Origin of the sequence: Anaeromicropila populeti (genome assembly GCF_900112775.1) — a bacterium.
In the GTDB taxonomy this organism is placed as follows: domain Bacteria; phylum Bacillota; class Clostridia; order Lachnospirales; family Lachnospiraceae; genus Anaeromicropila_A; species Anaeromicropila_A populeti.
The window spans coordinates 1-49,324 of record NZ_FOYZ01000007.1 but is presented as its reverse complement, the minus strand read 5'-3'; the positions used below and the strand labels follow the sequence as shown (position 1 = coordinate 49,324).

Annotated in this window: 47 protein-coding genes; 35 read left to right on the top strand and 12 right to left on the bottom strand. The window is 36.3% G+C overall.

The window, feature by feature from the left end; genetic code table 11:
• On the top strand, positions 1 to 441 hold a 441-nt coding region (locus BM305_RS10010), incomplete at its 5' end, for a cellulose binding domain-containing protein (RefSeq protein WP_272481958.1).
• Positions 442 to 590: 149 nt separating this feature from the next.
• On the top strand, positions 591 to 827 hold the full coding sequence (locus BM305_RS10005; protein WP_092560569.1) for a hypothetical protein: 237 nt from the start codon (positions 591 to 593) through the stop codon (positions 825 to 827).
• A 149-nt stretch (positions 828 to 976) separates the two neighbouring features.
• Here BM305_RS10005 and BM305_RS10000 read toward each other — a convergent pair whose 3' ends face one another.
• On the bottom strand, positions 977 to 1,420 hold the full coding sequence (locus tag BM305_RS10000) for an SMI1/KNR4 family protein (RefSeq protein WP_092560568.1): 444 nt from the start codon (positions 1,418 to 1,420) through the stop codon (positions 977 to 979).
• The gene (locus BM305_RS09995; RefSeq protein WP_207649476.1) at positions 1,417 to 1,974 is read right to left on the bottom strand and encodes an HNH endonuclease; all 558 of its coding nucleotides are present in this window, start codon (positions 1,972 to 1,974) and stop codon (positions 1,417 to 1,419) included. Before BM305_RS09995 ends, BM305_RS10000 begins: the two co-directional genes overlap by 4 nt.
• Positions 1,975 to 2,291: 317 nt before the next feature.
• Between BM305_RS09995 and BM305_RS09990 the strand changes: the two genes are divergently transcribed.
• From BM305_RS09990 to BM305_RS09965, 6 genes are all read left to right on the top strand, one after another.
• The gene (locus BM305_RS09990; RefSeq protein WP_092560567.1) at positions 2,292 to 2,861 is read left to right on the top strand and encodes a biotin transporter BioY; all 570 of its coding nucleotides are present in this window, start codon (positions 2,292 to 2,294) and stop codon (positions 2,859 to 2,861) included.
• Positions 2,855 to 3,817, top strand: coding sequence for a biotin synthase BioB (bioB, locus tag BM305_RS09985; RefSeq protein ID WP_092560566.1), 963 nt, complete (start codon positions 2,855 to 2,857; stop codon positions 3,815 to 3,817). The genes BM305_RS09990 and bioB overlap by 7 nt, the downstream gene beginning before the upstream one ends.
• Positions 3,814 to 4,503, top strand: a complete 690-nt coding sequence (bioD, locus tag BM305_RS09980) for a dethiobiotin synthase (protein ID WP_092560565.1) — start codon at positions 3,814 to 3,816, stop codon at positions 4,501 to 4,503. Before bioB ends, bioD begins: the two co-directional genes overlap by 4 nt.
• A complete protein-coding gene (bioA, locus tag BM305_RS09975) occupies positions 4,503 to 5,843 on the top strand; it encodes an adenosylmethionine--8-amino-7-oxononanoate transaminase (protein WP_092560564.1) in 1,341 nt (446 codons plus the stop codon). Before bioD ends, bioA begins: the two co-directional genes overlap by 1 nt.
• An 80-nt stretch (positions 5,844 to 5,923) precedes the next feature.
• On the top strand, positions 5,924 to 7,408 hold the full coding sequence (locus tag BM305_RS09970; RefSeq protein WP_092560563.1) for a TRM11 family SAM-dependent methyltransferase: 1,485 nt from the start codon (positions 5,924 to 5,926) through the stop codon (positions 7,406 to 7,408).
• Entirely contained in the window at positions 7,409 to 8,572 is a 1,164-nt protein-coding gene (locus tag BM305_RS09965) for a DUF116 domain-containing protein (protein WP_092560562.1), read from the top strand.
• Between the two features lie 63 nt (positions 8,573 to 8,635).
• Here BM305_RS09965 and BM305_RS09960 read toward each other — a convergent pair whose 3' ends face one another.
• A complete protein-coding gene (locus BM305_RS09960) occupies positions 8,636 to 10,570 on the bottom strand; it encodes an endonuclease MutS2 (RefSeq protein WP_092560561.1) in 1,935 nt (644 codons plus the stop codon).
• Positions 10,571 to 11,007: 437 nt separating this feature from the next.
• On the opposite strand from BM305_RS09960, the gene BM305_RS09955 reads away from it, so the two are divergent.
• The 9 genes from BM305_RS09955 (at position 11,008) to asnB (ending at position 22,390) form a co-directional block, all read left to right on the top strand.
• Complete coding sequence (locus tag BM305_RS09955) at positions 11,008 to 11,616, top strand: anthranilate synthase component II (protein WP_330393452.1); 609 nt, start codon at positions 11,008 to 11,010, stop codon at positions 11,614 to 11,616.
• Complete coding sequence (pabB, locus tag BM305_RS09950) at positions 11,591 to 12,949, top strand: aminodeoxychorismate synthase component I (RefSeq protein WP_092560559.1); 1,359 nt, start codon at positions 11,591 to 11,593, stop codon at positions 12,947 to 12,949. The genes BM305_RS09955 and pabB overlap by 26 nt, the downstream gene beginning before the upstream one ends.
• A 10-nt stretch (positions 12,950 to 12,959) precedes the next feature.
• Positions 12,960 to 13,706 (top strand): aminotransferase class IV, encoded by a 747-nt coding sequence (locus BM305_RS09945; RefSeq protein WP_092560558.1) that lies wholly within the window; start codon positions 12,960 to 12,962, stop codon positions 13,704 to 13,706.
• A gap of 139 nt (positions 13,707 to 13,845) precedes the next feature.
• Positions 13,846 to 14,631 carry an alpha/beta fold hydrolase gene (locus BM305_RS09940; protein ID WP_092560557.1) on the top strand — a complete coding sequence of 262 codons (786 nt, stop codon included), beginning with the start codon at positions 13,846 to 13,848 and terminating at the stop codon, positions 14,629 to 14,631.
• 231 nt (positions 14,632 to 14,862) lie between these two features.
• A complete protein-coding gene (locus BM305_RS09935; protein WP_177214671.1) occupies positions 14,863 to 16,380 on the top strand; it encodes an ArnT family glycosyltransferase in 1,518 nt (505 codons plus the stop codon).
• A 53-nt stretch (positions 16,381 to 16,433) separates the two neighbouring features.
• Positions 16,434 to 18,002, top strand: a complete 1,569-nt coding sequence (locus tag BM305_RS09930; RefSeq protein ID WP_092560555.1) for an NAD(P)/FAD-dependent oxidoreductase — start codon at positions 16,434 to 16,436, stop codon at positions 18,000 to 18,002.
• 28 nt (positions 18,003 to 18,030) lie between these two features.
• Positions 18,031 to 19,131, top strand: coding sequence for a DUF3810 domain-containing protein (locus BM305_RS09925; protein ID WP_177214670.1), 1,101 nt, complete (start codon positions 18,031 to 18,033; stop codon positions 19,129 to 19,131).
• Positions 19,132 to 19,205: 74 nt separating this feature from the next.
• Complete coding sequence (locus BM305_RS09920) at positions 19,206 to 20,435, top strand: Ig-like domain-containing protein (RefSeq protein ID WP_092560553.1); 1,230 nt, start codon at positions 19,206 to 19,208, stop codon at positions 20,433 to 20,435.
• A 101-nt stretch (positions 20,436 to 20,536) separates the two neighbouring features.
• Positions 20,537 to 22,390 (top strand): asparagine synthase (glutamine-hydrolyzing), encoded by a 1,854-nt coding sequence (gene asnB / locus BM305_RS09915; protein WP_092560552.1) that lies wholly within the window; start codon positions 20,537 to 20,539, stop codon positions 22,388 to 22,390.
• Between the two features lie 51 nt (positions 22,391 to 22,441).
• On the opposite strand, the gene BM305_RS09910 is transcribed toward asnB, so the two are convergent.
• From BM305_RS09910 to BM305_RS09895, 4 genes are all read right to left on the bottom strand, one after another.
• Complete coding sequence (locus BM305_RS09910) at positions 22,442 to 23,029, bottom strand: dipicolinate synthase subunit B (RefSeq protein WP_092560551.1); 588 nt, start codon at positions 23,027 to 23,029, stop codon at positions 22,442 to 22,444.
• Positions 23,030 to 23,061: 32 nt separating this feature from the next.
• The gene (gene dpsA / locus BM305_RS09905; protein WP_092560550.1) at positions 23,062 to 23,931 is read right to left on the bottom strand and encodes a dipicolinate synthase subunit DpsA; all 870 of its coding nucleotides are present in this window, start codon (positions 23,929 to 23,931) and stop codon (positions 23,062 to 23,064) included.
• Positions 23,932 to 24,132: 201 nt separating this feature from the next.
• Entirely contained in the window at positions 24,133 to 24,810 is a 678-nt protein-coding gene (locus BM305_RS09900; RefSeq protein WP_092560549.1) for an LrgB family protein, read from the bottom strand.
• A 1-nt stretch (position 24,811) separates the two neighbouring features.
• A complete protein-coding gene (locus BM305_RS09895) occupies positions 24,812 to 25,174 on the bottom strand; it encodes a CidA/LrgA family protein (protein WP_092560548.1) in 363 nt (120 codons plus the stop codon).
• A gap of 185 nt (positions 25,175 to 25,359) precedes the next feature.
• On the opposite strand from BM305_RS09895, the gene BM305_RS09890 reads away from it, so the two are divergent.
• The 5 genes from BM305_RS09890 to BM305_RS09870 all read left to right on the top strand — a co-directional run bounded on the left by BM305_RS09890 (position 25,360) and on the right by BM305_RS09870 (position 30,312).
• The gene (locus tag BM305_RS09890; RefSeq protein ID WP_092560547.1) at positions 25,360 to 25,560 is read left to right on the top strand and encodes a cold-shock protein; all 201 of its coding nucleotides are present in this window, start codon (positions 25,360 to 25,362) and stop codon (positions 25,558 to 25,560) included.
• Positions 25,561 to 25,780: 220 nt separating this feature from the next.
• Complete coding sequence (locus tag BM305_RS09885; RefSeq protein ID WP_092560546.1) at positions 25,781 to 26,476, top strand: hypothetical protein; 696 nt, start codon at positions 25,781 to 25,783, stop codon at positions 26,474 to 26,476.
• A 3-nt stretch (positions 26,477 to 26,479) separates the two neighbouring features.
• Positions 26,480 to 28,051 (top strand): ASKHA domain-containing protein, encoded by a 1,572-nt coding sequence (locus BM305_RS09880; protein WP_092560545.1) that lies wholly within the window; start codon positions 26,480 to 26,482, stop codon positions 28,049 to 28,051.
• 86 nt (positions 28,052 to 28,137) lie between these two features.
• Entirely contained in the window at positions 28,138 to 29,226 is a 1,089-nt protein-coding gene (locus BM305_RS09875; protein ID WP_092560544.1) for a PAS domain-containing protein, read from the top strand.
• A 27-nt stretch (positions 29,227 to 29,253) separates the two neighbouring features.
• Positions 29,254 to 30,312: an aldose epimerase family protein gene (locus tag BM305_RS09870; protein ID WP_092560543.1), complete on the top strand. Its 1,059-nt coding sequence runs from the start codon at positions 29,254 to 29,256 to the stop codon at positions 30,310 to 30,312.
• A gap of 91 nt (positions 30,313 to 30,403) precedes the next feature.
• Here BM305_RS09870 and upp read toward each other — a convergent pair whose 3' ends face one another.
• Entirely contained in the window at positions 30,404 to 31,033 is a 630-nt protein-coding gene (upp, locus tag BM305_RS09865) for a uracil phosphoribosyltransferase (RefSeq protein ID WP_092560542.1), read from the bottom strand.
• Between the two features lie 455 nt (positions 31,034 to 31,488).
• Between upp and BM305_RS09860 the strand changes: the two genes are divergently transcribed.
• The 12 genes from BM305_RS09860 (at position 31,489) to BM305_RS09805 (ending at position 43,800) form a co-directional block, all read left to right on the top strand.
• Positions 31,489 to 31,947, top strand: coding sequence for a hypothetical protein (locus tag BM305_RS09860; protein WP_143099157.1), 459 nt, complete (start codon positions 31,489 to 31,491; stop codon positions 31,945 to 31,947).
• Between the two features lie 166 nt (positions 31,948 to 32,113).
• The gene (locus BM305_RS09855; RefSeq protein ID WP_092560540.1) at positions 32,114 to 32,824 is read left to right on the top strand and encodes a sigma factor; all 711 of its coding nucleotides are present in this window, start codon (positions 32,114 to 32,116) and stop codon (positions 32,822 to 32,824) included.
• 277 nt (positions 32,825 to 33,101) lie between these two features.
• Entirely contained in the window at positions 33,102 to 33,350 is a 249-nt protein-coding gene (locus tag BM305_RS09850; RefSeq protein WP_092560539.1) for a TM1266 family iron-only hydrogenase system putative regulator, read from the top strand.
• Positions 33,351 to 33,378: 28 nt separating this feature from the next.
• Positions 33,379 to 34,797 carry a [FeFe] hydrogenase H-cluster radical SAM maturase HydG gene (gene hydG, locus BM305_RS09845; RefSeq protein WP_092560538.1) on the top strand — a complete coding sequence of 473 codons (1,419 nt, stop codon included), beginning with the start codon at positions 33,379 to 33,381 and terminating at the stop codon, positions 34,795 to 34,797.
• 194 nt (positions 34,798 to 34,991) lie between these two features.
• Positions 34,992 to 37,118 (top strand): anaerobic ribonucleoside-triphosphate reductase, encoded by a 2,127-nt coding sequence (nrdD, locus tag BM305_RS09840; protein ID WP_092560537.1) that lies wholly within the window; start codon positions 34,992 to 34,994, stop codon positions 37,116 to 37,118.
• Positions 37,119 to 37,455: 337 nt separating this feature from the next.
• Positions 37,456 to 37,881 carry an alpha-pore-forming tripartite toxin MakABE regulator gene (gene makC / locus BM305_RS09835; RefSeq protein WP_092560536.1) on the top strand — a complete coding sequence of 142 codons (426 nt, stop codon included), beginning with the start codon at positions 37,456 to 37,458 and terminating at the stop codon, positions 37,879 to 37,881.
• A gap of 26 nt (positions 37,882 to 37,907) precedes the next feature.
• Positions 37,908 to 38,306 carry an alpha-pore-forming tripartite toxin MakABE regulator gene (gene makC, locus BM305_RS09830; protein ID WP_092560535.1) on the top strand — a complete coding sequence of 133 codons (399 nt, stop codon included), beginning with the start codon at positions 37,908 to 37,910 and terminating at the stop codon, positions 38,304 to 38,306.
• A 173-nt stretch (positions 38,307 to 38,479) separates the two neighbouring features.
• Positions 38,480 to 40,342 carry a histidine kinase gene (locus BM305_RS09825; RefSeq protein ID WP_092560534.1) on the top strand — a complete coding sequence of 621 codons (1,863 nt, stop codon included), beginning with the start codon at positions 38,480 to 38,482 and terminating at the stop codon, positions 40,340 to 40,342.
• 29 nt (positions 40,343 to 40,371) lie between these two features.
• Positions 40,372 to 41,109 (top strand): LytR/AlgR family response regulator transcription factor, encoded by a 738-nt coding sequence (locus tag BM305_RS09820; RefSeq protein WP_092560533.1) that lies wholly within the window; start codon positions 40,372 to 40,374, stop codon positions 41,107 to 41,109.
• A 25-nt stretch (positions 41,110 to 41,134) separates the two neighbouring features.
• Positions 41,135 to 42,082 (top strand): C40 family peptidase, encoded by a 948-nt coding sequence (locus BM305_RS09815; protein ID WP_092560532.1) that lies wholly within the window; start codon positions 41,135 to 41,137, stop codon positions 42,080 to 42,082.
• A 66-nt stretch (positions 42,083 to 42,148) separates the two neighbouring features.
• A complete protein-coding gene (locus tag BM305_RS09810) occupies positions 42,149 to 42,568 on the top strand; it encodes a hypothetical protein (RefSeq protein WP_092560531.1) in 420 nt (139 codons plus the stop codon).
• Positions 42,565 to 43,800, top strand: a complete 1,236-nt coding sequence (locus BM305_RS09805) for a tyrosine-protein kinase family protein (protein ID WP_092560530.1) — start codon at positions 42,565 to 42,567, stop codon at positions 43,798 to 43,800. Before BM305_RS09810 ends, BM305_RS09805 begins: the two co-directional genes overlap by 4 nt.
• Positions 43,801 to 43,862: 62 nt before the next feature.
• On the opposite strand, the gene BM305_RS09800 is transcribed toward BM305_RS09805, so the two are convergent.
• Genes BM305_RS09800 through BM305_RS09790 form a run of 3 tightly spaced genes read right to left on the bottom strand, consistent with a single transcriptional unit; the run spans position 43,863 to position 47,597 of the window.
• On the bottom strand, positions 43,863 to 44,960 hold the full coding sequence (locus tag BM305_RS09800) for a GerAB/ArcD/ProY family transporter (protein ID WP_092560529.1): 1,098 nt from the start codon (positions 44,958 to 44,960) through the stop codon (positions 43,863 to 43,865).
• Positions 44,961 to 45,015: 55 nt separating this feature from the next.
• The gene (locus BM305_RS09795; protein ID WP_092560528.1) at positions 45,016 to 46,125 is read right to left on the bottom strand and encodes a Ger(x)C family spore germination protein; all 1,110 of its coding nucleotides are present in this window, start codon (positions 46,123 to 46,125) and stop codon (positions 45,016 to 45,018) included.
• An 11-nt stretch (positions 46,126 to 46,136) separates the two neighbouring features.
• Positions 46,137 to 47,597 carry a spore germination protein gene (locus BM305_RS09790; RefSeq protein ID WP_092560527.1) on the bottom strand — a complete coding sequence of 487 codons (1,461 nt, stop codon included), beginning with the start codon at positions 47,595 to 47,597 and terminating at the stop codon, positions 46,137 to 46,139.
• Positions 47,598 to 47,780: 183 nt separating this feature from the next.
• Here BM305_RS09790 and nudC point away from each other — a divergent pair, with 183 nt between their 5' ends.
• Positions 47,781 to 48,620, top strand: coding sequence for an NAD(+) diphosphatase (nudC, locus tag BM305_RS09785; RefSeq protein ID WP_092560526.1), 840 nt, complete (start codon positions 47,781 to 47,783; stop codon positions 48,618 to 48,620).
• A gap of 449 nt (positions 48,621 to 49,069) precedes the next feature.
• Here the strand turns inward: nudC and BM305_RS09780 are convergent.
• Positions 49,070 to 49,324: integrase core domain-containing protein (locus BM305_RS09780; protein WP_143099156.1), on the bottom strand; the 255-nt coding region annotated here is incomplete at its 5' end.

Genomic DNA, 49,324 nt, shown 5'->3' with positions numbered 1-49,324 from the left:
GTAACACCAACACCAGTAGTAACACCAACACCAACTAGTGCTGCGGGAGTTCAGGTAAAAGCTCAGGTTACTACACAAATAAGCAGTTCAATTAACCAACAATACAGCATCACTGCAACTGGAACACAAAGTGTTGACTTGTCAAAATTAACAGTTCGCTACTATTATTCAAAAACAAGTACTAAGGCACAAAGCTTCTGGTGCGATAATGCAGGTTTACAATTAAATGTATCACCATGGTATGTAAATTATACAACAAATGTAGTAGGAACCTTCTATGATGATTACCTTGAAATTTCCTTTAAAGAAGGTTACAGCTTAGCACCAGGAACAGGAAGTTTAAATATGGGCATTCGTTTCGCTCAGTCTGACTGGTCTGCATATTCAGGATTTGTAGACAATGGTGTGAAAGTATTTTATAATGGAGTTCAAGTAGGTTAATAAGTAAATAAATAAGTAGTAAGAGATACTCCTTCTCTGCGGATGGTTAGAGTCCGTGGAGGGGGAGTTTTTAATGCGTTTAGAATTGTAATTAAATAGGAAAAGATGTATAATGTACATATAAACTTTTACCGTTAGGAGATAATTATTTGAAAGTTACAACAAAATTAATTTTATATAAGTTGGTATTTGCACTTATAGTATTCTGTGGGACTATTTTTTTGTATTGGAGTAAATGGATTGGGCTTGGTACAATAGGAATTGCCTTTATTTATGATTTTATTGTTAGGAGATGCCCTCACTGCGGTGAACATATAAGTATTGATGAACATGTAAATGAACGATCACATTGTTCTCACTGTGGCAAACAATATAATGAAATATAAATGAAAATTCAATTTATCTTTTGAGTATTTCCATTTTTTATAATTTTATACAGAAAAAATGATATCTTTGCATTACAATACGAGCAACGTCCAAATTCTTTTATCCCCTGGGCGCTGCCCTGTTTTTGTGTACAGAAGAGTTTTCTATTCTACTGTTTTTTAATAAGATTCAGAAATTCTTCAAATGTATCACAGATAAAATAAATAGTATTATCATCTGTGGTGCTTTCGAACTGATAAAAAGCATCCCAATAGTAGACACCTTTATCTTCCCCATCCACAACCATAAAAAACTGATTATTAGCGCTATCACGTGCGAATATAATTACATCTTCCATTAAGTCGCTTTCAAATTCTTTCATGGTACTTACTATGTCAACTGCACTATTAGTGTTTAAAAAACCATAAAATACTTCTACAAATAAATTCTCGTTCAAATCATTACAAAACACCGTATAACTTGTTCCCTTTAATGTTCCTCCATTATATTGCATTAAAAACTTTATGTAGTCTTGAGGTAACTGTAATTTTAATATAGATTCTAATTCATGAATTTCGCTTGCTTTCGCTTTTCCAAATGCCATTATATTCATTCTATTTTATCTCCCTTCCTACATTTCGCTTTTGCCATTCCACCTCTATGAGTGAATCTTCTGTGGAATGTAACACTTATTTCTTGCATGGTATGACCATCTTCGTGATGATGCCATAAATTGCAACCTATATTTCTAGGTTGTTTGTTATCTTCCATTGCTTTTTTATCTGCTTTTGAATAATCTGTTCCATAATTTTTGAATTCATCCAGAGGCACTTCCTGTATTACAACTGGTTTAATTTCTGCATTTTTAAAATCAGGATACCCATTTGGATAAGAAACATGGTTTCCTTCCCAATCATAATATGTCCAGATACCATTTTCATCAATTGAAATGCTTCCAGCGCCACCATCTATATTTTTATCAAACCACTTTTTTATGTCAGGTGAATATTTGGGTTTTGTTTTCAATTGCTCCTTTGTTAATTGACTCAAATCAGTATACGTTGTTACTTTTTTCCTTCCCATAAGTCCTAGCTTAGCCAAGTCAATTTTTTTGATTTTAATCTTGCCTGCATTACCAATAGCAGCTCCTGTATGTGTTTTACCCAATTATAGTCATCTCCATTAAAATATTATAAATAATTATAGCATATTTAAATGGTGTATTATGTAATATAATGGAGCTGTCTTTACTTTTTTTAAAAGCATAATATTACTTTAGCAATAATAATAAAAGTTGTCCAGTAAAGTTGAGGATGTTTATTTGAGGTTTTAACGAAATACAATCAAGAGTAAATAAAATACTATGCGTCAATTGTTAACTAAAATATAAATAGGGTTTACAATCAGTCTTTTCTGTGGTATATTATGTAATTGTTAAAGTAAAGCAGCTGTAACGACAAAATAATTACATAGGCGGTGTTAGCATGAAAGAAAAAACATTTCTCAAAACAAATGAACTAATTCTCTGTGCTCTTTTTGCTGCTCTGATTGCAGCAGGGGCATTTATTAAAATTCCCATACCAGTAGTTCCATTTACCTTACAATTTTTATTTACCAATCTGGCAGGCATGCTGCTTGGAAAAAAGTCAGGCTCCATTTCAGTAGCAGTTTATCTGCTGATTGGATTACTAGGGATTCCTGTGTTTACCAACGGAGGAGGGCCCGGTTACATTGTTCAGCCAACCTTCGGCTATTTAATTGGATTTCTGGCAGGAAGCTTTGCAGCAGGCTATGTGGTTGAAAAAGGAAAAACAAATAGGTTAAGTAAATGGATCATGGCAGGATTATTAAATCTGATTATTGTGTATACCATGGGCATGCTGTATTATTACATCATTTCCAATTATTATATTCATTCGCAGATAGGTGTGAAGGCGCTGTTTCTATATTGTTTTGTTCTTGCAGTTCCAGGTGACCTGCTCTTATGCATTATCAGTGCCATGATAGGAAAAAGAATTTCAGATATGACCAATGGGGGTTTGTTAAGATGCTAAAAGAACTAAAAGATAAGGTAATGAACGGCATAGAACTAACTAGAGAACAGGCAGATTCCCTGTTAAAGGAAGAGTTACAAGAACTTAGCCAGGCCGCAGATGAGATTCGGCAGTTTTACTGTGGCAATGGAGTTGAGCTTTGCACAATTATAAATGGAAAAAGTGGACAATGTTCAGAAAACTGTAAATATTGTGCCCAGTCTGCTCATTTTCAAGTAAAGAATATCGAACAGTATGATTTGCTTGCAACGGAACAGCTGCTGCAAGCTGCCCAGTATTCTTTTGAAAAAGGGATTTTTCGATATTCAGTTGTTACATCAGGCAAAAGACTGAATGAAAGGGAAGTAGAGCAGATATGCAAAAGCTATCAAATAATCAGAGAAAAATGTGGGATTTCGCTATGTGCTTCTCATGGACTTTTAACGTATCCCCAATTAGTAAAACTAAAAGAAGCAGGTGTCACCAGATATCATAATAACCTAGAGACATCCAGAAGGTTTTTTCCACATATCTGTACTACCCATACCTATGACGAAAAGGTAGAAACAATAGAAAATGCTAAAAAGGCAGGGATGGAAATCTGTAGCGGCGGAATTATGGGATTGGGAGAAACAATGGAGGATCGGATTGACATGGCATTTGAATTAAAACGGCTTCAGGTGCAATCGATACCAATTAATGTATTAAATCCGATTACTGGGACCCCGTTAGGTGAAAATCCTATGCTATCCACAAAGGAGATACAAAGAATCGTTGCTGTTTTCCGATTCATTTTACCAAAAGCAAGTATTCGCCTGGCGGGGGGAAGAGGTTTGTTAAACCAACAAGGAAAAGATGTTTTTCTATCTGGAGCAAATGCAGCAATATCAGGAGATATGTTAACAACAGCAGGCATCAGTATAGATGCAGACAAGAAAATGCTTGAAAAATTGGGATTTGAGGTGAAACGTTTATGAGTAAGGGGATTTTCATTACAGCCACAGGAACTGATGTGGGAAAAACATATGTAACAGCGTTGCTTGTAAAAAAACTAAGAGAGTCTGGCATTTGTGCCGGATACTATAAGGCAGCTTTAAGCGGTGCGGAGTATTGCAATGGAAGGCTTGTTCCTGGTGATGCACAATATGTGTGCCGAATGGCAGGAATCGAAGAGGAGCCAGAACAACTGGTTTCCTATTTTTATGAAACAGCAGTTTCCCCACATCTTGCGGCGGTTATACATAAACAGCCCATTGAAAAAGAAGTAATTTTACAAGATTTTAGAAAAGTAAAAGAAAGGTATGACTATATAACAGTAGAAGGCAGTGGAGGAATTATCTGTCCGTTGAGAATGGATGAAAAAAAGCTGATGTTGGAGGATGTAATTAAAATGCTTTACTTGGATGTTCTCATTGTTGCACCAGCAGGGCTGGGGACAATAAACAGTACAATATTGACCGTTGAGTATGCCCGCCAGAAAGGAATAGAAGTAAAAGGAATCATTTTAAATGGTTATGAGCCAGATAATGTTATGCACAAGGACAATAAAAATCAAATTGAAGTACTGTCAGCAGTTCCAGTTATTGCGTGTGTAGAAAACAATGCAGAGGAAATAAATATAGCATTAGAATGTCTTTTAGACGTATATGGGGAGGTATCATAGTGGATTGGGAGAAAAAGGATTTACAATATATATGGCATCCATGCTCACAAATGAAGGATTATGAGGAATTGCCGCCCATTGTCATTGATCATGGAAAAGGCATGTATTTATATGATATTCATGGAAAACGGTATGCAGATGTAATAAGTTCTTGGTGGTGCAACCTTTTGGGGCACTGCAATGAGCGGATTAATGGGGCAGTTAAGGCACAGCTTCAACAACTAGAACATGTTATTTTTGCGAATTTCTCTCATCCTGCGGCAATTACCTTGTGTGAAAAGCTATCGAAAAAGGTTCCCAAGGGTCTGACCAGATTTTTCTTTACGGATAATGGCTCCAGTGCCATTGAGGCCGCAATGAAAATGAGCTTTCAGTATCATTATCAAATGGGTGATTTAAAAAAAAGTAAGTTCATGGCATTGACAGAAGCTTACCACGGTGAAACATTAGGGGCATTGTCGGCAAGTGGAGTGGATTTATATTCACAGATTTACAAACCACTGCTTTTGGATTGCCTAAGAGTAGAAGGACCAGACTGCTATCGATGTAAATACGGGAAGTGCAGGGATAACTGCAATGCAGAATGTTTTCAGCAGGTTGAAGCAGAATTTCAAAAACATGGAGAAGAAACCTGTGCATTTTTAGTAGAACCTCTAGTACAGGCAGCAGCAGGAATGAAAATATACCCGCCGGTTTATCTGAAAAAATTAAGACAGATTTGCAGTCAGTATCAAGTTCATCTGATCGCAGATGAAATAGCAGTTGGCTATGGAAGAACTGGAAAAATGTTCGGTTGTGATCATGCAGCGATTACGCCAGATATTATGTGTGTTTCAAAAGGGCTGACAGGTGGGTATATGCCTATGGCAATTGCGATAACCACTGAAGAAATTTATCAGGCATTTTACCATGACTACAATGAAGGAAAGGCATTTATGCATAGTCACACATACTGTGGGAATCCCCTTGCAGCCGCCGCAGCAGTAGAAGTACTTAACATTTTAGAGGAAGAGAGGATTTTAGAAAAGGCAAATAAAAATGCTTTATATTTTAGAAAAATTATAACCGAGACTTTTCAGGAACATACTTATATAGGGGAGTTAAGGGGAATCGGTTTGATCAATGCAATTGAATTAGTAGAAAACAGAGAAACAAAAAAGCCTTTTGATTCAAGCAAACGTATCGGGTATCAGATTTATAAAGAAGCATTAAAGAGGGGAGTACTGCTAAGACCACTAGGAGATGTCCTATATTTTAATCCGCCTCTTATTATAGAAGAACAAGATATGGACTTAGTGGTTCAGGTTTGCCAGCAGGCAATTAATCAGGTTTTAAAATGATACAATATTTACAATTCATTTTGGACAAGCTATAATAGTTACTATAAAAACTATGGTAAAACGAATGGTAGGAGAACAGAATGATTTGTGATACGTTTAAAGATATAATGAATAATATACAGGTTCGCCAAAATTTAATACAGTTAAGAAAAGAACTTAAGGAAGGAACAAATAAGCATGCGCTTTTATTTAACATGAAAAGTGAGCTTGTGTTGCTTCCTACATTATTATTGCATGAGGATGCCAAAGTGCGGAAAAATGCAGCACTGGTAATTGGTGATCTAGCACTTAAGGAATACCTGGACCAGCTGTATGAAGCATATGAAAAGGAAACCACGCTTTTTGTGAGAAGTGCATACCTGACAGCGATGAAGGAATTGGATTACAGAAAATACCTTCCTATGTTTAAGGAACGCTTAGAAAGCCTGGGGAAAAAGGAAATTCCATTAGAGCAAAAAAAGCATACGGGAGAGGAAATGAAACTGTTATCTGAGCTGATTCTTACTGTTGATGGCGTGAAAGCTCATAAGTTTACAGGTTTTCATGAACCGTCTGATATCGTGTTATTAACGAATCGAAATCATATATCTATTACCAAGGAGATACTGGGAGTATTTCAGACAAAGGAATTTAATGCAGGTCTTATGGTCAGAACCGATAAGCTGGAGGAAGTATTGCCAATTAGGATATATCAGGAACTGCTTTTTATGGTAGAAGGAATGAAAACATGTGATTTTAATTTTCGTGTGGCAGCAGAAACCATAGTAAATTCAAAGCTGATGGATTTTTTAAAAAAGAGACATCAGGGAACAGTTCCGTTTTATTTTCGAATAGAGTTAAAGGCAAAACTGGATTTGGAGAAAAAAAGTGCCTTTACAAAAAAACTTTCCGCAGAAATTGAAAGTTTGTCCCAGCGGAAATTAATAAATACCACTTCCAATTACGAATTTGAAATACGTCTGATAGAAAACAAGGAAGGCAGATTAAATATGCTGGTAAAGCTGTTTACCATAAAAGATGAACGGTTTTTATACCGCAAAAATGTAGTTGCCTCCAGTATTCATCCAACCAATGCAGCACTGGTTATGGCACTGGCGAAGGATTATTTCCGAGAAGAGGCAAAGATACTAGATCCCTTCTGTGGTGTAGGAACTATGTTAATTGAACGGCATAAGGCATTGAAAGCAAATACGATGTATGGTTTGGACATTTTTGGAGAAGCCATACAAAAGGCTCGAGAGAATACAGAGGCGGCGAATCAGATTATTCACTATATTAATCGAGACTTTTTTGAGTTTCAACATGAATACTTGTTTAACGAAGTGATTACGAATATGCCGACAGTAACAGGCAGGAGAAGAGAAGGAGAGATATATCAGTTATACCAAAGATTTTTTCGGAAGGTAAAAGGGCATTTGGAGGAAGACGGAATTCTTGTTTTGTATTCCCACAATAAAGACTTTTTGAAAAAAACAGCTGGAAAGGAAGGCTTTCAGATAGAAAAGGAATTTGAAATATCTATGCGAGAAGGAAGCTATGTTTACATTTTGACCAGGAGGATGTAGATGGAAAAAAGAATAATATCCTATGATTTAGAAATTTCATCAGAAAGTACAGATGCTTTTTATGAAAAAATCCAGTTGCTTGGGCAGAAGGTGATAGCAGATTTACAATATTTCTTCGGATCGTTAAGTGCAGATTATATAGAATTTATCAAAAAGGAACAGATAGAAAAACCTAGAACAGCAGTGGAATATCAACTGGAGCTTTTGACGATGGGGGTTTTATGGACAGTCTATGGAAAGCAGGCTTTCTTATTAGAACAGGATCAGGCAGTACGTTTGACTGAAATAGTGGAAAGACGAAAGATGGCAGGAGAGGAAAAACCATACTACAATAAATTAAAAGGAAAATACAGTACGGAATTTCTGTTTTATCCGGAAAAAGAAAAGGAGAGACTGAAGGAACCGGACTTTAACCTGAATGGATTTCATAAGCTGTTATGCTGGTTAAGAGCCAGCGGCGAATTTGAGCAGGAAGTAAAGCGCTTAACGAATTGGTACCGCTATTTCCTTTGTAAAGATACTACAAGTGTAGAGAACTGGATGAGGGGTATAAGTGCCCAGGCGATAGGGTTTCAGAAGCTGTGTGAGCAAGAACTTGGTAAATACACTACATGTGTAGAAGGATTCAGAAGAGAAAGCGAGATAAGCTATCAGGGAAGAGAGGATATATTACTTGCTGCCAGAAGTGAAGTAGAATATCACTTAAATATGGTGGGAGCACAGATATTAAATATAGCATTTCGAAAGGCTTTCCTGCAAGCGGAGAAAACTTATATTTATTTACCAGCGTGTATGATGAAACAAAAGGATGGAGGGTGCAGAGCAGTAAAGAAAGGGATGGGATTCCTTTGTGCCGGCTGTACAGAGGATTGTCCAGTACATAGGGTAACGAATATTGGGAAAAAGTATGGGGCAGTTACGGTAATTGTGTACCATGAGTCGGAGCTTAATCATACCAGAGTATCAAAAGAACAAGAATCAACTGGTGTTGTAGGAATTGCGTGTGTTCTGAATCTGCTGTCAGGAGGATGGAAGGCAAAGGATTTAGGGTATATACCCCAGTGTGTACTGTTAAATTATTGTGGCTGTAGACAGCACTGGAGTGAAGAAGGAATTGTGACACGCATTTCCGAGAAAAGACTGGAGGAGTTGTTGAAAAAATAAAAGTTCCCACAAGGAGTATCAGACAAAACTTCTTGTGGGAAAATGTTTTACTAAAAATATTTATCAGTGAGGTGTTTCTATTGTAACACCAGGAATATGTTTCTTTTCCATCTTATGGCGGGCTTTGCGGTTTTCCACACTATCAAAAATAATGGAAAAATCATAGTCATCTGGATATAGTTCTTTGGCAGAAGCTTTTAGTTTCAGCCGCTTATGATTAATCAGCTGCTTGTTTCCCTGTATCTGTACTCCAATTTCACCTTTGCCATTTGCAGTCTGGTATACAATTCCAATTTTTTTCTGTGGATAAACAACAACACTGTCTCCAATTTCAAAACGAAAGGCATGTGTTCCCACTTTTTTATCAGTTTGATTTTTAACTACTTCTGGGATAGGTTCCCAGGCAGAGTTGGAAGTTTCAGTTGCAACATTGGAAATCGTTTCTTCCAAAAAGACATCCTTATGGAAAGAGTGGGTACGAGTTCTACCATATGCTTCTTGATAAGCAGTCGTAAGCATTTCCTTAGACATTCCCAGCCGTTTTGCAATGTATATGGCACAGCTTTCCCCAGCTTCGCCTATTTCCAGTTGGTAAAGGGGTTTCAGACTTTCCCGGTCAAATGCCATTCGGGCATTGCTTAATCCTTCTGTCCGAAGAGCATAATCCTTTACCTCGGGATAGTGGGTAGTTGCAATAAATAAGCAATTTTTCTTTCTCAATTCCTCTAAAATGGCAATAGCAATGCCCATACCTTCCTGTGGATCCGTTCCCGAACCTAATTCATCCAACAGCACAAGGCTTTCCACAGTAGTCCGCTGCAATATGTGGATAACATTTGTAATGTGGGAGGAAAAGGTGGACAGATTTTCTGTAATGCTCTGACCATCACCAATATCACAAAGAATTTGATTAGTAATACAGATATCTGCATTTTCACAAGGAATATGAAGACCGCACTGTGCCATAATGGATAATAGCCCAACAGTTTTTATGGCAACCGTTTTACCTCCTGTATTTGGCCCCGTAATAATGATTCCACGAATGCCATTACCAATGGAAAAATCAAGAGGTACACATTTTTCCTTAGCAAGTAAAGGATGACGTCCCTTTTTTATATGAATAAATTGCTGTGTATTTAACTTAGCTGGAACTGCATTTAAGTCACTACTTAATCTGGCTTTTGCAAAAATAAAATCAAGAGTTTCCATAGCATCCATATTCCGCCGGATGGCAGGAGCGTACTGGTGAACTAAGCAGGTTAGCGAGTATAAAATTTTCCGCACTTCATTGTCTTCTTCTATTTCACATAGAGAAAGCGTCTCCTGTAGCTTGGAAATAGCAGTAGGTTCTATAAAATAGGTTGCTCCAGAAGAGGAAGTATCAATTACAGAGCCAGAAATCTGAAGCTTATATTCCTTCTTTACGGGAAGCACAAAATGCCCATTTCTTACAGAAACATAGCTATCGGAAAAATACTGCTTTTTCCCTTTCATTATGGAATCCAGTTTGGCGTGAATCTGCTGGTTTATCTGCTCCAGTTCCTTTCGTATTGATTTTAGCTGGGGAGAGGCATAATCATCTACCTGCTTATTTCGGATAGATTGAAAAATATCCTCTCGCAATGGAGATAAATCCTCCATGGAGTTTACGTAGTATGCAAGTTCTACCTCGTAGTTCTGTCCTCTTTTAAAATAATCAGCCAGACGTTTTGAGGCAGATGCAAACTGAGCAATATATTCCAACTGCTCTGGTAAAAGCATGGAACCCTTTTCTGCCAGATCAAGCAGGTTATCCAAATCTTTCATTGATACAAAGGGAGGTAAACCAAGAGCATCCAAAAGTATTCGGGCATCTGTAGTTTCCTTTGTACGGGCGGTTATTTCAGTTTCCTTCAGATAAGGCTCTAATGCAGACAGACGCTGCTTTGCTTTCTCAGAGTGGGCGTAATCCATTAGTTGCTGTTTTATAATATGAAATTCTAATACTTGATTTGTCATGAACAAGTCCTCCTATTAATATATAAATATAGTTTCATTATCTAGAAGACTGCCATTACACAGGATATAATTACAGATTAAAGTGTATGGTTCGTTCACGTCACATTCTTTATCAATGAAAAAGAACATGACATAACGCCATGCTCTTAAGACTTACTTTTTGAATAAAAGGATCAAAAAAAGTCAAAAAGATGGTTTATGCTGTGTGAAAATGGCAGAACTTAATAAGGCAAGGACTAAAAGTCATTACCTATAAAAACATTCCAATCTCCATTCTTAACACACTTAACATAAAAACATCCTTCCTTTTTCTTTTATATAAATTCATTATAAAAAAACATAATGAGAATGTCAATCCCATCTTGACTTTTTGTGAAAAAATGGGGTATCATCAATAGAATAATTTTTGTAGATAAAGGACAAATACTATGTACATTATGATAGATAATTATGATTCTTTCGTATATAACCTAATAGCATATTTAAGAGAACTGGGATGTTGTGTACAGGTTATCCGAAACGATGAAGTAGATATAGAGAAATTAAAAAGAAATATAGAAAAGAAAGAGATAGAAGGAATTGTGATTTCACCTGGGCCGAAGAGTCCAGAAAACAGCGGGCTTTCTAAGGAAGTGCTGAAAGAATTTGCAGGAAAGGTTCCAATCTTAGGTGTATGTCTTGGGCATCAGCTTATTGGCTATCACTTTGGAGCTGAAATAAAGAAGGGAAAACAGCCTGTGCATGGAAAAATATCTCCTATTACACATAAAGGAGGAGGATTGTTTGAAAATATCCCACCCTCATTTCAGGTAACTCGATATCATTCCCTTATTATATCAGTAAATGATTTTCCAGAGTGTCTACAGGTGGATGCTCAGACAGCGGATGGAGTGGTTATGGCAGTCAGTCACAAGGATATGCCTGTTTATGGAGTACAATTTCACCCAGAAGCGGTTTTGACACAATATGGACATGTGCTTTTAAATAATTATATTAGAATTTGCCAGGAGTGGAAGGAAAATGAGTACAGTAGTAAAAAAGCTTAAATTTTATGTGCCTGCTGAAGAAATTTTTAAAATGTTTTATCAAGAGCCTATGGCTGTTTTCCTAGATTCATCTCTGCAAAACAGCTTAGGCAAGTATTCTATTATTGGAATCTGCCCCTTCTTAATAATAGAAGAAAGAAGACAATGTCTATATGTAAATGGAGAAAAAAGTGCAGAGACGCTAGAAGAATTTATGACAAAATATTTGTATAAAAATCGAGAAGAGAATAGAACCACATTGCCCATTATATCAGGAGCAATCGGTTATTTCAGCTATGAGTATGGGCGAAAGGCAGAAGCCATTCCGTCAAGACATATACCTGATTTTTTCATTCCAGAAGCATTATTTTGTTTCTATCAACATTTTATTATAGAAGATTTAGAAGAAAAAGTAATTTATATTTCGACAAGAGAGAAAGAAGGAAAAGAAAAGAAGGAGGTGGAGCAGTTAGAGAAAAGAATAAAAAGGGCTTCTTTTGAAAAGGGGGTTGCTAATCCTTCTAATTCTGTCAAAAGTGAAGTAAAGTCAGATTTTACTAAAAAGCAATATAAGGAAGCTGTCAATAAAATGAAAGACTATATTATAGAGGGGGATATTTATATTGCTAATATGACACGTCGTTTGCTCGTAAAAAGCACAAAACCACCTTACGAGGTTTTTCAGTCCCTGCGCCTGGACAGTCCGGCTCCCTTTGGCGGGTATGCTAATTATGTAAATTTTCAGGTAATCTGTAGCTCGCCAGAGCGGTTTATTAAAATCGAAAAGGGCAAAGTGGAAACACGTCCAATTAAAGGAACAAGAAGAAGAGGGGAAACGCCTGAGGAAGATGAACGCCTAAAAAGGGAACTACTGGAGTCAGATAAGGATAAAAGCGAGTTGCTTATGATTGTGGATTTAGAAAGAAATGATTTAAACAGGGTATGCCAGCCAGGAAGTGTGAAGGTAACAGAGCATTTTAAAATAGAAGAGTATGCCACCGTATTTCATTTAGTCTCTACAGTAGTGGGGGAATTGAAAGAAGAGTGTTCTCATCTGGATCTATTGCAAGCGGCTCTGCCAGGTGGTTCTATTACAGGAGCACCTAAGATACGTGCCATGGAGATTATTGATGAGCTGGAAAAATCAGAAAGAGGACTGTATACAGGCTGTATGGGGTATTTTTCATTAGATGGGTGCTGTGATTTTAATATTGTAATTCGTACTGCCCTTCATCAAGACGGTTTGTACTTAATGGGTACAGGTGGAGGTATTACCTGTGAGTCAGACCCAGAGTTTGAATTTGAGGAAACCAGACAGAAAGCAAAAGCGCTAATAAATGCAATAACAAAGTGAGGAAAAAAGAATGGAGAAGATTTATCTGGATGAGGGCTATACATTTGGGCTGGGGGTCTTTGAAACAATTGCAGTGGAAAACAACAAACCGCTGTTTTTAAAAGAGCATTTGGAACGAATGGAGAATGCCCTGATTTGTTTGGACATTGAAGTGGGAGAAATGAAGTGGAAAATAGAGGAGGAGGCAATTTTAAAATTTGTAAAGGGAAAAAAACTGCCTCATAACGTGGTGAAAATAATGGTTTCAAGTCAAAATGTGATTTATGCCACAAGTCAGAATCTGTATACATCTGATTGCTATGAAAAAGGATTTTCAGTGGACTATACCAATGTTTTGCGGAATGAAACGTCAGAGCTTACTTATTACAAAACATTCAATTATGGAGACAACATCAAGGAAAAGCGGAGAGCAAAGAAAAAGGGATTTGATGAGCCGATTTTCATAAATACAAAAGGGCAGATAACGGAAGGGTCAACAACTAATTTATTTTTTGTACGAAATAAAAAAATTATGACGCCTCCCGTAAGCTGTGGAATGTTAAATGGTGTGTTAAGACAATATATTATAAAAACACATCCAGTAGAGGAACGGATTATTTATCCAGATGACGTGTCTGGTTTTGATGAAATGTTTCTGACGAATTCCCTCATGGGCATTATGCCTGTTAGGAGTTGCGGTAAACATAGCTTTCTAAGTACAGAGGTAACAAAGCAGATGAGAAATCAATATTTAAATGACATTAATTGTACGATGTAAAAAAATGAATTAACAAGAAAATAATAGAAAAATGCGTTGAAATCAAAAAAATACTGTGCTAATCTAATTTTATCAGAAAAAAATAATTATTAAATTACAAATTAGTTTAGAAAATACAAATAACAGGAGGAAAAGAACAATGGAATGTATCATTGGAAATGAAAAAATTTCATACATGCAGATGGGAAAAGCTGATAGCCCTTACACAATGGTGTTTATTCATGGAGCAACTATGACAGGAGCAGGTATGGCTCCGTTGGCAGAACAATTTACCGATTACAATTGTATTGTGGTTGATTTACCAGGACATGGAGGGTCAGCTGGTGAGACGAAAAGAACAGTAGATGAATTTTCAGAGTCCATAGATTTATTTTTGCAGGAGTTATTAAAAAACCAGATCATTTCTAATCATATTACGATAGTGGGATATTCAATGGGAGGGGGAATTTCATTTGAACTGGCATTAAAACAGCGAGAAGAATATAAGAGGCTGGTGATTTTATGTTCAGGAGCAGGCTTCCCAGGTTATGTACCTTTAGTTGACAAGGTGAGAAGCCATCCTGCGGAAGAGTTTTCTTCTGCTGATTTTTTCACTCATGCTTTTGGGGCAAACACCACGGAAGAACAAAAGGTTTTCTTACTGGATGTTCTGAATAAAACAAAGGTGGATGATAGTATTGGATATCTGGATTTAGTGGCAGCAGGTACATATGACAAATTGGCACGGGCAAATGAAGTTACAGTACCAGTACTTATTGTTGCAGGCGACCAGGATCAGATTGTCGAAGCAGGATGTGGAATCAATTTGTGGAAGAGTTTGCAGAATGCATTTCTATTTATTATTCCTTTCCGCGGACATACTGTTATTTTTGAAGAATTAGAACAAGTTGTTAAGACAATGAAGGATTTTTGTGTACATAATTAGTAGGGGGAAGTAGGAATATAAATAAAGCGGTTATTCAGAAATGAATAGCCACTTTTTATGTAATAGAACATTTTATTTGGAAGTCATGTACCTGTCAATGGCATAAACTGTAGTTGTAAATAGTCAAAAAAAGAGGTATAATTTAATCATTAGTAGAAAAAATGTACAAAGAAAGTTGGAGAAAAGTTGAGAGGTGTTATAAATAAGACGAAAGATAAAAGGATGGAGTGTGTGGGAAACGAACTCTATTCTTTTGGTGTCATGCTGGCGGCAATTACCATAATTTTTTGTTTTGTGTATCGTTTTCAGTTACAAACAAATATTGTCACAATTCAAAGGGTGATGCAGGCAGGAGTGGCGCTTAGTATTATTGTAACCATCGGACTATGCGTGAAAAATAAATTTCAATGGAATTACGTAGTCTATATGGTAATGGCAATTGGTTTTATTATGCGGGTAGGTTATATGCTCTATACCCCATATAATGTAAGACCCCACGATATAGGAACATTGGACATAACATTTGGTGGACATGCGGCTTATATTGAATACATATACGATTTGGGGAAATTACCGGATTCTAATTTTTATCAGTTTTATCATCCACCATTTTTTCATTTTATGGGAGCAGTATTTGGTAAGATTGTTGGATTTATTATTAACAGGACAGATGTGGAAATGGCTGTGGAGGCTTCCAAAATTGTTTCCTGCTTTGGTTCCTGTGGAGTTCTGTTGCTGGTGAAAAAATTGTGTGAAGAAGTTGCACTGAATAAAAAGGGAGTTTTCATTGCCGTTGCTGTAACAGCATTACATCCGAATACTTTTTTACTTGCAGGAAGAGTAAACAATGATTCCCTTGTTATCTTTTTTATTATGCTGGCTGTTCTCTTTACTGTAAAATGGTTAAAAAATCAGACCTGGCTGAATATTGTAGTACTTGGAATTGCTTTTGGACTTGGAATGATGACAAAAATCTCTTGTGGGATTATTGCATTTTTTACAGGGCCAGTTATGTTATATGTATTGTTTCGCAATTGGTATACATGCAGAAAAATAGAGAAGAAGTGGATAAACAAAAAGACGGCCTTTATTATAGGAGAACTGGCATTATTTGCAGTTATTTGTTTTCCGTTGGCACTGTGGTATCCTGTTCGGAATTTGAAGCAGTTTAACCAGCCTATTGGCTATACGCCAATGATTACTCCGGAAAGCGATTTATATGTAGGAGAAGAGTCTATTAAGGATCGTTTTCTGTCATTCAAAGCAGACGAATTGCTGGATCCGATTTATGTTAATCCACATACAGACTGTAATCTGCCTTTATATGTAGTAAAGTGTTCGATTTTTGGAGAATTTGAACACGAGATAAAAGGGTTTATTCCAAGGGCGTTGATTTGTATTAATATGTTTTTAATTATTGTATCACTTATTGCAATGATTTATACAGTAATTCGATATAAGGATAATCTGATGGTGCGGTTAGGTTTTCCCTATTTGTGGCTGATTTATGTGTGCTCTTTTATTTGGTATAATGTGAAATTTCCATTTGGGTGTACCATGGATTTCCGTTATATTGTGCCAACTGCTTTTTTAGGAGGGATTTTCATCGGTGTACTGGTAGACAGTGCCTGTGAGAAAAAGATAAAGGGCGGTATTGTACTGGAAAAGGTAATGTATGCTGCAATTGCAGTATTTGGATGTTTATCCGTTGCAATGTATACGATGCTGACAAACTACAGGCTTTGGTAAAATTAAAATACAAAAATAGAAAAAGGAAAGATGAATTATCTGGGGGTTAAGAAATGAAAAAGAAAGCAATTATTATTGGAGCAGGTCCAGCAGGATTAACAGCTGCTTATTATTTATTGAAGGAAACGGACATTGTTCCAGTAATTTATGAAGCAAGTGATGATATAGGCGGTATTTCAAGAACGGCACATTACATGGGAAACCGCATTGACATAGGGGGGCATCGTTTTTTTACAAAAAATGAGGAAGTTATGAAGCTATGGACTGACTTGATGCCAGTACAAGGGAAACCAGCTATGGATGATAAGCTGCTGCATATTGAAAAACCACTGGAAGAAAAAGGCTCTGATCCAGAAACCAATGATCAGGTAATGTTAGTTCGTAACCGTGTATCAAGAATTTATTATTTAAAAAGTTTTTTTGATTATCCAATTTCACTAAGTCCTCGTACCATTATGAATATGGGATTGTTAAGAACCATGAAAGCAGGATTTGGGTATATTGGTGCATTAATTAAAAAAAGAGAAGAAAAATCACTGGCTGACTTTTATATCAATCGTTTTGGCAAGCCTTTGTATGAAATGTTTTTTAAGGATTATACAGCAAAATTATGGGGGATTGATCCCAGTGAGATTTCACCAGACTGGGGAGCACAGAGGGTAAAAGGATTATCCTTGAAGAAAGCAATTGCAGATGTTTTTTGCAGAGTATTTCATATTAAGCAGAGTAAAAAGGAAACGTCCTTAATTGAACAGTTTTATTATCCTAAGTACGGACCGGGCCAGTTATGGGAAACTCTTGCCATTGAAGTAGAAAGACGTGGAGGAGAGATAATCCGAAATGCAGAAATTACAGGAGTGAAAGTAAATGATGCAAAAACAAAAATAGAGGGAGTATCCATTAAGAGTGGAAATGAGACCTCCAATGAAACGGCGGATTATTATTTTTCTTCTATGCCAGTTAAGGATTTGGTACAGGCAATGGGAAGCAGTGTTCCAGAACAGGTATCAGATATAGCAACGAAGCTTCCTTACCGGGATTTCATTACGGTAGGACTATTAGTTGATAAGCTGGCGCTAAAGAATAATACAAAGCAGGTTACCTTTGAAGATAGAATTCCGGATTGCTGGATTTATATTCAAGAGCGGGATGTGAAGGTTGGAAGGTTACAGATATTCAATAACTGGTCACCTTATATGGTGAATAATTACAAGAATACAATGTGGCTTGGTATGGAGTATTTTTGTGAAGAAGGAGACAGCATGTGGAACATGAAAAAGGAAGAGTTCATTTCCTTTGCCATTAGTGAAATGGTGAAAATGGGAATTCTTCAAGAGGAGGATGTGTTAGATTCCACTTATATACAAGTGAAAAAAGCGTATCCAGCGTACTTTGGTTCCTATGCCAAGTTTGATCAGGTAGAAAGTTATCTGAATCAGATGGAGAATCTGTACTGCATTGGCCGTAATGGACAGCACCGCTACAACAATATGGATCATTCCATGCTTACAGCAATGGAAGCCGTTAAACTTGTTAAGAGCGGAAACAAGAATAAGGAAAGCCTCTGGAACGTTAACGTAGAACAGAGTTATCATGAAAATAAGGAAGAATCAAAAAAATAATACATCATTTTACAGGCAGGAGGATAACATGAGGCAGATTAAAAATGATAAAAAACTAGTTATAAGTGTTGTTTTAATGCTCTTTAGTATTGCTACATACTTTATGGCAAAGGCTTTTCCTGGCTTTGCCCAGTGGCATTACCAATATATATATTTAGCAGCAATGAATATGATTGCAAGGATAACGTCCCTATATCCATTTTCATTGCTAGAACTCATCAGCATTTTTCTGATTGCTGCAGTAATTGGTTATTTCGTGGCAGCACTGGTGAAATGGAAGAGAAGGACGACTACTTTTAAAGCAATTTGTAAAAATGGACTGGCTAATTTATTTTTATTCATAGCTGTCATTTTCTTTCTTTATACAGAAAATTGTGGGATTAATTATTACCGAAAGGACTTTGCCGCTACAGCAGGGATTACTACGGATAATCTCAATCAAAGCTTATTAATTGATGTGTGCAGACATATTGTGACACAATTGAATGAATTAGAGAGTCAGGTTTCCTTAGATGAAAATGGAAACTTGAATATAAGCCGGAGTGATTATCAGGAAGGGATTCAGGCAATGAAAAAACTGGGGAATGTGTATGGTGATTTAGAAGGGTATTATCCGAATCCCAAGCCCCTAATATTTTCAGAATTTATGTCATATCAATTTTTATGCGGCATGTATTCTCCATTTACGTTTGAAGCTACATTTAATGAGGATATGCCAGATTTTAATATTCCGTTTACTATTTGCCATGAATTAAGTCATCTGAGAGGTTTTATGAAAGAGGACGAAGCAAACTTTATATCTTTTCTGGCTTGCATCGGGTCAGATAGTCCAGAGTTCCGATACAGTGGGTATCTACTTGCCTATATTTATTGTATGAATGATTTGCTGGAATACAACAAAGAGGCATATCAGGAGATAAAAGCAGAGAGATGCCAGCTTGTTATAAGAGATTTGGAGCAGGACCGTATGTTCTGGGATAACTTTAGAGGAAAGGTTGCGGAGATTTCAAGTACAACTAACGATCTGTATTTAAAAATGAATAGTGAAGAGGATGGAGTAGAAAGCTATAACAGAGTTGTGGAATTAATTCTAGGCTACTACAATAAAAATGTTGATTTATATAAATAACTTTTTCATTGTGCCTCGTGGAAAAATGTAGTATATTTAGAGTAGTAAATATAATTGAGGCGGAGGAAAAGGTTATGAAAGGTAAACAAATTTTCAGAGTGTTTAGTGTGATGCTGCTTCTTACTTTGGTGGCAGGTCTTTATGGTGAATGTTATGCAAACGTGCCAGCAGATGCCATGGTTGTGGTTTCTAATGCTGCATTTGCAAAAAAATCAGCCACAGTTGGGGTAAATGGTGCAGACGATTACGTATATGTGAAAAATGCAAGTGCAGGCGCATCCTATTATATGACTTCAAGCAAAACATCGGTTTGCAAAGTCAAGATGGATAATAGTTATGGTGCAGTCAGAGGAAAGCTGACAGGTGTAAAAAAGGGAACAGCAAAGATTACTCTATACGAAATAACAGGTGCTATAAAAACCAAAATAGGCGTATGTAAGGTAACGGTATCAGCATCAAAGCGTGCAAAGAAGAGTATAACTGTGAACCAGTATGATACGTTTGCACCAGAACTTATAAAGTATAAAAATGGATATGCATCCTATGCTTACACATCTAAGAATTCTAAGATTGTATCAGTGAAAAAGGATGGAACTATTACAGCTAAAAAGGCTGGAAAAACAACGATTATAATTAAAGAAAAGCTTGGGAAAAATACCAGAACAGTTGGCAGTGTTACCATTAAAGTTGTAGCACCTACAGTAACAGCACTGAATAGCACTGGAAAAGCAGCAGATATTGCAGAATTAGGCTATCAGAAAAGCGTTGTCTGGACTTCTTTAATTCAGGTAAAAAATTGCTCCACATATGATAAGGGGCAGGTATTTACTTTGAAAAGCAAAGATTCCTCCATTGTTTCTGTAGAAGAAATAACAGTAGGTAATAGTTCCAAAGAATACAATTTAAAAGGAACAGCGGTAGGAACAACGGAAATAGAGGTTTTGGAAACGTACAAGGGAATAACTCGGACAATTGGTACTGTTAAGGTAGAAGTGAAGGAGATTCCTGTGGAAAGCTTTGTATTCAATCCGATTTACGTGGACACTTCCTCAGGGAATTCAGCGGTAACAAGAACGGTATATTATGATTTAGAGGATGACACATTATTTATGAAATACCTGTTTTCTGTTGCACCAGCTAACACAACCGATGTGATCATGTATTCCACCAGTAATCCAGCAGTTGCAACCGTGACAGAGGACGGAGTTGTTTCTGGAGTATCAAAGGGAACAGCAACTATTACGGCAACTTGCGGAAAGTATAGTTTGTCTGTACAAATTATTGTAGATAAGTTCGAGGACTAAAAATAATTTTCACACAACAATGATAAGATTGAATGGAGAAACAGCACACAAATTCACTTTATTCGTATAATAAATAAGAGTGAATTTGGAGGTGCTGTTTTTTGTGCGGAATTGCAGGATATTTTAATTCAAATATACAATTTGAAACTGAAATGGATAAGCACAGGGACGTTGTGGGGAAAATGGGTGAAGTAATTGCCCACAGAGGACCAGATGCAGACGGAGTTGTGGTAAAGAAACATTGTGCCCTTGCCCATAGAAGACTGGCGGTTATTGATCCAGAAGGTGGAAGGCAGCCTATGGTGAAAAAGGTGCAAGATAAGGATTTTGTTATTGTATATAACGGAGAACTATACAATACAGATGAAGTGCGAGACAACTTGAAAAAGCGGGGCTGGTTTTTTGAAACATCCTCCGATACAGAAGTTGTCTTAACAGCATATATTGAATATGGAGAAGCCTGTGTAGAACATTTTAATGGAATATTTGGATTTGCCATCTGGAATCCATGGACAGAAGGACTTTTCTTGTGCAGAGATCGATTTGGCATAAAGCCTCTCTTCTATATGGAACAGGGAGATACATTTCTTTTTGCGTCGGAAATAAAAGGAATTTTAGCATATCCTTCCGTAAGTCCTGTAATTGACAAGAAGGGGTTGTGTGAAATTTTTGGAGTAGGGCCAGCAAGAAGTCCTGGTTGTGGAGTGTTTCAAGGAATTAAGGAGATTCCGCCAGGATATGCCATGCATATAGAAAAGGAAAAGCGTGACTTGTACTGCTACTGGAGCCTGACTGCATCAGAACATACAGACAGCTATGAGCAAACAGTAGAAAAAACCAGATATTTATTATTTGATGCCATTGAAAGACAGTTGGTTTCTGATGTACCAATCTGCACTTTGTTGTCCGGGGGAATTGATTCTAGTATTGTTTCTTCTGTTGCGTCATCTTTTCTTAGGAAACAGGGAAAAGTACTAGATACCTATTCCTTTGACTATAAGGACAATAGTAAATATTTTAAGGCATCCAGCTTTCAGCCATCTGAGGATCGTCCATATGTAGATATTATGGTAGATTATATAAAATCGCATCATACTTACTTAGAATGTGAAACGCCAAAGCTGCTAAATTTTTTGAAAAATGCTGTCAGAGCAAAGGATTTACCAGGAATGGTTGATGTAGATTCCTCTCTCTTTTATTTCTGCCGTGAAATAAAAAAGAATCACACAGTTTGCTTATCAGGAGAATGTGCAGACGAAATTTTTGGAGGATATCCATGGTTTAGAGATGAAGAAGTTTATAAGAAAAAAGCATTTCCATGGTCTAAAAACTTTGATTTTCGTAAGGAAATAATTGCACCAGATATTTTAGAAATGCTTCCATTGGAAGAGTATGTTCAGGAGCAGTATGACGAAACAATGAAAAGGGTTTCTAAGTTAGAGGAGGAAACGGCGCTAAAAAAGAGGCAGAGAGAAATCAGTTATCTGAACACAGCTTGGTTTATGACAACGTTACTAGATCGAAAAGACAGAATGACAATGGCAAGTGGATTAGAGGTAAGGGTACCATTTGCTGACCATCGTCTGGTGCAGTATTTATATAACGTGCCATGGGAATTTAAATACCGGAATCAAGTGGTAAAAGGTTTGCTGCGTGATGCTGCAAAGGATGTACTGCCAGAAGAGGTATTGTGGCGGAAAAAGAGTCCTTATCCAAAAACCTATGATCCTGCCTATGAGGAAATGCTAAAAAACACACTGCGTCCAATTTTAGAGAATAAGAATGCACCATTGCACCAATTAATTCATCACGAGGCAATCAGCAGGCTGATGGAATGCCGTTCGGACCTGGGCAGACCATGGTTTGGACAATTAATGGCACAGCCCCAAATGTATGCCTATTTATTTGAAATTAATTACTGGCTGGAGCATTATCAAATAAAGATTGACTTATAAATGGAACAAAGAGTGCCATTCTCTGTAAACAGAAATGGCACTCTCTTTATACTAAAGTGGAGCTTGAATAACAGGCTGAAGCTGAATGTTTTCTAAAGCAGATTCCAGGGAAGGCACAATCAAATCGAATCGGGAAACCATGGAATTTGGCTTTTGCGTACAATTATCCTGACCAAATGGAACAAAGTAAATGTGCTTTGTATTTAATAAAGTTCCAATGTTTTTAAAATTAATTCCCAGTGCATCATTGGTTGATAAAAACAGCACCAGAGGCTTATCATTTCGTAAATGTCCCTTACAAGCCATTAGTACGGGGGTATCGGTAATACCATGGCAGAGTTTTGCTAATGTGTTCCCTGTACAAGGTGCTACAAGTAATATATCCAGCATGTTCTTTGGACCCAGCGGTTCAGCAGCAGGAATAGTAAGAATAGGTGTGTTAGAAGTAATCTTCTGAGCCTTTTCCATAAAATCTTCTGCACGGCCAAAACGAGAATCTAATGTCTGAGATTTATCTGAAAATATGGGTGTTACATTTGCACCAAGCGAAACGAGATGTTCCAGTTGCTGCATAATTTTGTCGTAGGTACAAAAGGAACCAGTGAATGCAATACCAACATTACAACCGGATAATTTCATACAACCACTTCTTTCTACCTTTGAAAGCTCTATTAAGCAGATTTCAAATAAGCCAATAATGTATCTAATAATATTTCAGCTGACGTTTTTGGAGAATACTTTCCGGGCAGACCCAAACAAAGGGAAGCATTAATACCAAGCTGAGAAGCTTCAACAAAGTCCATACATCCAGGCTTTGAGGAAATATCAATAATTATTGCATCCTTTGCAATGGAGTTTAGCATGTTATTATCTATTATCTTTGCAGGAATCGTATTAAAAATAAAAGAAAAGCTGGAAATGTTTTCTTCTAAGTCAGGCAGCCATAGAGTATGATAGCCAACAGCGTCAGCTAGAACTAAGGATTCCTGCCGTCTTGCACAAACTGTGACATCGGCATTAAGTCCACGCAATTTTTCAGCCAGAACACTTCCGCATTTACCATATCCAAGAACTAAAACGGAGCTTTTATGAAGATTAACAGCACTCTTTGTAATCGCTTCTACAATAGCGCCCTCAGCTGTTGCAATAGCATTTTTTACACTGACTTCGTTCACTTCCAACAAATCAATACATTGAATTTGATTTGCTTTACAATGCTTTGATACAATTGGGCTAATGACCCCTCCAACAATAACATGATCTTTTCTAATACAGGAAATAAAATGCTTTAACGACATATCATCATTACTAATATTTGATGTTATATTAATACTACCTCTGGAAAATGGTACCGGACCTACGATAATATTCCCAAAATTCATCGCAGCTTTTAATGATGGAGACTTTTTGATACCAGGTAATTCCTCTGGCATTTCTAAGGAGTATACAGACACATCATATCCTTGCTCTAAAAGGATTTTAGCCATATAAAACTGTCTTAAGTCGCCACCGATAATGGATATTTTTTGATTATTCGGCATATAGGAACCTCCCTCTCTTATAATATATGTGATAGGTAATGGTTGGTGATATTGTTATTCTTATTTGTAGTAGTTTTATTTTATAGTAGTCATATAAGAATCTTTGTTTATTTTTTAACAATTATTATTATACATTAAAATTACAAAAATGTGTAGTGGTTTTTTAAAAAAATTATGAAATATTACGTAGAAACTCTTATCTTAGAAAAAAAGTGCCAGTAGTACAGTAATAATTCCAGACATTCCAATGGCAATTCCACTCATGGCACCCTGAATTTCACCCAGTTCAATTGCCTTGCTGGTTCCAACTGCATGACTGCATGTTCCGATGGCAGTTCCAGCTGCAACAGGATTTTGAATACGAAAAATCTTCACAAGGATTGGAGCGGTAACAGAACCCAGTATGCCAGTAGCAACTACAGCGGCAACAGTAATAGAAGGAATACCTGAAAGCTGACTGCTGACTTCCATAGCAATAGGAGTTGTTACTGATTTTGGAATTAAAGAAAAAGTAAGCGTGCTGTCTAAATGAAATAGGTGGCAAAGAAGATAGATACTTCCCATGGAAGTAAGAGAGCCAACAAAACAGCCTGCGGCAACTGGAATGAAATATTTTTTTAAAATTTCAATTTGTTTGTAAACAGAGTAACCAAGTACCGTAGTTGCAGGAGCTAAAAACAGGGATATCATATTGCCGCCTTGTTGATAATTCTCAAGGGGAATGTGAAAGCTATGCAATATTATGATAATGAAAGAAATAGCAACTAGCAAAGGATTTACAAGAGGGCTTTTTGTTTTTCTATTTAAGGCGGAACCAAGTAAAAATGCAGAAATACTTAGAAGTATTCCGAACAATGGACTTGCTGTCAAGCTATTCATGTTATTTTCCTTTCCGTTTTTCAATAAATTTTATGCATAAAGTAACTGTATAGGCAGTTGATGCAAAGGTAAGTATGGTTGATATAAAAATAATAATCAAGATGGGTAAAAGCGAATGTTTCATTGCGTCGTAATTTTTAATAATAGCAACTCCAGCTGGAATAAAGAAAAAAGCCATGGTGCCAAGTAAAAATTCGGATACTTCTTGAATATGTTCCTTTTTTAACAATCTTGTTAGTAAAAGCAAAAGTAGAAGCAATAGACTAATAATGCTGGCTGGAAACGGAATTGGGAGAATACCAGCAATTGCCTCGCTGCAAAAACAAAGTAAAAACAAAATAAAGAGCTGCTTTAATAGTTTCAATATAAATACCTCCTAATGAGTGATGGTAAAACTCATTTTCTGTTGTTAATGAACTAATCATATCATAAAGCATGAAAAGTCACAAGAAGTTACACAATAACAGTTTGACTTAACTCAATAAAAATGGTATACTTATTATATTGTGAAGGACACAATGATTATTTATTTATTATGGAGGAATTATTATGAACAAAGGTACCGTAAAATGGTTCAATAACCAAAAAGGATTCGGATTCATTTCTGACGATGCAGGGAACGACATTTTCGTTCATTATACTGGATTAAACATGGATGGCTTCAAATCACTTGAAGAAGGCCAAGCAGTTCAATTCGATGTAATCGACGGTGCAAAAGGACCTCAGGCAACTAACGTTGTAATTTGTTAATCAAAGGTAGTTTACAGTGTACCTTTATTCATATAGATTTTGATAAGTTTATACGGATATAAGTGTTATATTGTTGGAACGAAGTTGATGAAGAAAGGTTATCCCCTTTGGATAACCTTTTTTATGTGACAGGAAATTACTCCGTATTTCCTAGCACATAAAAAAGCACCCTAAAAAACGGGGTGCTGGAAGGATTTGTTTTAGCAGAAGGAGTGGACATATGTTAAAAGAGCAGATTGTGTTTCCCTTATATCGGATGTTTTCTGACAAAAGAATAATGGATCTTAATAGGAAACTTTCATCAGTGAAAATACAAGAATATCTGGCGGTATTACCTTCTGTAAAAGGGATTATGGCATGTTTTAGCAGGCAGGATTTTAAAGAAGGAAGATGTGAACTGGAAGGAAAGCAGTTATATATGCAAGATTATGCAAGGCAAAGAAGTGCCATAGTATATTGCGAGGCATGGAAGGAGATAGATAAGAACCAGCTGCTTGCTGTTATGACCTATGCCTTAACATGCGGTCAGGAACCATCCTTTTCTCATCCGTCTGATGAATTATATGCACATATGTTTCAAACATATAGTCTAGATTTCTCCAGAAAAATATTAGAAGATAATCTAATGCAGATTGCCAGACAGGAGTATGGCAAAGCAGAAGATTTACATATATTACCTTCATTTGGACCAGGCTTTTTTGGAATGGATTTTTTGGAATGTGAAAAGCTTATTTCATTATTGGAGGGGGCTAAGGTAGGAATTACAACCTCAAATGGCATGTTACATCCTTTAAAAAGCTGTGTTGGTATTTTAATTTGTATAAAGGGGAACGCTAAGATTGGTCTGGAACCTTGTCAATATTGCAGTGCAACAAAAGACAGCTGTGAATTTTGTACGTTTTATGGAGGAAAATAAGCAATGGTGGAAGTAACGGTTTTACCAGTTCAGAATAAATTTTATGCAGAGGAGTCCACCTCATTAATGGATATAATGAGTCAGAATAAGTTAGAAGTTCCATTTGTCTGCGGTGGACATGGACTTTGTGGAAAATGTAAAGTGCTGGTTTCAAAAGGAAATGATAAAAACTTTTCAGATGCAGAATTAAAACTGTTAAGTGAAGAAGAAAGAACCAGAGGACTCCGCTTGGCTTGTGAGATGAAAGTGGAACAGGATATCTGCATAATAATAGATCAGTATTCAGAAGACGTTACTTCGCTGACAAAGTCTTATAAAGAGAGGAAAAATCATTCCTATACAAAGAAAGATACCTTTGTAATGGCAGTGGATTTAGGGACAACAACTATAGTAGCAAGCTTTCTATATAATAGAGAAGAGCGAATTTATACTATTACGAGGACTAATCCACAAAGCAGTTATGGACTGGATGTAGTGGCGCGGATTTCTTATGCTATAATAAGCGAGAAAAACCAAGTGCTTCTGCATGAGATAGTAATAGATTGTTTTAGGGAGATGATAAGAGAATTCGCAGAAACTTATCATATTTTAGCGGAACAAGTGAAAGAGATTGTGATAATGGGAAATACAACCATGATTCACCTGGCTTTTAATGAGTCCTTAGAGGGATTGGCAAAGGTTCCATTTACGTATGAAAGAAAAGAACGAGTAGTACTGGCAAAGGAATTAAAGATAGAAATCAAAGAAAATGGTAAAGTGTTGACACCAGCATTGATCGGCGGACATGTGGGAACTGATACGTTAGGCTGCATTTTAGAAACAAAAATGTGGCGTAGAGAAGGCTGCTGTTTAATGATAGATATTGGAACAAACGGTGAAATTGTAGTATCAAAAGAAGGAAAGCTTTATGCGTGCTCTACGGCTGCTGGTCCGGCTTTTGAGGGCGGAAACATTGTACAGGGAATGAAGGCGCAGGCAGGAGCGGTTTATAAGGCAGAGGTACGGCAAAGGAAAATTGATTATGAAGTAATAGGCGGAGGCAAAGCCACTGGAATCTGTGGTTCTGGGCTGATTGATATAGTTAGTTGTATGTTGGAATTGAGGATAATGGATGAGACAGGAAGAATAGTGCCAGCTGGCTTGGTGGGGCATGAAGATGAGGCAGCAGAAAAATTTGTTATTACGCCTATTGGAAGTAGTCCTGAGGTAGCTGTTTACCAGAAGGATATTCGCCAGCTTCAATTAGCAAAGGCTGCTATTTATGCAGGGGTGCAGATGTTGTTGGAGCATCTGTCCATCTGTTCAGAAGAGTTAGATAAAATTTTTATTGCCGGGGCATTTGGTAATAACTTAAATATTGAAAGAGCAGTAAAAATAGGGCTGCTTCCCGATGTGCCTAGTGACAAGTATGAATATATAGGAAATGGTTCTTTGCTTGGCGGAGAAATCATTTTGAAAAATGAAATTAGCTTTCAAGAGGCAAATGAAATTGCAAAGCAGGTTACACATGTAGAACTGGCAGAACAGGAGAGATTTCAGCAGATTTTTATTGCCTCCATGGATTTTAATAGATAAATAAAACAATATTTTCTTGATAAACAATGTTCTCTTGTTTATAATGATAAAAGGGTTTACACAAAAGGTAAGTGAGGTACTGGTAGATGAAGAGAATAGCCAAGAAGTTATTTCAAGAGTTTGTAGATTACATTGATTTTCCGACTATGATTTATTTTTATGAATCCGGTAAAATTTTCGCTATAAATGAACCTGCTAAGGCAATCATAGGGGCAAAAAGCAAAGAGGTAGCAGTGCTTTTGGAAAATCAAGAAAGAATCCGGTTTAATCGGGAAATATTGGATTATGGGAAAGAATTATTTTATAACAAATGGATGTGTATTGGAGAAGAAAAGTGGGAGGTTGATTTTGAAATAAATTGTTTTCCGTTGGATAATCAACACATTGTTGTCTGTTTTTTTGAGCAGTCGTATAAACAAGTTTATGTCAAACATTTATCTGTCCAAATTCCCAGGATGTTTTTAAAGGATGCGGATTTGAACTTTTTGTCAGTTAGTCATTATTTTATGTTGGATGCTAACATGCAGAATCATTACATTGGGAAAAAAAATGATTCCTTTTTGGATCCGGAATCCAGTGAGTATATAGATGAAATTGAAAGAGAGATTATGGAGGACGGAATATCACAATACAATATGATACATACAATGAAGGTGATAGGAAGAACAGAATATTTTGTAAAAACCAACAGAATGCGGGTTATAGATCGAAATGGTAAGGGAGTAGCCATATTAGGAGTGTATTCCTTGATTTTAAATCGAAATGAATACAAGGGAATGTTAGATGCAACATTAAGGGAAAACGGAATTTTGAATCAAATTTTCTGGAGAAGCGGATTGTATATTTTTAGCTGGAAGCTGGTGGATAAGTGGCCTGTTGAATACGTTTCACCTAATTTCAGCGTATTTGGATATACCATGTATGAGCTATATAGTGGTAAAGTTAAGTGGAAGGACATCATTCATCCAGATGACTGGGATGATATGGAAAGTGCAGTGAAAGAATTTATTCAAAATGGAAGTAAGTCGATGAAGATTTTAAGTTATCGAATTAAGAAAGCAGATGGTCAATATGTCTGGATAAAGGATGAGACATTTAATATATCAATGACAGGAGAGCAATGGTACAGGGAAGGTGTTATTACGGATATTAATGAAAAGAAAATTTTATTGTAAATACAACAGAAAGGTTGGTGTAAGTTTATGTTAACAAAGAAAGAACTTTTTGGTTACACAAAGGATGGTCAGGAGGTATTTTCCTATACATTGTCTAATGATAATGGAATGTCTGTGACTTGTTTAGATTACGGCGCAGTGATTACGAAGGTGATTGTACCAGACAGAAATGGGAAAGCAGAGGATGTTGTTCTTGGCTTTGAGAATGTCGCTGGTTATGAGGAAAATGGTTCAGCACTAGGATCCTTTATTGGACGGCATGCAAACAGGATTGCAGGAGGAAAGGTTACCCTTGGAGGAAAACTGTATCAGCTTCTGCAAAACGACAGAGGAAATAATCTACATGGTGGAATACCTGGATATAATAAGGTGATGTATGAGGTAGAGTGCTTTGAAGATGATGGTTCGATTTCTATTGAGTTTTCAAGACTAAGTCCTGATATGGAGCAGGGTTTTCCAGGCAATTTGGATTTAAGTGTAACCTATTCGTTAACAAGTGAAAATGAGTTAGTAATTGAGTATGTAGGTGTATCAGACCAGGAGACGGTTGTAAATCTGACCAATCACTCTTATTTTAATCTAGGAGGACATAACTCAGGTTCTGTATTGGATCAGCAGGTGAAGATTTACTCAAATCAATTTTTACCTACAGATGATACCATGATTCCTACTGGTGTATTTGAAAATGTAGAAGGTACTCCTATGGATTTCAGAACGTTTAAGAAGATTGGACAGGATATTAATTGTGATTATAAGCCACTAAAGCAAGGAGGCGGTTATGACCACAACTATGTGTTAGATACCTCTGGAGAAGGAGTGGAACTTGTAGCGGAGCTTTATGATGAGAAGAGCGGAAGAGTAATGGAAGTCTATACTGATTTGCCAGGACTTCAGCTTTATTCTGCAAATTTTCTGGAAGAAGTTGAAAACGGTAAAGAGGGTGCCCAGTATCATAGCAGGGAAGGTGTCTGCTTTGAAACACAATTTTATCCAAATGCATGTAATATGAAAGAATTCCCATCCAGTATTCTGCCAGCAGGACAAGAATTCAATTACGTAACTGTTTATAAATTTAAAACAAATTAAATGGGAAGGCGGATGCTTTCTGGCATATAAAAAGAACCTTTGCAAATAGCATAATGCTGTTTTGCAAAAGTTCTTTTGTATTTGTAACAAACTATTTTGTTCCGTAGATTCTATCTCCGGCATCGCCAAGTCCAGGTAAAATGTAACCGTTTTCGTTTAAACATTCATCCAGTGAGCCAATGAAGATATCTACATCCGGATGAGCTGCCTGTAATGCCTTAACACCTTCTGGTGCAGCAATTAAGCAGAGAAAATGAATCTTCGTAATATCTCTTGCCTTTAACTGGCTGATAGCAGCAATCGCTGAACCGCCTGTTGCAAGCATAGGATCAACTACGAAAATCTCACGTTCAGCAGCATCATGAGGAAGTTTGCAGAAGTATTCTACTGGTTCCAATGTTTCTTCATTACGGTACATTCCAATGTGACCAACTTTTGCATTAGGAATTAGATTAAGAATTCCGTCTGCCATGTGAAGTCCAGCACGCAGTATTGGGACAATACATAGTTTTTTACCTGCTATTTCTTTTACAGTGGTTTTCACGAGTGGAGTCTCAATCTCGATATCACTCAGTTCCAGTTTACGAGTTGCTTCATAACAAATAAGCATTGCAACTTCAGCAACCAGGTCTCGAAATTCCTTGGTTGAGGTGGTCTTCACCCGCATAATACCTATCTTGTGTTGAATCAATGGATGATCCATGATAGTTGTTTGTGACATATGTCTACCTCCAGATTTTTCAAAGAATATTAGCACAAAAGTGGTCTATTCTAAATCATTTGACTTTATTATAACATTTTTTTATGTATAAGAAAAGGGATATTTGAAGGAATATGAAAAGCTTTATAAAAGAGGAGAGGCCTGATAGAAATTCTACCAGGCTATTTTATGAAAAAAATTATCTATTTTACTTTTAGCTAGTAAACTAGCTTAGATGCTTGCTACTGTATTTGTTGTTTACAGTTATAGTATAGTCTGAAAATATGAGAGATGTATGGATATAGTATGAACATTTTGTGAATAATGCATTCATATATTTGCAATAAAATTAATTCATAATTTCATGTAATTTACAAACAAATTTCCGATTGCTGAATAATATAGTAGCAGAACAGCTTATAATATATCAATGACTAGATGTGAGAATGCAATGACAAGGAAGGCTGGTGGATATTTTGTCAAGTGTGTTCAAAAAGCTTATCACAAAGGAACTAGGTGCCAATCAATATAATAAATATTTCTTTTGTTATCAAAAGTTAATTATAGAAAAAAAATATGATAGTACCAAATTGAGTAATAAAGAAATCTATGATGACATTTACAGTATATTAAAAGACAGAGATGTAAATTCTCTGGAAAATATGCTGGAGCGGCTGTTGGATGCCATGCATTTAGCACTTCGTATCAGCAGACAGTTTTTCTTTATTTCTTTTGTGTATATTTGTGCCATATTATTTTTAATATCTCAGGGTCTTTTAATCTGGATTACACTGGTTGGTGTAGTGGCATTGACAGGAGCATTTCTATATAAAGTATGTGAATTTGTAGTAAACAAATATTGCTTTATTGATGCTCATATTATTTTAGTGTACAAATCGGTTTTAGATGAACTGATTTTTTTAAAAAGCAGTTAATCGGTCAGAGAAAAAGGGAATTAAACTAATGCATGTAAAAAGCAAAGGTTTAATTCTCTTTGTTGTCATATATAAAACTATTGGTGTATCATGAAAAATATTGTATAATAGTTTTCAGAGTGTGAAGACTGCAAATGAATATTTAAAAAGCGACAGGAGAATTTTTATGATAGATCAAAATAAATTTTTAGAAGTGTTAAAGGATATAATGGAGGCTGCAAAGAAACATGATAATGAGATTACAAAGGATGAGATTTCTACCCTGCTTGGGGACATTACGCTTTCTCAGGAACAGATGGATTCGGTTTATCAGTATTTGGCTGAAAACCGGATCCGGGTAAAGGGGGTTGTTTCACTGGAACAAGAGGAGTCAGAAGAAGACTCTATGTATTTAAAAATGTATATGAAAGAACTTGGTGCAGTAAAAGCGTTATCGGCAGAAGAAAAATTAGTGCTGTTGGAAAAATATGCAGAAGGGAGTACCGAGGCAAAGGACAAGCTGCTGGAGGCATCCCTGCATGATGTGGTTTCTATTGCGAAAAAGCACCGAAATAAAGGGGTAAGTATAGAAGATTTGATTCAGGAAGGAAATATTGGATTGTTACGTGGGCTGTCCCAGTTGCCAGAGGAAAAAGAGAAGATTACAAAAAGCTATCTAAAGGATGCCATTCAGTCAGCGGTTCTGGAAGCTCTGGAAGAAAGAAACCATGAAGTGGAGCAGGAAAGGGCAGTGGTTGCAAAGGCGAATTTAATCCATGAAGCAATGAGACAGCTTACCGAGGACATGGGTGGAATCCCTACGGCAGAGGAACTGGCAGAGTATACGAAGCTGGATCTGGATGAGATTCGGGATATATTGGAGTTGTCTGTGGAATAAATCCATGAAACTTGACTTGAATTTCTCCTGCCAACAAGGTATAATGAGAAAGAATAATCAATAACAATGTCTGATGATATGGGGATACCCGTATGATGAGAGCTGGAATAAGTATCTTTTCTGAATACTTAAGGTACGCCTGAGTGAAAGAACAAGGTAAATATGACTTATGTAGTAGTTGCATAAGAATTTTTGCTGCGTATTCAGAAGAAACGCAGCATTTTTTTATGTAAAAGGAAATTGCTCCGCAATAGGAATTTATGAGAGGAGAATCATCATGGAGACTAAAATCGCATTAATTGGAATTATTGTAGAAGAAAGTGAAGCAGTTGAAAAAGTAAATGAGCTTTTACATCAGTTTCGTGAATATGTGGTAGGACGTATGGGACTTCCCTACCGTCCTAAAAACGTAAACATTATTTCAGTTGTGGTAGATGCTCCTGAAACAGTGATTAGCAGCCTTTCTGGAAAATTAGGTATGGTAAAAGGAATTTCAGTGAAGTCAGTCCAGGCAAAGACAAAATAAACTTTGAATTAGGAAAGGAAGAATCGTTATGTATAATGTAATGTCTAAGGCAGCAGAGGAATTTATTGATAATCAGGAAATTCTGGATACTATTGCGTATGCCAAAGAAAATAAAAGCAATCAAGAGCTGATAGAGAATATTTTAGAAAAGGCGAAGGAATGTAAAGGACTAAGCCACAGAGAGGCATTGGTTTTACTGGAATGTGATTTAGAAGAGCAGAATAAAAAAATAGTAGAGCTGGCAATGGAGATCAAACAAAAGTTTTACGGGAATCGTATTGTTATGTTTGCCCCTCTTTATTTATCAAATTATTGTGTAAATGGCTGTGTGTATTGTCCGTATCACCAAAAGAATACTACGATTAAACGTAAAAAACTGACTCAGGAGGAAATCAGGCAGGAGGTAATTGCCTTACAGGATATGGGACATAAGAGGCTTGCACTGGAGACAGGAGAAGACCCAGTCAATAGCCCAATTGAGTATGTGCTGGAAAGTATTAAGACGATTTATGATATCAAACATAAAAACGGTGCTATTCGCCGTGTTAATGTAAATATTGCTGCTACAACAGTAGAAAATTATAAGAAATTAAAGGATGCAGGGATTGGTACCTATATTTTATTTCAGGAAACTTATCATAAGGAGAATTACGAAAAGCTTCATCCGACAGGCCCAAAGCACAATTATGCATATCACACAGAGGCAATGGATCGGGCAATGGAAGCAGGGATAGATGACGTGGGAGTTGGCGTTTTGTTTGGCTTAAATATGTACCGGTATGATTTTGTCGGACTATTAATGCACGCAGAGCATTTAGAAGCAGCCATGGGGGTTGGTCCACATACCATTAGTGTGCCAAGAATACGGCCAGCAGATGATATTAATCCAGATGATTTTTCTGATGGGATTAGTGACGAAATGTTTGAAAAAATCGTGGCAGTATTGAGGATTGCTGTTCCGTATACAGGTATTATTGTGTCAACAAGAGAAACGCAGCAGTCAAGGGAGAGAGTATTGAGAGTGGGAGTTTCACAAATCAGCGGCGGCTCCCGCACCAGCGTGGGAGGTTATGCAGAGGAAGAAACTGAAGAGGATAATTCAAAACAATTTGATACCAGTGATACCAGGACACTGGATGAAATTATAAACTGGCTGTTAGAACTGGGCTACATTCCAAGCTTTTGTACGGCATGCTACAGAGAAGGAAGAACAGGAGACCGTTTTATGACCCTGGTAAAATCGGGTCAGATAGCAAATTGCTGTCAGCCAAATGCGTTAATGACATTAGAAGAGTATATGGTGGATTATGCCTCAGAGGATACTAGAAATAAGGGGAATGTTGTCATTGAAAAGGAAATAGAAAGAATTACAAATCCAAAGGTTTATGAAATTGCAAAAGAAAGACTTGAACTGATAAAAAGCGGAAAAAGAGATTTTCGATTTTAGGGTAACTAGCGAAGAACACAAGATGTAGTAAGTAAAAAATAGTAAACACAATATATTGTTGTTTTTGGTGACGGACTGCTAGACAAAGAAAACTAAATATGTTATACTATAGAAAGCTGTTTGAGAAAACCATAGGTTGTTTCATTCAGCTTTGCTTATTACACATAACAAAAGTGAAGGAAGGCTTATACAACATGAATGTAATTAAGAGAGATGGCAGAGTTGTCTCATATGACAGAAATAAAATATTAAAAGCAATTCGTAAGGCAAATCTTGAGGTAGAAGAATACGAAAAGATTGCGGAAGATAAGATAGAAGGGATTGTTGCAAGTATTGAGAATGTAGGGCGGGAAACGTTGCAGGTTGAGGACATTCAAGATATGATAGAACAAAAAATTATGGCAGAGGGTAAATTTGTTCTTGCAAAAACCTATATTATTTACCGGTATACAAGAGAACTGGTGCGTAAGGCGAATACAACAGATGATTCCATTTTAAGTCTGATTAAAAACAGCAATAAAGATGTAATGGAAGAAAACTCTAATAAAAATGCTGTTATTGCCTCCACACAAAGAGATTTAATTGCAGGAGAAGTATCCAAGGACTTAACCAGAAGAATATTATTGCCAGAAAAGATTTCAAAGGCACATGAAGAAGGCATTTTGCATTTTCACGATGCAGATTACTTTTTGCAGCCTATTTTTAACTGTTGTCTGATTAATATAAAGGACATGCTGGATAACGGTACGGTAATGAATGGAAAGCTGATAGAAAGTCCGAAAAGCTTTCAGGTTGCATGTACTGTAATGACACAGATTATTTCTGCTGTTGCCAGCAGCCAGTATGGAGGTCAGTCGGTAGATGTAAGACATCTGGGAAAATATTTAAGAAGAAGCCGTGATAAGTATAGAAATCATTACAAGACAAAGTATGCAGGGAAAATAGAGGATGAACTAATGGAACAGTTTATTCAAGATCGGCTGAGAGATGAATTAAAATCTGGTGTTCAGACAATACAATATCAGATTAATACATTAATGACTACAAATGGCCAGTCACCATTTGTTACTTTGTTCTTAAATTTAGATCCAACAGATGAATATATTGATGAAAATGCAATGATAGTGGAAGAAATTTTAAGGCAGCGGCTGGAAGGTATTAAAAATGAGAAGGGTGTATTTGTAACGCCTGCTTTCCCTAAGTTGATTTATGTATTGGATGAACATAATTGTTTAAAAGGTGGAACATATGATTATATTACAAAGCTGGCGGTGAAATGTTCTGCAAAGCGGTTATATCCTGACTATATTTCAGCTAAAAAAATGCGTGAGACTTATGAAGGAAATGTATTCAGCTGTATGGGCTGCCGCAGCTTTTTATCTACTTGGAAGGATGAGAATGGGGACTATAAATTTGAAGGACGGTTTAACCAGGGAGTAGTGAGTCTTAACCTGCCTCAAATCGGTATTATTGCAGACAGAGATGAAGAGGTATTCTGGCAGCTGCTGGAGGAAAGACTTGCCCTTTGTTTTGAAGCACTAATGTGCAGGCATCGCTCCTTAGAGGGAACACTTTCAGATGTGAGTCCGATTCACTGGCAGTATGGAGCAATTGCAAGACTTCCTAAGGGTGAGAAGGTTGATAAGCTGCTTCATGATGGGTATTCCACTATCTCATTAGGGTATATAGGACTTTATGAGGTGACAAGAATTATGACAGGAGAAAGTCATACACAGCCAGAGGGATTAGCATTTGCCAAAAAGCTGATGAATCGTTTGAAAAAGGCTACGGATACCTGGAAGGAAGAAACTGGTTTAGGCTTTGGCCTATATGGTACACCAGCAGAATCCTTGTGTTACCGTTTCGCCCGGATTGACCAAAAGAAATTTGGAGATATTGAAGATGTTACGGATAAAGGCTATTATACAAACTCGTATCATGTAGACGTAAGAGAAAAAATGGACGCATTTAGTAAATTCCAGTTTGAAAGCCAGTTCCAGGATATTTCAACAGGCGGAGCGATTTCCTATGTGGAGATACCAAACATGAGGCATAATATAGAAGCCCTTGAGGATATGGTACGGTTTATTTACGACAATATTCAGTATGCGGAATTCAATACAAAGTCGGACTATTGCCATGAATGCGGCTATGATGGTGAAATTATAATTAATGATGAGCTAGAGTGGGAATGTCCACAATGTCACAATAAGGATCAGGCAAAAATGAATGTAACCAGAAGAACCTGTGGATATCTTGGGGAAAATTTTTGGAATGTGGGGAAAACGAAGGAGATAAAGTCCAGAGTACTGCATTTGTAAAAAATTAAATAGGGAAAATGCTGTATGTAAAGAGTAAATTACATACAGCATTTTTTTGATAAGAAATATCTTCCCATTTGCTATGATTCCATTTAGACAAATTATTTGCATGATATACAACAATGGATCGAAATTCCACGATAATTATATATAATTTATTTGCAGAGAAAAAACAAATTGATGAAAAATTAATTTGTTTTTAGAATATTTATTTTACAGTTCAAACAAAATATTTGCAATATAAACAAAATCATACCATATTTATGAATCGTGGGATATAATTCTTATTGTAACAAGAAAGCAAGTATATTTATTTAAAATTAGGAGGTACAGTAAAATGGATAATACAATGGAATTAAGAAATGGTTTTCCACATATTCAGGTTTTAGTAATAGTAGATGCACAAGGTGCTTTGTCATCAGGAAATTTAGACAACAATGTATATTTGGTAGATTCAACCAAATATATGGGTTCATGGAATGAAGGCAGCTGCAATTTACATACAGTATGTCATAACACGCAGCAGATTGAATGGAGAGTAGTAGCAATTGATCCAAACAGCAGCGTTGATATTACAGGTTTTCATGGAACAATGGTAGATAAGAAAGTTTGTGTTCCACAAGAAACAGGTCTGGAAGGGGATAAGTATTGGGTAGCAACAGTACAGACACAAGGTAATAAAGGACGTTATCAGTACACAATGAATATTCAATTTAATGGCGGAAGGACAATGACCTTTGACCCTTATATTGAAGTGAAATAATAAAATAGAGTTATAAGAGGTATTGCATGAAAAAACATATTTTTATTTTAATTGTTCTAGATTCAGTAGGTGCTTTGACATCTGGTGATTTGTCAGGTAACGCATATTTAGTAGATAACAATAAACGTGTGGGATCTTTTGGGGAAGGGCAGAGCGAATTAGTTACAGCATGCAGTAATAACCAGTTTCTTGAGTGGAGAATATCAACGGTTGATCCGTATCAAGAGGCACAGATTGTAGGCTTTAGTGGACAGATAGTAGATAACAATATATGTACTCCAAGAAAAACAGGTCTTGATGAGGACACTTACTGGGCAGGGGTTGTGCAAACCCAAGGAGATACAGGAGAATTCCAGTATACCATTGAAATTTCAATGAATAATCAAATCATGACAATTTCTCCATTTATTAATGTAATAAGCTAAAATTTTATATTTGTATAAACAGCAAAAAGCCTTATGCGCTACGAATTGTAGTACATAAGGCTTTTTTCTTTGTGCAAAAATATACAAAATGTATTTATTGACAAAAATCAAATATAACTGTATGATAATGTTTAAGTAACTAACGATTAAGTAAAAAATAAGGATGATCAAATTTGAAAAAAGATACTTATGCAAAACTAGTGTTAGTAGTAGTATTTGGGTTGTTACTGTGTGCAGTTTTTTTTCTGTTTGGAAAATACAGGAAAGTCATAATGGCGACGGATGGCTATGTTGATTTAACCAAAGAAAATTTTACGGAAGATATTATTTCTTTGAATGGGGAATGGGAATTTTATTCTGACGAATATCGTTTGAGCGATTTTCAGCCTTCCGCCTATATTACAGTTCCCTATCACTGGAACAGCAGGCAGAATAGAAAGCTAAACATGAATGAAGACGGTTTTGGAACCTATCGGCTGAAGGTGCTTCTTCCAAAGGAAGGGAATTATTTGATGCATGTTCCGTTTATTCCTAGTGCCTATAAGCTGTTTATTAATGGAGAAGAAATTGAAGAAAATGGTCGTCTAAGCGGGGAAGGCATAAAAGAATCGGCGATATGGAAACCACAGAATGTTGTATTTTACACTAGTGTTAAGGAAATAGAAGTTGTGTTTTGGGTATCTAATTATTACTGTAGCCAGGGTGGAATTATTAATCCTATTCTGATAGGAAGTTATAAAACCATTTCCTATGATACTACAATGAATATTATCCGAAGTGCATTTATTATGGGAATGTTTGCAGGCCTTGGTCTTTATCTGCTTTTATTATTTAAGCCGAAAACCAGTAACAGTAAATATTTACTCCTGGGTGTATTTTGTATTATTGCCATTGTGCTGGAATCTATTATTGGCTCGTATGTAATTGAGTTTTTTTGGACAAATATCGCTTATGATGTATTAGTGAAAGTGGAGTATATTTCTTTTGCTGGATGTATGTTGACTTTAGTGAACTTTTTTATATATAGTTATCCACATGAGATAAAGAAACCTTTTTATAAAATTGTACAAGTCATGAACTGGGTGTATCTATTATTTATTATATTTGGAAATGAAAATATTTTTTCAATTACAGCTCTTGCATATACATATTTATTAATTATAAACGTTATTTTTATTTTTGTTTTAATAATTAAGGCATTATTACATAAAATAAAATATGCCGGTCTTAGTATGGTCAGTGTAGTTGTTATTTTTATTACAATTGCATTAGATGTACTGAAAATCAATAAGCTGCCTTATGCATTTTCCAGGTCAGGAAATTATATTTTGGGACTATTATTTTTCTTAATTTGTCAGATGTATGTGCTTTCAAGAGAAAATATTGATGCTTTGGAGCAGGCAAAAAAGGCAAAGGAAATGGAGATAGCATTTTTGCAGGCACAGATTGCGCCCCACTTCTTTTTTAATACAATGAATAATATTTATTGTATGATGGAAACATCAGTGGAGCAGGCGAAAAGTCTTATACTAGATTTTTGTGCATTTCTTCGAGTAAAGCATCGGTTTGATTATAGAAAAAATACCTATTATTCTCTTCACGAAGAAATCGACCTGATTCAATCCTATGTAAAAATTGAGAATTCCAGATTTCAAGGATGCATTGACCTAAGAGTGGATGTGGACGAGGAAGGAATGAAAATTATGATTCCACAGCTTCTCCTTCAGCCCATTGTTGAAAATGCCATAAAGCATGGTTTTGCAGGAAAACAGCTTATCATAAGTATTAAAGGGCGTATGGAAGGAAAAATGTTTATAATCAGCGTGCAGGATAATGGAAGAGGAATGGAAGAAAAGTCAAGTGTGGCTATTTTAAACAATCAGTCGTCAAGCTCAGGAATAGGGTTGAAAAACATTAACTACAGGCTGGAAAAATGTTATAAAACTAAAATGCAGATTGAAAGTAAACTGGAGGAAGGAACTAAAATATGGTTCAAAATACCGGTTAATACAGCATACATTCAAAATGGAATGTAGCATATTTTGAGATAAGGATGAGGTGCAGTATGAAAGTAGTAATTGTAGATAATGAATTAATTGCTGTGCAGTATTTAACAAAGCTTTTAGATACATATGAAGATGTGACAATTGAAAAAAGTTTTTTAGATTCTGTGGAAGCAATGATTTATTTACTAAATAATCCATGTGATGTAATATTTTTAGATATTGAAATGCCAAACATCAATGGAATTTATATTGCAGAACATGTAATTGAAAAATATCCGAAAACAAAGGTTTGTTTTATTACAGGATATAATGAGTTTGCTGTAAAGGCTTTTGAACTGAATGTAATCGACTACATATTAAAACCGTTTACTAAGGAACGGCTGGATCAGACAATTACTAAATTAAAGGTGTCAGATAACACAGATTACAGTATTCTCAATGAATTAGGCGAGGATATAAAATTTCAGCTCAATATGATTTGTGGATATGATGACGAAGATATTGTTCTGCTTAATTACAAAGATATTTATTATGTGGAAATGCTGGAACGAAATATTTTTATCCATACAAAGGATAAGGTCTTGAAAGGAAACAAGACACTTAATTTTTACGAATCAAAATTAAATCCATATGGGTTTTACCGCACACATAAGTCTTATATTGTGAATTTAAATAAAATGAGTAAAATGAGACCTCGAATTAACTATACCTATGATGTGATTTTTCGGGATATTAAAGATATTGTGCCTATCAGCAGGCATAAAGTAAAAGAATTAAAGGAGTTTTTTAAAATATAATTTATCATAGAAAAGGAGTAAATGCATGAGTCAGTTAGAACAAATCAGTAAAGCAACAGTCAAAATCAGTGACCTGAAAAAGGGAGATATTATATTATTATCCCCCTATGATCAATGGGATTCAAAGCTGATTGCTATTGTTACCAATTCACCTGTCAGCCACGGCGTCATGTCGTATTATGATTATAATACGATTGTTGAGGAGAATCCACCTTGTGTGCAAACACTTCCTATTGCAGGTAAGATAAAAGGAAGAGATGCCTACGTTGTTCGGAATAAAAAGGAAACTCTGGATATGGAACCGGTAGTGAAGATAGCAGAAAAGTATTTGAATCAAAAAGATCCTTTTACATATGTAAGTGTCTATACCATAGCAATTTATATGCTTATGAGCGAAGTGAATTTGACAAAGGAGTTGCAGCAGCAGTTAATTATTTTCTTTAAAGCTGCATCTATAGAAGTGGAAAAATACTTAAAGGAGCAAAAAGATTCCGATTGTCAGCCTATGACATGTTCTCAATTCATTTATGAGTGCTATAATGAAACGGGAGAAGAGTATAAGGTAGATTTGGTTAAGACAGCATTAGACACCAGTCTTCTGAGTCGTGTGAAAAAGGTAATTGAAAGCAATCCAGAAAAGTATCAGGAAATGGAAGTTAATTTGGAAATAGACGAAAAGTTTTCTGCTGAAGAAGAAATTATGAAGCTGATGGAAGAAACGTTCCATAGTTTTGAATCTGGCTCAATAAATGATGTAAATGATGAAGTTATCACCGATGATTTTGCAGTTGCTTTTAGTAAATTCTGCATTCTTTTCTTAAAAACCCAGAAGATTGTATTAGGAGATAAGGATTATATAAAAGCATTAGATATTTTAATTAATAATAAGGAGTTTTACGTTACACCAGGAGACCTTTTGGTGAACACCTCTAATTTTGTTTGTTTAGGATTACTAGAAAAAATAGAAGAGTAGTTTGAAGTATGCAGTATTGGAAAAAATAGAAGTAGAATGTACTTTGAGAATCAGAGGAGAATTTCTATGGACTATTATGAAGATACTGCATTTCGCATGTATAAGGATCTTACCATTTTATATGAAAATAAAAGATGGTTTAATTGCTGTTACTTGTCAGGCTATGTAGTAGAATGTTATGAAAAATTACTATTAGAGAAAGGGGAAAATCTCAGCGCAAATGATATAGGCAGAATATATCGCCATAAGTTAAAATCTATGAATGCTGAATTAGAGCGTATCAGTGAATTGGGGACAGGTTATAGCAACTACTGTCTGGATTTAAGCCTTGTGTGTAATACCATTTTAAAAAAATGGAGCCCATTTAACCGATATGAAAAAAATCAGTATGTATGGGGGAAAAAGGAGATGGCTGATTGTTTTAAACAGGAAGTCGATACTGTTTTCCAACAGATTAAAAATATGAAAGTGGACGGGGTGATATGATGCTTCATTTTGATGAGGTTAAACCAAGAATTATTGATTTTATAAAAGCATTAGAAGACAAAGAAAGTATATTTTATATTATTCGAGATGTTTTTGGAAGAATTACAGTTTATGTGGAAGGAAAGGACGAACTGGAAGAGCTGAATCAAAAAATTTTGCAAGAACTGGGAAAGGAATGGCTGAATGGAGTGGTTACCATTGAAAAGAGTCATATGCTGTATGAAGTCATTGCAGCTTCAGTGAAAAAGGTACCAGGGACAAGCCAGATTTTTTTTGGTGAAAGGCCATTGGTTAAAAAGAATTGGTTAAAAAGGAAAATGGTAAGACCCGAAATACAGGCAAAGGTAATTACTTTTTATTCGTATAAGGGTGGTGTGGGCAGAACAACAGTACTTGCACTTACAGCGCTGCAAATGGTGCGGCAGGGAAAGCGGGTTGTTGTGATGGATTTGGATTTGGAGGCACCAGGAGTATCCACTATTCTAAAGCCAAAGAATAATAAGTATCCCTTGTATGGAACCGCAGATTTTCTGATTGAGGTTCATAATGCTGGCAGAGGACAGGAGCAGATTAATATGGAAGAATATTTGTATTCTGTCCAAAATGACAGATTGGCAGGAACAAAGGGTGGTGAATTGCTTGTATTGCAGGCAGTAAACGGAGCAGAGAAAAATCCATTTTCTTATTTTGAAAAAATATCCAGAATTGACTTGGGTACGCCCCAGTATGAAACGGAGGATAATGGAATACGCAAATTATTGGAAATTATCGACCAAAAATATTCTCCGGACTATATTTTTCTGGATTCTAGGTCAGGAATTCATGACATTGGAGGGACAGCACTGACCCAGTATTCAGATAATGCCGTTCTTGTGTTTTATGGGAATCAGCAAAATATGTTTGGAATGCAATTTGTGTTAAGCCGGCTGATAGAAGAAAAGGTTTCTTTCATGCTTGTAAATTCCACTATGCCTGCCGCAGACAGAGAGGGAGAGATAGAAAAAGAATATTATGTAGAATGTGCATATGAGTATTTAATTCAAAACGGATATTATGATAATAAGAATCTGCCTGATATCAGCGATGAGAACGCAGATCATTTTCCGATTAGTATTCCTTATATGAAGGAGGCTGTGCTGTTGGACAGTGAGGAAAAGATGGAGTATCTGCTTTCCTGGAAAGAGGATGAAAATCCATATTTCAAGCTGGCAGAGAAATTATTGCTGATTTAGGAAACAAAAGCTGTGGTACACTGTCATTTAGGATAATGAAATGCCAGTGTACTGCACTACTTCTAATTGTGTTTGTCTTTTTTCTTGAAAATACATAGTATGCCGAGTAAAGAGGGCAAGACAAATTGAAAAACCAAATTGATTCCAATCATCCAGTCGTTATGGAATAGTTCAAGCTGAAACTGGGTAGCATCCTGTATCATTACATAAACGCAGGAAAGAACAAGAAAAGCAGCACCTACAAATGGGCTGGCTGTTATGTTGAAAACCCACGAAAAGCATTGCATCAGTATTAATAGAAAAATGCTGATGGTAACAAAATCAGAAAGAATGCACACAAGAGTAATAAAAGAGTCAAACCGTTCAAAAGCATTTAATACAGAAAGTCCTTTTGCTGTCTGGAAAATAGGAAAGCTAGTGCGTCCTGTTAAGTAGGAGCCGTTAATTCCAATTGCCGCTATTGTCGCGAGGAAAGCGAGCAGTGTGAATATTGCAACTGAGAAATAGGTTCTCTTCTTTACGAGAGAAAATGTACTTTCAGCTGTTAAATGGCTTGAAAAAAATAATAATAAAACGATATTGCCCCCGATGGAACAGAGGATAGGAATGCTTTTTAGGTTCCGGCTCAAATCAGGTACGGTTATGGGAATCAGCTGCTGTATTTTTAGTGTTGGGGTTGCAATAATAAATACCAGTAATAAAAAAAGGAGAATAGGACCATATAAAAATTCTGCAAAACGAAAAATTGTTTTTTTACCTTTCGATATGGCGTTTATGACCAGCAAAAATAGAAATACAATTAAAATGCCATTAGAAATAGTCGGCATTAAGGTAGTCTGTAACAGGTTTGTATAGGTATTTACTTTGAAAGTTATAAAAAGAAATGCCCAAATTCCATATAAGAATAGAATGCATTTTGCAGCTGTAATACCGAACAGTCTCCTTAACATATCGTACAGGTCGTAGTCTGGATATTTATTTATAATTTGCAAAATCAATGCCGCAAAGAATAGCAGTACAATGCCTCCATACAATACTCCAAGGTAGCCCGTATTTTCTCCGTAATACGATACCGTATTAGGAATATAGGTAAAAATAGGTGTAATTGATATAAAAATATATAAAAATAGTATTTGTCGAATGGATATTTTTGTATTCATAAAGATTGACCTCCAGTCTGTCCAGCAGGCGTCCCTTTGGCAGACGCATTGAAACCTATTTTGAAATAATATAATTTTTTGCAACTTTGGATTGGATGTTATACTGGTATGTGATAGCTGCCAGATAAGAGTCCCAGTTTTTCTGAATATTGTTCCAATCCAAATCAGCTTGTGCAGCTAACAGGTTCTGAATTCCAAGTAAATCTACTTTCTCTTTTTTCATCACTGAAATGATTTCATCCAGTTTGGATTGAATATATTTGTTTTGTAAGGTTTGTAAAGCGTCTAAGGATTTTTCATTAAAAATTTGTGTGTTGTTTCCGACTTCTCTTATGTCAGATTGAAATGACATTTGGATATGAAGTATAAGGTTCTGCTTATCCAGGCTGGCAGTTTCGTTTACCTTATAATTTGTAATTTCTAAATCAACATTATTTTCCAAAAAAACAGGAAAAGAACGCAGACGTTTCCGAAATAAATCTAAGGCAAGTGAGGTGTCGTAATCCAAGTAATCATAAAGCTGATCGCCTTTAAAGACGGCATAGCCGTTGGGATATAAGGAACTATTGTCTGCTACCAGATACGGAAGTAAGAGGTTTTTGCTGTCGTCGGTAATCCCGTCCAGTACATCCAGCAGCGTATTATCTATTTTAGTGAGTACCGCCTTCTGCTTGCTGGAAATAGAAGCAAGGGACTCATGTATAAATAATTTATCATCAATGGTTTTTTTCAAAAAAGTATTAATGTTTTCGTTTTCTAAAATAAAGACAGACGCATTGGTTTTTACAGTCTGATCTCTGGAAATGAAATCCATACAATTCAGCAACCCATCTGAGCATACCGAGTCACTGAACAAATAAAAGGAGGTGTGGCCGATGGTAAGACTCCGGTTATTTTTCCGCTTCATATTTTCATATGCCTGATAAACACTATCCCCTTCTCCTTCCATTGCTTTCATGCCTGCATCGCTGTTACCAGCGTTGTTATCGTGATAAAGAGCTGTAATTTTATAGCCATCAGCACTCTTGTCAATTCCCAAGACCCGGATGATATCCACATCACTTAGTTCGTTATGCTCCATTTGAAAATAGCAGCCATAGCAGACAACAAGTATAAATAAAATGGTAAATTTTTGAAATGATTTTTTATTACGAGCCGTATTCATGGCAGTCACTCCTACTTCTGTTTTCTATGATTATTTTTAGCAAGTCCATCAGGCCGATATTTAAAATTTTCTACAGGATAACGGAATATAGTATCTTGTAGACTCATGTTTTTACAGTCCACAAAGGGAGATAAGTAGGCTATTCCAAAGTTATCTAGACTGCACAGGTGAGTGACAATATAGATAATTCCAGCCATAAGACCAAAAAATCCTGCAAAGGAAGCAAGAATTCCAAGTGCAAACCTAGAGATTCGCAAAGCAATGGACAAATCCTGATTGGGAACAGTAAATCCAGCAATACCTGTGAGTGCCACAACAATCACGACCACAGGAGAGATAATATTGGCAGTTACAGCAGCCTGTCCTACCACCAAACCTCCAACAATTGACATTGCCTGACCTACTGGCTTGGGAAGACGGAGACCTGCTTCAATAAGAATTTCAAAGGAGAAGAGGAGTCCCAGCACTTCCACCCAGGACGAAAAGGGTACCTTTGCTTTGGCTTCCTGAATGGACAGAATCATCTGAACGGGAAGAAGCTGGTTGTGAAACGTTGTAATAGCGATATAAAAGGCTGGCAGCAATAAGGACAAAATCATTGTCGCGTAACGCAGGATACGAAAGGAAGAACTGGCAATATAATTTTCGGAATAGTCCTCTGGTGATTGCAGCAGCATGGGCAGCTGGCAGGGAAGTACATATACAAAAGGAATTCCGTCAATAATAATAGAAATCCGTCCGTCTGTAAGGTTAGACGCACAACGGTCAGGTCTCTGGGTATACATAACCTGTGGCAGCAGGGAACCTTTGTTTTCAATCAAATACTCTTCAATAAAGGAAGCTGCTGCGATATTATCAATGTCTATTGCTTGCAGTTTTTTTCTTAACTGTTCCACCAGATTCATGTCACACAGGTTACTGATGTAAACAAGGGCTACATCTGTCCTTGACATTCTGCCTACCCACATTTGTTCAATGACAAGATAGGGAGAGCGCACCCTCCTGCGAATTAGGGCAGTGTTGGTACGCAGTACCTCAATAAAAGAATCCTTGGCACCTTTCATAACCCCTTCTTCAGATGGTTCTTGAATGGAGCGTTTATCGAAGGTTCTTACGTCAAAAACAATTGCCTTTTCCAGCTGGTCAAATATGACGGCAGCCATTCCACTCATAACGACGGTGATGAGTTTATCAAAGTCTGTAATTTCACTTCCGAAAGCATGATAGGCTCCGCCATGATTGAGTAAGTAGTTGGCTAATTCAGCTTGTGTCTTACACTGTCTGGAACCTTCCTCCGTACCGATTGGTTTCATAATTGCCAAATCAAGCAGCTGGCTATTCACTAATCCATCTACACAGAAAAGATGCACAGTAAGATGCTGTGGATTATCTAGTTCAATAGGGCGTACTAAAATATCTGTGCTTTTGGAAAATAATTCCTTTATGGTCTTGGATTGTATTACTTTTTTCATTGTACCCCTCCTGTCAACCAAACTTTTACATGTAATAAAAAGTACAAGGCATAGTGTATCCAGGTGAATGGAAAAATATGCGCAGTATAAATTTGATATCGGGAAAGTTATTGTGTTATAATAGAAAAATAATAGAATTCAGGAGGAAAGTAATAACTATTTTGATTATTACATGGTAGGAAAATGATACAAGAAATTGGATTACATAAATTTAATAATAATTTTGCTATAAGGAAGCCTGATAAAAAGGACTATCTTTTATTTTATAAGGAAAATACAGTGCTTTTGAAACGTAACGGAGAACAAATGGATCTTCCTCGCTTTCAAGAAGTGGAGCTTTATGATGGGGACATTTACGAAAACAGCACGTATTTGTTTTCTATAGATGAGGAGGCATTTTTCCTTGTCAGCCAGTTGAAAATGGAAGATGCAGTTTCGTTTGAAATGCAGGAATTAAATTGCTTCAGAACCTTTGAGCCAATGTGGAAAGGGTTTGCTGGAATAACAGGCAGTCAGCTGTTCCGATGGTATGAAGGGCATCAGTTTTGCGGGAGATGTGGGAAACCAATGGTGAAAAGTCAGAAGGAGCGGGCACTTCTCTGTGAAAATTGTGGTCGAATCGATTTCCCTAAAATTTCACCAGCAGTTATTGTGGGAGTGACGGACAAGGATAAAATCTTATTATCTAAATATTCCAGAGGAAATTATAAGAATTATGCATTGCTGGCTGGTTTTACTGAGGTGGGGGAGACACTGGAGGAAACGGTTCAAAGAGAGGTTATGGAGGAGGTTGGACTGAAGGTAAAAAATATAAGGTATTATAAAAATCAGCCTTGGTCTTTTTCGGATTCTCTTCTGGTAGGTTTTTTTGCGGAACTGGATGGCTCAAGTGAAATTACATTAGATAAGGAGGAGCTTGCAAGTGCGGAATGGTTTGGGAGGGATGAAATGCCGGAAATTCATTCCAACATCAGCTTGACTGGAGAAATGATGGAGTGGTTTCGGAGTCAGAAGACGGAGTGAATGGTGAGATGCCAACAGATGTGAAAATTTGTTGGCATTGTTTGATTTTATAATTCTGCTACATTTTTATCTTTTATTATTCTATAAAACATTATTTAAGTTTTTAATAACTAGTGCCTGCTACTCAACAAGTATGACGATACCAAGTGGAGTTACTAGTATGATGTTTCAATATATATTCTATTATGCTTTTCTTATATCAAACGTGGAGAAGATATCCCAGCTGTTGACAAATTTCAATACATACTATGTTGTGGTTCAACGTTACACAATTTGCGGAAGAACAAAAGGCTATTACGTTTCAATACATCTCATGTTACGGTTCAACTAACAGAAAAAGAATTCTTTAAGGAAATATCTGAATGTTTCAATACATCTCATGTTACGGTTCAACCAACAATGTGATATTGTCAATATCTCTTTACACTTTTTTCACAAGGATGTTCGACCTATGCCGCATCCTGTAAGGAGGCATAGTATTGTTGCCTCTTAATCATTGGAGGTAATCCACCATTAGTAGAGCAGATTCTCCTATTATTCCAATAGCTGATAAAATATCTCCAGATTAGTGTTTTTACTTCTATTATAGTCATTTTAGATGTATCATAGCGACCATATAAAAGTTCTTCCTTAAGTCTTGCCCACATACTTTCACAGCGTGCATTATCATGACATCTTCCACCAGCACTATTCATACTTTGTTG

What these genes read in the sequence shown, in the direction of transcription:
- BM305_RS09930 (WP_092560555.1), top strand. Translation starts at nt 16,434, where the DNA reads ATGAAAAAGAAAGCAATTATTATTGGAGCAGGTCCAGCAGGATTAACA.
- BM305_RS09875 (WP_092560544.1), top strand. Translation starts at nt 28,138, where the DNA reads ATGAAGAGAATAGCCAAGAAGTTATTTCAAGAGTTTGTAGATTACATT.
- BM305_RS09855 (WP_092560540.1), top strand. Translation starts at nt 32,114, where the DNA reads ATGATAGATCAAAATAAATTTTTAGAAGTGTTAAAGGATATAATGGAG.
- BM305_RS09795 (WP_092560528.1), bottom strand. Translation starts at nt 46,125, where the DNA reads ATGAATACGGCTCGTAATAAAAAATCATTTCAAAAATTTACCATTTTA.
- BM305_RS09790 (WP_092560527.1), bottom strand. Translation starts at nt 47,597, where the DNA reads ATGAAAAAAGTAATACAATCCAAGACCATAAAGGAATTATTTTCCAAA.
- BM305_RS10000 (WP_092560568.1), bottom strand. Translation starts at nt 1,420, where the DNA reads ATGAATATAATGGCATTTGGAAAAGCGAAAGCAAGCGAAATTCATGAA.
- BM305_RS09815 (WP_092560532.1), top strand. Translation starts at nt 41,135, where the DNA reads ATGAGTCAGTTAGAACAAATCAGTAAAGCAACAGTCAAAATCAGTGAC.
- BM305_RS09880 (WP_092560545.1), top strand. Translation starts at nt 26,480, where the DNA reads ATGGTGGAAGTAACGGTTTTACCAGTTCAGAATAAATTTTATGCAGAG.
- BM305_RS09940 (WP_092560557.1), top strand. Translation starts at nt 13,846, where the DNA reads ATGGAATGTATCATTGGAAATGAAAAAATTTCATACATGCAGATGGGA.
- BM305_RS09870 (WP_092560543.1), top strand. Translation starts at nt 29,254, where the DNA reads ATGTTAACAAAGAAAGAACTTTTTGGTTACACAAAGGATGGTCAGGAG.
- makC (WP_092560535.1), top strand. Translation starts at nt 37,908, where the DNA reads ATGAAAAAACATATTTTTATTTTAATTGTTCTAGATTCAGTAGGTGCT.
- bioD (WP_092560565.1), top strand. Translation starts at nt 3,814, where the DNA reads ATGAGTAAGGGGATTTTCATTACAGCCACAGGAACTGATGTGGGAAAA.
- makC (WP_092560536.1), top strand. Translation starts at nt 37,456, where the DNA reads ATGGATAATACAATGGAATTAAGAAATGGTTTTCCACATATTCAGGTT.
- BM305_RS09800 (WP_092560529.1), bottom strand. Translation starts at nt 44,960, where the DNA reads ATGAATACAAAAATATCCATTCGACAAATACTATTTTTATATATTTTT.
- BM305_RS09920 (WP_092560553.1), top strand. Translation starts at nt 19,206, where the DNA reads ATGAAAGGTAAACAAATTTTCAGAGTGTTTAGTGTGATGCTGCTTCTT.
- BM305_RS09955 (WP_330393452.1), top strand. Translation starts at nt 11,008, where the DNA reads ATGATAGATAATTATGATTCTTTCGTATATAACCTAATAGCATATTTA.
- BM305_RS09910 (WP_092560551.1), bottom strand. Translation starts at nt 23,029, where the DNA reads ATGAAATTATCCGGTTGTAATGTTGGTATTGCATTCACTGGTTCCTTT.
- dpsA (WP_092560550.1), bottom strand. Translation starts at nt 23,931, where the DNA reads ATGCCGAATAATCAAAAAATATCCATTATCGGTGGCGACTTAAGACAG.
- upp (WP_092560542.1), bottom strand. Translation starts at nt 31,033, where the DNA reads ATGTCACAAACAACTATCATGGATCATCCATTGATTCAACACAAGATA.
- nudC (WP_092560526.1), top strand. Translation starts at nt 47,781, where the DNA reads ATGATACAAGAAATTGGATTACATAAATTTAATAATAATTTTGCTATA.
- nrdD (WP_092560537.1), top strand. Translation starts at nt 34,992, where the DNA reads ATGAATGTAATTAAGAGAGATGGCAGAGTTGTCTCATATGACAGAAAT.
- BM305_RS09945 (WP_092560558.1), top strand. Translation starts at nt 12,960, where the DNA reads ATGGAGAAGATTTATCTGGATGAGGGCTATACATTTGGGCTGGGGGTC.
- bioB (WP_092560566.1), top strand. Translation starts at nt 2,855, where the DNA reads ATGCTAAAAGAACTAAAAGATAAGGTAATGAACGGCATAGAACTAACT.
- BM305_RS09820 (WP_092560533.1), top strand. Translation starts at nt 40,372, where the DNA reads ATGAAAGTAGTAATTGTAGATAATGAATTAATTGCTGTGCAGTATTTA.
- BM305_RS09900 (WP_092560549.1), bottom strand. Translation starts at nt 24,810, where the DNA reads ATGAATAGCTTGACAGCAAGTCCATTGTTCGGAATACTTCTAAGTATT.
- BM305_RS09890 (WP_092560547.1), top strand. Translation starts at nt 25,360, where the DNA reads ATGAACAAAGGTACCGTAAAATGGTTCAATAACCAAAAAGGATTCGGA.
- BM305_RS09965 (WP_092560562.1), top strand. Translation starts at nt 7,409, where the DNA reads ATGGAAAAAAGAATAATATCCTATGATTTAGAAATTTCATCAGAAAGT.
- BM305_RS09885 (WP_092560546.1), top strand. Translation starts at nt 25,781, where the DNA reads ATGTTAAAAGAGCAGATTGTGTTTCCCTTATATCGGATGTTTTCTGAC.
- BM305_RS09990 (WP_092560567.1), top strand. Translation starts at nt 2,292, where the DNA reads ATGAAAGAAAAAACATTTCTCAAAACAAATGAACTAATTCTCTGTGCT.
- BM305_RS09810 (WP_092560531.1), top strand. Translation starts at nt 42,149, where the DNA reads ATGGACTATTATGAAGATACTGCATTTCGCATGTATAAGGATCTTACC.
- BM305_RS09850 (WP_092560539.1), top strand. Translation starts at nt 33,102, where the DNA reads ATGGAGACTAAAATCGCATTAATTGGAATTATTGTAGAAGAAAGTGAA.
- BM305_RS09970 (WP_092560563.1), top strand. Translation starts at nt 5,924, where the DNA reads ATGATTTGTGATACGTTTAAAGATATAATGAATAATATACAGGTTCGC.
- BM305_RS09805 (WP_092560530.1), top strand. Translation starts at nt 42,565, where the DNA reads ATGATGCTTCATTTTGATGAGGTTAAACCAAGAATTATTGATTTTATA.
- BM305_RS09925 (WP_177214670.1), top strand. Translation starts at nt 18,031, where the DNA reads ATGAGGCAGATTAAAAATGATAAAAAACTAGTTATAAGTGTTGTTTTA.
- BM305_RS09960 (WP_092560561.1), bottom strand. Translation starts at nt 10,570, where the DNA reads ATGACAAATCAAGTATTAGAATTTCATATTATAAAACAGCAACTAATG.
- hydG (WP_092560538.1), top strand. Translation starts at nt 33,379, where the DNA reads ATGTATAATGTAATGTCTAAGGCAGCAGAGGAATTTATTGATAATCAG.
- pabB (WP_092560559.1), top strand. Translation starts at nt 11,591, where the DNA reads ATGAGTACAGTAGTAAAAAAGCTTAAATTTTATGTGCCTGCTGAAGAA.